Source organism: Xanthomonas sp. D-109, assembly GCF_017746095.1.
Classification (GTDB): Bacteria; Pseudomonadota; Gammaproteobacteria; order Xanthomonadales; family Xanthomonadaceae; genus Xanthomonas_A; species Xanthomonas_A sacchari.
The window spans coordinates 4517-62187 of record NZ_JAGHWV010000020.1; the positions used below are offsets into that span (position 1 = coordinate 4517).

Annotated in this window: 38 protein-coding genes and 1 pseudogene (1 of these 39 cut by a window edge); 27 read left to right on the plus strand and 12 right to left on the minus strand. The window is 68.6% G+C overall.

Going from position 1 to position 57671, the window contains the following annotated elements; translation table 11 throughout:
• From J7357_RS17175 to J7357_RS21525, 6 genes and pseudogenes are all read left to right on the plus strand, one after another.
• The coding region (locus J7357_RS17175; RefSeq protein ID WP_209248372.1) for a chemotaxis protein CheW at positions 1 to 833 on the plus strand (833 nt) is incomplete at its 5' end.
• A 109-nt stretch (positions 834 to 942) separates the two neighbouring features.
• Complete coding sequence (locus J7357_RS17180) at positions 943 to 1251, plus strand: STAS domain-containing protein (RefSeq protein ID WP_209248374.1); 309 nt, start codon at positions 943 to 945, stop codon at positions 1249 to 1251.
• Positions 1248 to 1613, plus strand: a complete 366-nt coding sequence (locus tag J7357_RS17185; protein WP_010341778.1) for a response regulator — start codon at positions 1248 to 1250, stop codon at positions 1611 to 1613. Before J7357_RS17180 ends, J7357_RS17185 begins: the two co-directional genes overlap by 4 nt.
• A gap of 31 nt (positions 1614 to 1644) precedes the next feature.
• Positions 1645 to 3648 carry a chemotaxis protein CheA gene (locus tag J7357_RS17190; RefSeq protein WP_209248376.1) on the plus strand — a complete coding sequence of 668 codons (2004 nt, stop codon included), beginning with the start codon at positions 1645 to 1647 and terminating at the stop codon, positions 3646 to 3648.
• A gap of 716 nt (positions 3649 to 4364) precedes the next feature.
• A complete protein-coding gene (locus tag J7357_RS17195; protein WP_209248378.1) occupies positions 4365 to 6620 on the plus strand; it encodes a methyl-accepting chemotaxis protein in 2256 nt (751 codons plus the stop codon).
• 457 nt (positions 6621 to 7077) lie between these two features.
• Positions 7078 to 9330, plus strand: a pseudogene (locus tag J7357_RS21525) (methyl-accepting chemotaxis protein).
• 167 nt (positions 9331 to 9497) lie between these two features.
• Here J7357_RS21525 and J7357_RS17210 read toward each other — a convergent pair.
• The 4 genes from J7357_RS17210 to J7357_RS17225 form a co-directional block, all read right to left on the minus strand.
• Positions 9498 to 10400: an NADP-dependent oxidoreductase gene (locus J7357_RS17210; protein WP_209248384.1), complete on the minus strand. Its 903-nt coding sequence runs from the start codon at positions 10398 to 10400 to the stop codon at positions 9498 to 9500.
• A 63-nt stretch (positions 10401 to 10463) separates the two neighbouring features.
• A complete protein-coding gene (locus tag J7357_RS17215) occupies positions 10464 to 10877 on the minus strand; it encodes a DoxX family protein (protein WP_209248386.1) in 414 nt (137 codons plus the stop codon).
• A 26-nt stretch (positions 10878 to 10903) separates the two neighbouring features.
• Positions 10904 to 11281, minus strand: a complete 378-nt coding sequence (locus tag J7357_RS17220; RefSeq protein ID WP_209248388.1) for a glutathione S-transferase N-terminal domain-containing protein — start codon at positions 11279 to 11281, stop codon at positions 10904 to 10906.
• Positions 11282 to 11283: 2 nt separating this feature from the next.
• The gene (locus J7357_RS17225; RefSeq protein ID WP_209248389.1) at positions 11284 to 12063 is read right to left on the minus strand and encodes a class III extradiol ring-cleavage dioxygenase; all 780 of its coding nucleotides are present in this window, start codon (positions 12061 to 12063) and stop codon (positions 11284 to 11286) included.
• 207 nt (positions 12064 to 12270) lie between these two features.
• On the opposite strand from J7357_RS17225, the gene J7357_RS17230 reads away from it, so the two are divergent.
• The 19 genes from J7357_RS17230 (at position 12271) to J7357_RS17320 (ending at position 45442) form a co-directional block, all read left to right on the plus strand.
• On the plus strand, positions 12271 to 13200 hold the full coding sequence (locus J7357_RS17230; RefSeq protein WP_209248390.1) for a LysR family transcriptional regulator: 930 nt from the start codon (positions 12271 to 12273) through the stop codon (positions 13198 to 13200).
• A gap of 180 nt (positions 13201 to 13380) precedes the next feature.
• A complete protein-coding gene (locus J7357_RS17235; protein ID WP_209248392.1) occupies positions 13381 to 16008 on the plus strand; it encodes a methyl-accepting chemotaxis protein in 2628 nt (875 codons plus the stop codon).
• 231 nt (positions 16009 to 16239) lie between these two features.
• Positions 16240 to 17001: a transporter gene (locus tag J7357_RS17240; RefSeq protein WP_209248394.1), complete on the plus strand. Its 762-nt coding sequence runs from the start codon at positions 16240 to 16242 to the stop codon at positions 16999 to 17001.
• A 13-nt stretch (positions 17002 to 17014) separates the two neighbouring features.
• Positions 17015 to 19384 carry a methyl-accepting chemotaxis protein gene (locus J7357_RS17245; RefSeq protein ID WP_209248396.1) on the plus strand — a complete coding sequence of 790 codons (2370 nt, stop codon included), beginning with the start codon at positions 17015 to 17017 and terminating at the stop codon, positions 19382 to 19384.
• A gap of 250 nt (positions 19385 to 19634) precedes the next feature.
• Positions 19635 to 21884, plus strand: coding sequence for a methyl-accepting chemotaxis protein (locus J7357_RS17250; protein WP_209248398.1), 2250 nt, complete (start codon positions 19635 to 19637; stop codon positions 21882 to 21884).
• 348 nt (positions 21885 to 22232) lie between these two features.
• On the plus strand, positions 22233 to 24476 hold the full coding sequence (locus tag J7357_RS17255; protein ID WP_209248400.1) for a methyl-accepting chemotaxis protein: 2244 nt from the start codon (positions 22233 to 22235) through the stop codon (positions 24474 to 24476).
• 666 nt (positions 24477 to 25142) lie between these two features.
• Positions 25143 to 27641 carry a methyl-accepting chemotaxis protein gene (locus J7357_RS17260; RefSeq protein ID WP_209248402.1) on the plus strand — a complete coding sequence of 833 codons (2499 nt, stop codon included), beginning with the start codon at positions 25143 to 25145 and terminating at the stop codon, positions 27639 to 27641.
• Between the two features lie 276 nt (positions 27642 to 27917).
• On the plus strand, positions 27918 to 28421 hold the full coding sequence (locus J7357_RS17265; protein ID WP_244667627.1) for a hypothetical protein: 504 nt from the start codon (positions 27918 to 27920) through the stop codon (positions 28419 to 28421).
• Positions 28418 to 30625, plus strand: coding sequence for a methyl-accepting chemotaxis protein (locus tag J7357_RS17270; RefSeq protein ID WP_209248404.1), 2208 nt, complete (start codon positions 28418 to 28420; stop codon positions 30623 to 30625). Before J7357_RS17265 ends, J7357_RS17270 begins: the two co-directional genes overlap by 4 nt.
• 59 nt (positions 30626 to 30684) lie before the next feature.
• Positions 30685 to 31467, plus strand: coding sequence for a flagellar brake protein (locus J7357_RS17275; RefSeq protein WP_209230277.1), 783 nt, complete (start codon positions 30685 to 30687; stop codon positions 31465 to 31467).
• A gap of 121 nt (positions 31468 to 31588) precedes the next feature.
• Positions 31589 to 32083, plus strand: a complete 495-nt coding sequence (locus J7357_RS17280; RefSeq protein WP_010343304.1) for a chemotaxis protein CheW — start codon at positions 31589 to 31591, stop codon at positions 32081 to 32083.
• Positions 32084 to 32276: 193 nt separating this feature from the next.
• Positions 32277 to 32639 (plus strand): hypothetical protein, encoded by a 363-nt coding sequence (locus J7357_RS17285; protein ID WP_019799144.1) that lies wholly within the window; start codon positions 32277 to 32279, stop codon positions 32637 to 32639.
• A gap of 100 nt (positions 32640 to 32739) precedes the next feature.
• Positions 32740 to 35121 carry a methyl-accepting chemotaxis protein gene (locus tag J7357_RS17290; RefSeq protein WP_209248406.1) on the plus strand — a complete coding sequence of 794 codons (2382 nt, stop codon included), beginning with the start codon at positions 32740 to 32742 and terminating at the stop codon, positions 35119 to 35121.
• Between the two features lie 167 nt (positions 35122 to 35288).
• Positions 35289 to 37514 (plus strand): methyl-accepting chemotaxis protein, encoded by a 2226-nt coding sequence (locus tag J7357_RS17295; RefSeq protein WP_209248408.1) that lies wholly within the window; start codon positions 35289 to 35291, stop codon positions 37512 to 37514.
• A 452-nt stretch (positions 37515 to 37966) separates the two neighbouring features.
• Complete coding sequence (locus tag J7357_RS17300) at positions 37967 to 40207, plus strand: methyl-accepting chemotaxis protein (protein ID WP_209248410.1); 2241 nt, start codon at positions 37967 to 37969, stop codon at positions 40205 to 40207.
• A gap of 97 nt (positions 40208 to 40304) precedes the next feature.
• Positions 40305 to 41171, plus strand: coding sequence for a CheR family methyltransferase (locus tag J7357_RS17305; RefSeq protein ID WP_019802525.1), 867 nt, complete (start codon positions 40305 to 40307; stop codon positions 41169 to 41171).
• Complete coding sequence (gene cheD, locus J7357_RS17310; RefSeq protein ID WP_209248412.1) at positions 41168 to 41770, plus strand: chemoreceptor glutamine deamidase CheD; 603 nt, start codon at positions 41168 to 41170, stop codon at positions 41768 to 41770. Before J7357_RS17305 ends, cheD begins: the two co-directional genes overlap by 4 nt.
• Positions 41767 to 42840: a chemotaxis response regulator protein-glutamate methylesterase gene (locus tag J7357_RS17315; RefSeq protein ID WP_041500147.1), complete on the plus strand. Its 1074-nt coding sequence runs from the start codon at positions 41767 to 41769 to the stop codon at positions 42838 to 42840. Before cheD ends, J7357_RS17315 begins: the two co-directional genes overlap by 4 nt.
• Before the next feature lie 4 nt (positions 42841 to 42844).
• Positions 42845 to 45442, plus strand: a complete 2598-nt coding sequence (locus tag J7357_RS17320; protein WP_209248414.1) for an EAL domain-containing protein — start codon at positions 42845 to 42847, stop codon at positions 45440 to 45442.
• A gap of 136 nt (positions 45443 to 45578) precedes the next feature.
• Here J7357_RS17320 and acnB read toward each other — a convergent pair whose 3' ends face one another.
• The 8 genes from acnB to J7357_RS17360 all read right to left on the minus strand — a co-directional run bounded on the left by acnB (position 45579) and on the right by J7357_RS17360 (position 54466).
• The gene (acnB, locus tag J7357_RS17325) at positions 45579 to 48170 is read right to left on the minus strand and encodes a bifunctional aconitate hydratase 2/2-methylisocitrate dehydratase (protein ID WP_209248416.1); all 2592 of its coding nucleotides are present in this window, start codon (positions 48168 to 48170) and stop codon (positions 45579 to 45581) included.
• 52 nt (positions 48171 to 48222) lie between these two features.
• Positions 48223 to 48630 carry a type II toxin-antitoxin system VapC family toxin gene (locus J7357_RS17330; protein WP_010343321.1) on the minus strand — a complete coding sequence of 136 codons (408 nt, stop codon included), beginning with the start codon at positions 48628 to 48630 and terminating at the stop codon, positions 48223 to 48225.
• Complete coding sequence (locus J7357_RS17335; RefSeq protein WP_010343322.1) at positions 48627 to 48890, minus strand: AbrB/MazE/SpoVT family DNA-binding domain-containing protein; 264 nt, start codon at positions 48888 to 48890, stop codon at positions 48627 to 48629. The genes J7357_RS17330 and J7357_RS17335 overlap by 4 nt, the downstream gene beginning before the upstream one ends.
• Before the next feature lie 158 nt (positions 48891 to 49048).
• Positions 49049 to 50497, minus strand: a complete 1449-nt coding sequence (locus J7357_RS17340) for a porin (RefSeq protein ID WP_209248418.1) — start codon at positions 50495 to 50497, stop codon at positions 49049 to 49051.
• Between the two features lie 120 nt (positions 50498 to 50617).
• A complete protein-coding gene (locus J7357_RS17345; RefSeq protein WP_160946665.1) occupies positions 50618 to 51394 on the minus strand; it encodes an ABC transporter permease in 777 nt (258 codons plus the stop codon).
• Positions 51378 to 52211, minus strand: a complete 834-nt coding sequence (locus J7357_RS17350) for an ABC transporter ATP-binding protein (protein ID WP_209248420.1) — start codon at positions 52209 to 52211, stop codon at positions 51378 to 51380. Before J7357_RS17350 ends, J7357_RS17345 begins: the two co-directional genes overlap by 17 nt.
• 11 nt (positions 52212 to 52222) lie before the next feature.
• Positions 52223 to 53275, minus strand: coding sequence for an ABC transporter substrate-binding protein (locus J7357_RS17355; RefSeq protein WP_209248422.1), 1053 nt, complete (start codon positions 53273 to 53275; stop codon positions 52223 to 52225).
• Positions 53276 to 53359: 84 nt separating this feature from the next.
• Positions 53360 to 54466 (minus strand): 4-oxalomesaconate tautomerase, encoded by a 1107-nt coding sequence (locus J7357_RS17360; protein ID WP_209248424.1) that lies wholly within the window; start codon positions 54464 to 54466, stop codon positions 53360 to 53362.
• Positions 54467 to 54570: 104 nt separating this feature from the next.
• Between J7357_RS17360 and J7357_RS17365 the strand changes: the two genes are divergently transcribed.
• Both J7357_RS17365 and acnA read left to right on the plus strand, forming a co-directional pair.
• Positions 54571 to 55473: a LysR family transcriptional regulator gene (locus J7357_RS17365; protein ID WP_010343328.1), complete on the plus strand. Its 903-nt coding sequence runs from the start codon at positions 54571 to 54573 to the stop codon at positions 55471 to 55473.
• 170 nt (positions 55474 to 55643) lie between these two features.
• Positions 55644 to 57671: the 5' portion of an aconitate hydratase AcnA gene (acnA, locus tag J7357_RS17370; protein ID WP_209248426.1), read on the plus strand. 732 nt of this gene lie beyond the right edge of the window; the window shows 2028 of its 2760 coding nt (coding positions 1-2028); it begins with the start codon at positions 55644 to 55646; its stop codon lies beyond the right edge, outside the window.

The following is a 57671-nucleotide window of genomic DNA, read 5'->3' on the forward strand; positions in this document are numbered from 1 at the left end:
TCATGTCGCAGCAAGCGCTCGCGCCCGCCCCGGCCGGCCCGACCCCGGAACAGATCGCCGCCGCGGTCCTGGCCGAAGCCGATTCCGATCCGGCGCTGGCCGGCATCATGTCGCAGGACGCGCCCGCGCCTGTCGCGTTGACCCCGGCCCAGCAGGCCGAGCGCCAGGCCGACCTGGACGCGGTCGCGGCGATGGAGCGGCAGCGTGCCGCCGTGCCGCGCGACCTGGCCGCCGAAGACGATGCCGCCGCCGCGCGCGCGGTCAAGCGCCCGCCGATGGCGGTGCCGCCGGAACGCCGCGCCGAGGCCAGCCGCGCCCAGGCCGCCGGCGCCAAGCTGCCGCCGAACCTGCAGTCCTTCATGGCCCCGAGCGTGCCGCACGGCTCGGCCATCGCCCCCGACCGCCTGTCCGAGCGCCGCACCCGCTGGCTGCGCCTGCGCTGCGGCGAGCAGGCCTACGCGCTGGAACTGCTGAAGGTGCAGGAAGTGGTGCTGCCTGTGCCGCTGCTGGCCCTGCGCGGCACCCCGCCGGCGATGCTCGGCATCATGAACCTGCGTGGCCAGGTGGTGCCGGTGCTCGACCTCGGCGTGCACCTGGGCGCGGCCCCGATCGAGATGGACATGCAGACCCGGGTGGTGGTGCTGGAAGAGAACGGCGAGACCCTGGGCCTGCGCGTGTCGGCCGTGGAAGACGTGGCCAGCCTCAGCGACCAGCAGATCGAGCCGCCGGACAACGCCCGTATCTGCCGCATTTCCAACCATCTGTTCCGCGGCGTGGCGCGGCTGGCGCAACAGCCGATGATCCTGCTCGACGCCGAGCAACTGCTGCACTGACCCGGGCCGGCGGGCGGCAACTGCGAACGGTGCCGCACTTTCCAACCGCCGCTAAAGCTTTTCAGGCCACGGCCGTTATCTGCCATAGAACCATTGGTGCGGAGTAGTGATGAGCACAGTCCCCCTTGGCGAGGATCTCGGTATCGAGACCAGCGCCGACCTGAAACAACGCCTGACCGCGTTCCTTGCGTCGGACGACGTGCTGCGGCTGGACGCCGGCGAGGTCCGCCGCGTCCATACCGCGTCGGTCCAGGTGCTGTGCGCATTCGTCGATGCCCGCCGCAAGGACGGCAAGCGCACCGAATTCGAGGCCTGCAACGCGACCTTCCGCGACGCGGCCCGCCTGCTAGGGGTCAGCGAATCGCTGGGCCTTCCTGCAACCCCTGACAATCTGAAATCTGTGGAGAACGCGGCATGAGCGCACGTATCTTGGTTGTGGACGATTCGGCGTCGATGCGCCAGATGGTCTCCTTCGCCCTCACCTCGGCCGGCTTTGCCGTCGAAGAAGCCGAAGACGGCGCGGTCGCACTGGGCCGTGCCAAGGGCCAGCGCTTCAACGCGGTGGTCACCGACGTCAACATGCCGAACATGGACGGCATCACCCTGATCCGCGAACTGCGGCAGCTGCCGGACTACAAGTTCACCCCGATGCTGATGCTGACCACCGAGTCGGCGGCGGAAAAGAAATCCGAGGGCAAGGCCGCCGGCGCCACCGGCTGGCTGGTCAAGCCGTTCAATCCCGAACAGCTGATCGCCACCGTCCAGAAAGTCCTGGGCTGATCCCTTCCCTCCTTTTCCGGATTCCCGCCCCATGAGCATGGACCTGCAACGTTTCCACGCCACCTTCTTCGAGGAAAGCCGCGAAGGGCTGGATGCGATGGAAGCCGGATTGCTGTCGTTGGAAGAAGGCAATCGCGACCCCGAGACCATCAACTCGGTGTTCCGCGCCGCGCACTCGATCAAGGGCGGCGCCGCCACCTTCGGCTTCGAGGCGATGGCCGGCCTCACCCACGTGCTGGAGACGCTGCTCGACGAGCTGCGCGCCGGCAAGCGCGAAGTCGAAGCGCACGCGATCGATGCCATCCTCGGCTCGGTGGACGTGCTGCGCGCCCTGCTGCGCGAAGCCGAGCACGGCGTCCCGGCCGATCCGGCCGCGGTGAAGGCCGTGCACGAACGCCTGCAGCACGCGTTGAACGGCGGCCCGGCCGCGCCGGCCGCCGCCACCCCGGCGGCGAACCAGCCGGCCGAGCCGGAAGCCTGGCAGATCGGCTTCACCCCGGCGCCGTCGCTGTTCATGAGCGGCAACGACCCGCTGCGCATCATCCGCGAACTCGAACACCTCGGCCCGCTGCAGGTCGCCTGCCGCACCACGCGCATGCCCGGCTTCGCCGAACTCGACCCGCTCGAGGCCTACCTGGCCTGGGACCTGGGCCTGGTCGGCAAGATCCCGCGCAGCGCCATCGAAGACACCTTCGCCTGGGTCATCGACGATTGCGAACTGGAGATCCGTCCGGTGCCGCCGCCGAGCCTGGCCACCGCGCCGGCACCGGTGCTGACCGCGCCGCCGACCGCCGCCACCGCCGCGCCGGCCGCGGCCGTGGCCGCCAATGCCCCGGCCGGCAACGCCGCCGCCGCGCACGAAGCGGAAAGCTCGATCCGCGTCAGCGTCGACAAGGTCGATGCGTTGATCAACCTGGTCGGCGAACTGGTCATCACCCAGGCCATGCTCAAGCAGGTCTCCACCGGCCTGGACCAGGCCGTGGCCGAGCGCCTGTTCGCCGGCCTGGACCTGCTGGAACGCAACACCCGCGACCTGCAGGAAGCGGTGATCGGCGTGCGCATGCTGCCGGTGGACGCGGTGTTCCGCCGCTTCCCGCGCCTGGTCCGCGACCTCTCCACCCGCCTCGGCAAGCAGGTGCGCCTGCGCACGATCGGTGAGGGCACCGAGCTGGACAAGGGCCTGATCGAGAAGATCGCCGATCCGCTGGTGCACCTGGTGCGCAACTCCATCGACCACGGCCTGGAACTGCCGGAGGCGCGTCGCGCCGCCGGCAAGGACGAGACCGGCACCATCACCCTGGCGGCCTCGCACCAGGGCGGCCACATCGTCATCGAAGTCAGCGACGACGGCGCCGGCCTCAACCGCAACCGCATCCTGGCCAAGGCCGCCGAACGCGGCATCGCGGTGCCGGACAACCCGAGCGATGCGCAGGTCTGGGACCTGATCTTCGCCCCGGGCTTCTCCACCGCCGACGCGGTCACCGACCTGTCCGGCCGTGGCGTCGGCATGGACGTGGTCCGCCGCAACATCCAGGGCCTGGGCGGCGAAGTGCAGCTGGAAAGCGAATCCGGCCGCGGCACCCGCGTGCTGATCCGCCTGCCGCTGACCCTGGCGATCCTCGATGGCATGACCGTGGCGGTCGCCGGCGAGACCCTGATCCTGCCGCTGGCCTACGTCATCGAGGCGCTGCAGCCCAAGGCCGACGACATCCGCACCATGGCCGGCGAAGGCCGCGTGCTGCGCGTCCGTGGCGAGTACCTGCCGATCCTCTCGCTCAGCGACTCCTACGGCTTCGGCCGCATCGAGCAGAGCGAAGAACCGCTGGTGGTGGTGGTCGAGGCCGACGGACAGAAGCTGGCGCTGGAAGTGGACGAACTGATCGGCCAGCAACAGGTGGTGGTCAAGAACATCGAGAACAACTACCGGCGCATCAGCGGCATCTCCGGTGCCACCATCCTCGGCGACGGTCGCGTCGCGCTGATCGTGGACATCGGCGGCCTGGTCCGCTCGCTGCGGGTGCAGCAGGCGGCCTGACCGCAGCACCTGGCGGGTTGCGTCCCACACGAGCCCCGGCAGCGATGCCGGGGCTTTTCGTTTTCGGTGCGTGCTGCAACCCCACCTGTTCGCCCATGGTCGCCGCGGACAGGCGCGATATGCGCTGCATGCGGCGCTAAAGAATTCCCCGCGACTGTCGATACAACATCAAGCGCACGTTTTTTGTCTACATCGGTGCGTGCCGGCAAGGCCTGGGGAGGTCCACCGGCGCTTCAGAGGGAACGATCGGCAGACACGCCGGTCGCTGAAGTCGAATACCAAACGGGGAAAGGTCGCAAGCCCTGACGACTGATCTTTTCGTGCATGCATGCCATGCGCGCAGGCTCGACTTGCAGTTTTTCGCCACACGTTTCGTCAGCTCGCACCACACCCGGATCCCCGGCGCACCGCAACACGCGTCGTTTCTTCAATCGTACACGGGGGCCCAGCATGCATGCGATCTTGCGACACCAGGACGCATCCACCGATACGACCGGTCGTCGCCACAGGCGATTCCAGGTGCGGATCGGGCATGCCAACGCCATGGTCACCGTCGCGATTGCGGCGCTTTCGCACGCCCTGCCCGAGGCGTCGCCGGTCATCACGCCATGTGATCGCCGACGTCTCCAACGCACGCCGTGTCTCTGTGCCCGCGTCAACCGCCGACGTCGCATCCCTGCGCGCCGAGCCGCCTTTTTGCCCCTTGGAGATGTGAAATGACCCGCTTTCTGCAACGCTACAACGTCGGTATGCGCCTATCGGCCGCATTCGGCCTGCTGATTGTTCTTTCGGTGATCCTGGTGATCATCGGGCTGTCCGGCATGGCCGACGCGCGCAAGCAGTTGGACATGATCGTGCTGGACCGCATGGCGAAGATCGAATTCAGCAACCAGATGCTCGACGCCAATTCCTCGGTGCTCGTCGCCCTGAGCACCTACACCACCTCCACCGATCCTGCGATCCGCAAGCAAGCATTGGAGACGTTCACCAAGCAGCGCGAGCGCTACGCCGCGGCACGCGTCAAGATCGACACGCTCTCCAGCACCCCGACCGGCCGCGCGATGCGAGCGGATATGGATGCCAAGCGTGCTGTCGCGAAGAAGATCAACGACGCCATCGTGGCGACGCGCGAAGCAGGCGACACCGCCAAGGCCGTGGAGATGCTCAATCGCGACGCGCTGCCCGCGACCCTGGCATGGCAGAGCAAGATCCGCGAGTTCGCCGATCGGCAAAAATCCCAGGCCGCCGCGGCCTACCAGTCGGCGCTGGATGCTATGAAACGCGGCCGCATGCTGTTGATCGGCGGCACCGTGTTCGCGCTCGCGCTCAGCGCACTGCTCGCACTGACCATCACCCAGAGCCTGACCGCGCCGCTGCGCCTGGCCACCCGCACCGCCGAGGCCATCGCCGATGGCCACATGGACAATGCCGTGCGCACCGAGGCCCGCGACGAGACCGGCCGCCTGTTGAACGCCATGGGACGCATGCAGCAGCAGTTGCAGGCCGTGCTCGCCGCGCAGGCCGAGATGGCGCAGCGCCACGACGCCGGCCAGACCAGCTACCGCATGGACGAAAGCAGCTTCCCCGGCGACTACGGGCGCATGGTCCGCGACAGCAACGCGCTGGCCGCCGCGCATATCGCGGTGACCGAGCGCCTGGCGCAGATCATGGGCCGCTACGCCATCGGCGACCTGTCCGAGGACATGGACCGCCTGCCCGGCGAGAAGGCCCGTCTCACCGAGACGATGGACACGGTCAAGCACAACCTGACCGCGATGAACACCGAGATCAAGCACCTGGCCGGCGCCGCGGCGGCCGGCGACTTCAGCGTGCGTGGCGACGCCGAGCGCTTCCAGTACGACTTCCGGCTGATGGTCGACAGCCTCAACCAGTTGATGGCCACCGCCGACGGCAACCTGCAGGCGCTGTCGTCGCTGCTGCAGTCGATCGCCGCCGGCGACCTGACCGCGCGCATGCACGGCCAGTTCCAGGGCGTGTTCGCCACCATGCGCGACGACGCCAACGCCACCACCGAGCAACTGGCCGCCATCGTCGCGCGCATCCAGACCGCCGCGGTCAGCATCAATGCCGCCGCCAGCGAGATCGCCACCGGCAACGACGACCTGTCGCGCCGCACCGAGCAGCAGGCCGCCAGCCTGGAAGAAACCGCCGCCTCGATGGAAGAGCTGACCTCCACGGTCAAGCAGAACGCCGAGCACGCGCGCCAGGCCAACCAGCTCGCGACCGGCGCCGCGTCGGTCGCCTCGCAAGGTGGCGACGTGGTCGGCCAGGTGGTGCAGACCATGAGCGGCATCGAAGCCTCCTCGCGCAAGATCGCCGACATCATCTCGGTCATCGACGGCATCGCCTTCCAGACCAACATCCTGGCGCTCAACGCTGCAGTGGAAGCCGCGCGTGCCGGCGAACAGGGCCGCGGCTTCGCCGTGGTCGCCAGCGAAGTGCGCACTCTCGCCCAGCGCTCGTCGAACGCGGCCAAGGAGATCAAGGATCTGATCGACGACTCGGTCGGCCGCGTCGCCCAGGGCTCGGCCCTGGTCGACCAGGCCGGCAGGACCATGCACGAGATCGTCGCCTCGGTGCAGCGCGTGACCGACATCATGGGCGAGATCTCCGCGGCCTCGCAGGAACAGTCGGCCGGCATCGAACAGGTCAATCAGACCGTGATGCAGATGGACGAGGCCACCCAGCAGAACGCCGCCCTGGTGGAAGAAGCCACCGCGGCCGCACGCTCGATGGAGGATCAGGCCGGCCAGTTGAGCCAGGCGGTGGCCCTGTTCAAGATCGACCAGCAGGCACCGGCCGCGCCCCACCGCGCACCGGCACCGGCACCGGCACGCGCCAGCGTCGACGCACCCCGGCCGACCCGCACGCCTGCGCCACCGGCGACCACGCACCGCGCTGCCGCTGTCGTCCCGGCTGCCGTCGCGGGCGGGGACTGGCAGGAGTTCTGACGCCCTTCACCCAAGGCATCCGAAACACCCGAATCAAGCCCGGGAGCGCGCGCTCCCGGGCTTTTTTGCGCGTCCCACGCTGCCCAAAGGTCGCGCACGGACATGCGGCGCTTGGCAGAGCGTGAGCCCCATCCCCGTTCGCGTGAACACAACGTGAAAACAGTCTAAATGCGAGCCACTGCCTCCTAAAGAAGACCGAGGACACGCCGATACGAGACTTGCGTACACAAATTGTCTACAAATTTGAACAGCATTGGCTGAGAACGGGCTAAAGCAAGACAAGCACCACTGAAAAATCCGTTTCGATCTTCAAAACCTATTAATTCGACGAAAACTATCGATTGAATTTTTTTGATTCACAGACGAAATAGATAAGGCAGCGCCCGACGCCTCCGCGGACATCGACTCAGGCAAGGGGTACGCCATCCCCAACGCTTCACCCATTAGGACTCCGACGATGACGCTCAAGAATCTCAGTCTCTCCGCCAGGCTCGCGCTCAGCTTTGCCGTCATCGTGCTGATCACGGTGATCATCGGCTCGATCAGCCTGAGCAGCCTTTCTTCGCTCAACAGCGCCGCCGACATGAACGACCACACCTACAAGGTGATGGCCACCGGCGACATGATGGAAATCGATGCCCTCAACGTCGAGACCGGCTCGCGTGGCTATCTGCTGGCGGGCGAGCAGCAGCATCTGCAACCGTTCACCGCGGGCGTCGCCGGGTTCGAAAAGAATTTCGCCGAGGCCAAGCACCTGACCGCTGACAATCCACGCCAGCAGGCGCGGCTGGAGAAGGTGCACGCGGCGTTCGACGATCTGGTCGGCATCGAGAAGCAGATCATCGCGTTGCGCACCCAATCCAACGACCCGGCGAAGATCGCCGCGGAGTTCGGCCAGGCCCGCGACCGCAAGGCGATGCAGGAGATTCGCGGCCTGCTCGGCGACTTCAGCAACGAAGAGCGCGGCCTGCTGGCCAAGCGCACCGACACCCTGATCGCCGTGCGCGCGCAGAACAAGTGGGCGGTGCTGCTGGGCAACCTGCTGGTGATCGTGGCCGCGATCGGCATGGCGATCGTGATCCGCCGCCAGTTGCTCAAGCGCCTCGGCACCGCGATCGGCGTGGCCGACGCCATCGCCCGCGGCAAGCTCGACAATACGATCGACCTGCGCAGCAAGGACGAGGCCGGCGTGCTGCTGCTGAGCATGGACAAGATGCAGAGCCAGTTGCAGTCGGTGCTCGCCGCGCAGGCCGAGATGGCCCAGCGCCACGACGCCGGCCAGATCAGCTTCCGCATGGACGAAACCGTGTTCCCCGGCGACTACGGTCGCATGGTCCGCGACAGCAACGCCCTGGCCGCCTCGCACATCGCGGTGAAGCTGCGGCTGGCGCAGATCATGGGCCGCTACGCGATCGGCGACCTGTCCGACGACATGGACCGCCTGCCCGGCGAAAAGGCCGTGCTCACCGAGACCATGGACAAGGTGAAGCAGAACCTCACCGCCATGAACCACGAGATCAAGCACCTGGCCGGCGCGGCGGCCGCCGGCGACTTCAGCGTGCGCGGCGATGCCGAGCGCTTCCAGTACGACTTCCGGCTGATGGTCGACAGCCTCAACCAGCTGATGGCCACCGCCGACGGCAATCTGCAGGCGCTTTCGTCGCTGCTGCAGTCGATCGCCGCCGGCGACCTGACTGCGCGCATGCACGGCCAGTTCCAGGGCGTGTTCGCCACCATGCGCGACGACGCCAATGCCACCGCCGAGCAACTGGCGGCCATCGTCGCGCGCATCCAGACCGCCGCGGTCAGCATCAACGGCGCCGCCAGCGAGATCGCCGCCGGCAACGACGACCTGTCGCGCCGCACCGAGCAGCAGGCCGCCAGCTTGGAGGAAACCGCTGCGTCGATGGAGGAGCTGACCTCCACCGTCAAGCAGAACGCCGAACACGCGCGTCAGGCCAACCAGCTCGCCACCGGTGCGGCCACGGTCGCCTCGCAGGGCGGCGCCGTGGTCGGCCAGGTCGTGGAGACCATGAGCGGGATCGAGGCCTCGTCGAAGAAGATCGCCGACATCATCAGCGTCATCGACGGCATCGCCTTCCAGACCAACATCCTGGCGCTCAACGCTGCAGTGGAAGCCGCCCGTGCCGGCGAACAGGGCCGCGGCTTCGCCGTGGTCGCCAGCGAGGTGCGTACCCTCGCCCAGCGCTCGGCCAACGCCGCCAAGGAGATCAAGGGCCTGATCGACGAGTCGGTCGGCCGCGTCACCCAGGGCTCGGCGCTGGTCGACCAGGCCGGCAAGACCATGCAGGAAATCGTGACCTCGGTGCAGCGCGTCACCGACATCATGGGCGAGATCGCAGCCGCCTCGCAGGAACAGTCCGCCGGCATCGAGCAAGTCAATCAGACCGTCACCCAGATGGACGAGACCACCCAGCAGAACGCGGCCCTGGTCGAAGAAGCCACCGCCGCCGCCCGCTCGATGGAAGAGCAGGCCGGCTAGCTGAGCCAGGCCGTGGCCGTGTTCAAGATCGAGGCGAGCAGCGCCCCGCTCGGCCAGCCGGCCGTCGCCAGCGTTCCCGGCGCACCGGCTCGCCCGGTCGCCCGTTCGGCGGCCAAGCCGGCGGCCAAGTCCGCTCCTCGCCCGGTCCGGCCATCGGCCCGTCCGGTCGCGGTCGCGGCGGGCGACGACAGCTGGCAGGAGTTCTGAGTCCGCGCAGCGGCCGTCAGTCCAGCGTCAACAGCCCCGGGAGCACGCGCTCCCGGGGCTTTTTTTGGGTCTTCAGGCGGCGATGGCAGTCACGGGCAGGAAGAACCAGGGGCGATTTGTTGATATCCCCGCCCCCACGTGGTGCTAAAGCGGTCGCGCAGCGCGGATCAGTGTTTCAACACCACCTTGCCAGGTGCGCCGGCTGCAACGGCGGCGTGCGCGGCACCGAGGTGTTCCAGCGGAACGATCTGCGCGATCGGGATGACCAGGTCGCCACGTACAGCCGCGTCGAGGACCGCATCCAAGGTGGCCGCGTCGGTCTGGTGAAAGAGTTCCCGAATCGTCACCCGGCCCGTCGCGTTGGCGCCATCGGGCACCGGCACGATGCTGGCGATGGTGCCGCCATCGCGCACATGGCCGATCAGGTTGCCGGCCACCGGGGCTGCCGTACTGATCGCGAAGTCGACGTCGGGCGCGGCGGCGGCGATGGTGATGTCGATGGCGTCGCCGGCCAAGGCACGCGCCTCTGCGAGGCGCTCGGGGCGAACCCCGGCCACGGGCTGCGCGCCCAGTTCCTGGAGGTATTGCACCGCGGCGCGGCCTGCCGCTCCCAAGGCACCGGACACCAGCACGCGGTCGCCGGCCTTGATGCCCAACGCCGCGACCGTCTGCCTGCCGATCAGGCCGGCCTTCACCAAGGCAGCGCCCTGTTCGAAGCTCAACGCCTCCGGCAGCCGTGCCATCGAGGTGGCAGGCACGACGCCCTGCTCGGCATGGGCGCCGCGACCGTTGTGCCGGAAGTCGGCGACGACGCGCTCGCCCACCGACCAGCCGCTCACGCCCTCGCCGAGCTTGGCGATCACGCCGGCCGCATCGCTGCCCAGGATCGCCGGCAGCGGCAAGGGAACCATCTCGGCAAAGTAGCCCTGGCGCAGATAGAGGTCGAACGGATTGACGGCGGAGGCATGCAGGCGCAGCAGCACCTCGCCCGGACCGGGTTCCGGCGTTGCCGTGTCGCCGAACAGCAACCGGTCGGTGTCGCCATAGGATGTGAGAAGAACCGCTTTCATGGGATGCATTCCTGTGAAGTAGGGGCTGCGTAAGCGCCGGGTCGATGGATGCAGCAGGAGGAATCAGGCGAGCGCAACGCGCCGCGATGCGGGGCGCAGGACGTTGTCGAGTGCCCAGGCCCCCGCGCCTGCAAAGGCGAGGTAGAGAAAGATGAAGCAGAACAGCACGGCCGGTTCGCCCATGTTGAGCACGGGCCAGAACCCCATCGACAGATGCACCATGAAATATGCGGCGGCCATTTCCCCCGACGCGATGAACGCGGCGATCCGGGTGTAGTAGCCGCTCGCGATCAGGCACGAGGTGACGATTTCGATGACGCCGGCGACCAGCATGATGGTCGGCAGCGGATAGGCGACACCCGGAACCGGGGCAGGAAACTGGAACAACTTCATCGTCGCGTGTTCGAGGAACAGCAGTGCGGCGACGATGCGCAGAACGGCGAGGACGCGTGGCGTCCAGACGGTGGTGTCGATCATGATCGTTTTTTCCTATCCAGGGGGCGTCAGGGGGTGATGGCGGCGACCTTGAGGTCCGTGTTTTCCTTCCAGAGCCGCGTCAATGCGGCCAGCACGCCATCGACATAGTTCCGGTAGACCGGCATCGCCGCTGGATCGCGGCCGAATCGCTGGGCGAGCGAGGCGACGATGGCGTCCGACTCGGCGATGTATTGGCCGGGCTGCAGTTGCGCCGCCGGGAAGCTGACCCTGCTCAACTGCGGCGCGAGCTCGGCGCGGATCGCCTCTTCCTGCGGCGTGCCGCTGGCGAAATCGCGCGTCTCGACCGCGGCCCCGAGATTCGCTTCCAGGATGAACACGCGGATCTTCATGCAGAAGGGGCAGTGCTGCTTCAGGTAGACGATCGGCTTAAAGGTGTCGGTCATGGTCACTGGCTCTGGGAAAGGACGGCAGGAAGCGCGCCGAAGCGGAAACTCGACGCGGTGATCCCACCGATGAAATCGTGTTGGTGATAGCTGAGCGTCGCGGCGTCGTCCTCTGCGGCGCCGACGGCCACCATCAACGGCAGCAGGTGGTCTTCGCGTGGGTGCGCTCTCCGCGCCGCCGGTGCCTGTTCCCAGTGCAGCAATCGTGCGACACGGGCATCGGGCGCAGTGTGGACCACGGTCTGCTGCAGCCAGTCGTCGAACTGGCGCGAGGCTTCGCGGCTCTCGGCCGCGCCGATGTTCGAAAGATTGTGGTAGCTCTGGCCGCTGCCGACGATCAGCACGCCTTCGTCGCGCAGCGGCGTCAGCGCTCGACCGACGGCGATATGCAGCGCGGGATCGAAGCTGCTGTCGAGCGAGAGCTGGACGACGGGGATGTCCTCGTCGGGATAGAGCGGCTTCATCAGGCTGAAAGTGCCGTGGTCGAAGCCACGCGCCGGATCGAGCCTGACCTCCACGCCGGCGGTGCCCAGCATCGACTTGACCCGCTGCGCCAGCGCTGGCGACCCAGGCGCGGCATAACGAATACGGTAGAGATGCTCAGGAAAGCCGCCAAAGTCGTAGACCATGCCGGGCCGTTCGCCGGACGAGACGGAAAAGCCGTCCGTGTCCCAATGGCCGGAGATGACGAGTACCGCCTGCGGCACGCCATGCAGGCCGGCGCGCATCTCGACCAGGGATTGCTCCAGCCTGTCGAAATGGCGACGGAACGCGCCGGTCATGTAGGGCCAGGGTCCGCCGCCATGGCAGAGGAAATAGGTGGGAAGGCGGCCTGCACGCACGATGGAATCCTCGCTATGGTCCGAACCAGGCTGTCCCAGCCTGGAGGTCACGGGGCGTCGCCACCGCGCCCGCACAAGGTCATCTTTTCCTTTCAGAGGAACAACGGCCCTTCCATAGAAGAATCATTTCCTCTAGATTGACGATCCATGGATACGCTGACGAGCTTGCGGGTCTTCTGCGCGGTGGCCGAGCTGGCAAGTTTCACGGCGGCGGCGAGCCGTCTTGGCCTGTCGATCCCCATGGCCAGCAAGCATGTGCAGCACCTGGAGGATCGACTGGGCATCCGCCTGCTCAACCGCACCAGCCGGCGTGTCAGCCTGACCGAGGCCGGCGCGCTCTATCTGGTCCAGGCGCGGCAGACCCTAGACGGCCTGGACGAGGTCGAGGCGGCGCTCAGCGATGTCGCGGTGTCGCCCCGCGGAACCCTCAAGGTGAGCGCGCCGGTCTGGCTCGCGACCCCGCGGATCGTCGCGATGCTGGCCGATTACCAGCGGCGTTATCCGGAGGTGCGCCTCGATCTGGATCTGAGTGGCCGGCTGGTCAATCTCGTCGACGAGGGCTTCGATCTTGCGCTGCGCGCGACCACGCCGGAACGGCTCGATCCTGGTCTGGTCGCGCGCACACTCGGGCGCATCGACTTCTGCCTGGTCGCCGCGCCGTCCTATCTCCAAGGCGCCGACGAGATTGCCCGGATCGCGGACCTCAACGGCCACAGTCTGTTGCTCTACAGCGGCGTCAACATCGGACCCGATATCACGTTCCATGGCGCGGACGGGCCTGAGACGGTGCGCTTTCGCGCCGTGATGCGCAGCGGTAACGAGACCCTCCTGCATCTGGCGGCCCTGGAGGGGATGGGATTTGCCATGCTGCCGGCGTGGATGGTGCTGGCCGACGTCATGCAAGGGCGGCTGCGCGCCGTGCTCCCCGAGGTGGCAACGTTCAGCGCCACCCTGCACGCGGTCTACCCAAGCCGGAAATACCTGTCGGCCAAGGTACGGACCTTCATCGATCATCTCGCCTCGCAGGATAGTCCCTGCACCTGGTACCGCATCCCCGAAATGCCGATGCACCCCTAGCGGTACGGCACCGCCCTGCCGGACGTGGCGGCGGGCACACCATAACGCCCACTACATTTCTGGGACGCCGTGCCGATAACGAGGACGTCGCACACGTCCCCTGCCCCGACTGCCTCACGCCAGGAGGCAGTCGGAGTCCACGACGGCGCGCGCTCCATTCCTCCCATCGAGACGACCGCGATGCCCACGACGTCCTCCACACGCCCGAGCAGTGTCGCCACCCGCCTGATGTTGGGCGTGGCCGCGATCGCCCTGCTGTGCTTCGGCATTACCGCCGCCATCATCTACGCCCGCAGCAGTTCGGCCCTGCTCGCCTCGGCCAAGGTCGGCATGACCGACACCGCACGCCTGGAATCGGAGCGCATCGGCAACACCATCGGCGCCTCCGCCGTCTCCAACCAGGCGCTGGCCAATGCGCTGCTCGCCCAGCGCGGCCAGGACAAGGCGCGCGAGCTGTTCAGCGACAGCCTGCGCCGCGAACTGCAGCAGCACCCGGACTGGACCGGCATCGGCACGCTGTGGGAACCGCAGGCGCTGGACGGCAAGGACGCGGACTACGCCAACAGCGCGGGCCACGACGCCAGCGGCCGCTACATGGTGTACTGGTCCTGGCAGAACGGAAAACTGGTGCGCGATCCGCTGCGCGACTACGACGTGGCCGGCGCCGGCGACTGGTATCTGAATCCGCGCAAGCTGCTGCGGCCGACCGTCGCCGAACCCTACGATTACGAGATCGCCGGACAGAAGGTGCTGATGACCACGGTCAGCACGCCGATCCTGGAAGACGGCACGTTCCTGGGCGTGGTCACCACCGATTTCGGCCTGGCCGCGCTGCAGCAGCGTGTGGCCAAGCTGCGCCCGCTCGGCGCCGGCCACGTGCGCCTGCTCTCGCCCGGCGGCGCCATCATCGCCGACCGCGATCCTGCGCTGGTCGGCAAGACGCTGCAGGATCCGGCCACCCGTGCCTTGCTGACCGATATCGCCCAGGGCAGGACCGTCAGCCGCGACACCGTGGATCCGCAGACCGGTGCCACCGACGTGGAAGTATACGTGCCGCTGCAGATCGGCCAGGCCCAGGAGCGCTTTGCGCTGGGCGTGGCGGTGCCGAAGGCGGTGCTGATGGCGCCCGCGCACAACCTGCTGTGGACCATCGCCGCCGTCGGCCTGTGCGCCGCACTGCTGCTCAGCGGCGGTCTCTACCTGCTGCTGCGGCGGCTGGTGGTCAAGCCGTTGGCCAGTGCGGTGGAAGTGTCCAGTGCGGTCGCCGCCGGCCGCCTGGACAGCCGCATCCAGTACCCGCGCAACGACGAGCTGGGACAGTTGCTGGGGTCGTTGCAGCGCATGCAGCAGCAGCTGCGCGCGGTGCTCGACGCGCAGAAGGAAATGGCCCAGCGCCACGATGCCGGCGAGATCAGCTACCGCATGGACGAGCGCGCCTTTCCCGGCGACTACGGGCGCATGGTCCACGACAGCAATGCCCTGGCCGCCTCGCACATCGCGGTCAAGATGCGCCTGGCGCAGATCATGGGCCGCTATGCCATCGGCGACCTGTCCGAGGACATGGATCGGCTGCCGGGCGAAAAAGCGGTGCTGACCGACACGATGGACACGGTCAAGCGCAACCTGACCGCGATGAACACCGAGATCAAGCACCTGGCCGGCGCCGCCGCGGCGGGCGATTTCAGCGTGCGCGGCGATGCCGAGCGCTTCCAGTACGACTTCCGCCTGATGGTCGAGAGTCTCAATCAGCTGATGGCCACCGCCGATGGCAACCTGCAGGCGCTGTCCACGCTGTTGCAGGCGATCGCCGCCGGCGATCTGACCGCGCGCATGCACGGCGACTTCCAGGGTGTGTTCGCGACCATGCGCGACGACGCCAATGCCACCGCCGAGCAGTTGGCGGCGATCGTCACACGGATCCAGACCGCCGCGATGAGCATCAACGGGGCCGCGGCCGAGATCGCCGCCGGCAACGACGACCTGGCGCGCCGCACCGAGCAGCAGGCGGCCAGCCTGGAGGAGACCGCGGCGTCGATGGAGGAGCTGACCTCCACGGTCAAGCAGAACGCCGAGCACGCACGACAGGCCAACCAACTCGCCGCCGGCGCCGCCACGGTGGCCTCGCAGGGCGGCGCACTGGCCAGCCAGGTCTCGGACAAGATGAACGGCATCGAGATCTCGTCCCGCAAGATCGCCGACATCATCGGCGTCATCGACGGCATCGCCTTCCAGACCAACATCCTGGCGCTCAACGCCGCCGTGGAAGCGGCACGCGCCGGCGAACAGGGCCGCGGCTTCGCCGTGGTCGCCAGCGAAGTGCGCACCCTCGCCCAGCGTTCTTCGAATGCGGCCAGGGAGATCAAGACCTTGATCGACGATTCGGTCGAGCGTGTCGCCGAGGGCTCGGCCCTGGTCGACCAGGCCGGCATCACCATGCAAGAGATCGTCGCCTCGGTGCAGCGCGTCACCGACATCATGGGCGAGATCGCCGCCGCCTCGCAGGAGCAATCCGCCGGCATCGAGCAGGTCAACCAGACCATCACCCAGATGGACGAGGCGACCCAGCAGAACGCCGCACTGGTCGAGGAAGCGACCGCGGCGGCACGCTCGATGGAAGACCAGGCCGGCCACCTCAACCAGGCCGTGGCGCTGTTCAAGCTGGAGACCGGCGCCAAGGCGGGGACCGTCGCGGCGGCGCCCGCACGCGGTCCTGCCGCGGCGACGCCACGGCGGCCGGCTGCGGCACCGCTGCGCGCGGTCCCACGCGCGACCACGCCGCCGGACGACGCGCAGTGGCAGGAATTCTGAGCCACCCGGTCGTCCCTGATCCGCGCAAGGCGCCCGAGCGCCTTGCGCCTCTCCCAGCCTTCAGGCGCGTCGGCCACCGCAGAGCGCTTAGCACGTCACGTTCGTAAAGAAACGGTCTTCAGGGTCGATATAGAAAGCGGAACTGCCACGCCATGGGCACCGCACGCGCCTCGGCGCCGGACGCACTGCGCCCGGATTCCCGGTTCCGACCGAACCGCCACGGGAGGCGCCATGAAGCCAGTCGTTCTTGCCAGTTGTCTGACGCTGTTCGGCCTTGCGGGAGGGGCGCACGCCGAAGCCGAGCCGATCGCCACCGATCGCCCCGACTTCGTGGAATCCAGCCTCACCGTCGGCGATCGGCGCCTGCAGGTGGAAACCAGCGTGGCCTGGGAACGCGACGGCGATGTGGATGGGTACACCACGCCGACCCTGTTCCGCTACGGCATCGGCCCGACCTGGGAACTGCGCGTGGAAACCGACGGCTGGCAGACCATCGACGTCCCCGTCGGCGATGACGTCTCCGGTTTCTCCGACATCTCGCTCGGCCTCAAGCACCACCTCGCCAGCGAGATCGGCGGCGCTTCGCTGGCCTGGCTGCTGCATGTGGACCTGCCCAGCGGCGCGCGCGACGTGCGCGGCAGCGGTGCCCGCCCCTCGTTCCGCCTGGTGGCCGAATGGGAACTCAGCGACAGCGTCTCGCTGGGCATGATGCCCGGGCTGATCCGCGACGAGGGCGACGGCGGACATCGCTATACCGCCGGCATCTTCGGCGTGGTGCTGGGCAAGGCCTGGAACGACCGCACTCGCTCGTTCGTGGAACTGGCCCTGCCGCAGATCGCGCATGCCGACGACGGCGGCACCATCGCCCTGCTCGACGTCGGTTCGGCCTGGCTGCTCAGCCAGGACGTGCAACTGGACGTGGTGTACAGCCGCGGCCTCAACGACCGTTCGCCGGACCACGCGCTGGGCGCGGGCCTGTCCTTCCGTTTCTGATCGGGCCACACCGATGAAAATCATGCATATGCTCGGGATCCTGGTGCTGGTGGCGGTGCTCGCCCTGCTCGCACTGGGCGGGGTCGGCTACGGCGCACAGCAAGGCCTGCTGCGCTCGGTCGCCGCGCAGGTCACCTCCTCGGACGCACTGCGCAACCACATGCAGGCCGACATGATGCACGACGCCCTGCGCGGCGACGTCACGTCCGCGCTCCTGGCGGCGGCGCGGCAGGATGCGGACGGGGTCAAGGCGGCGCGCACGTCGCTGGGCGAACACGCCGGCGAATTCCGCAAGGCGCTGGACGACAACCAGAAGCTGCCGCTGGACGGCACCCTGCGCGCACAGCTGGATGCCGCCGGGCCGGCGCTGCAGCGCTACATCGCCGCCGCCGACAAGGTGGTGACGCTGGCCGAGACCCACGGCGACAGCAGCGCCGCCTATGCGGACTTCACCGCGCAGTTCACTCGGCTGGAAAGCGAGATGGACACGATCAGCGACAGCATCCTGGCGCTGAACGAGCAGAGCCGCAAAGCCGCCGAACAGCAGAGCCAGCGCGCCACCTGGCAGCAGGCTGGCGCGGTGCTGGCCGCCGTGCTGTGCCTGGCCGCCGCCGCGGCCTGGATCCTGCGCTCGGTCGCGCAGTTGCTCGGCGGCGAGCCGCGGGTGGCGATGGACGCCGCCCAGCACATCGCCGAAGGCCGCCTGGACCAGCCGATTCCGGTCGCCGCCAGGCACGGGCGCAGCCTGATGGCGGCGCTGGCGCGGATGCAGCGCGAACTGCGCGAGCGCATCGAACGCGAACGCAGCGTCGCCGCGGAGAACCTGCGCATCCGCACCGCCTTGGACAATGCCTCAACCGGCATGTACATCGCCGATCCCGACCTGACCATCATCTACGCCAACACCGCGCTGCAGACCCTGTTGCAGACCCACGCCGAGGACATCCGCGCCTGCGCGCCGGCATTCGACCGTTCCGCGCCGCTGCTGGGCCAGTCGGTGGCGCTGCTGGAAGTGGGCAATTCGCAGGACGCGGAAATCTACCAGCGGCTGGACCGGCAAGGCGCGGCGCAACGCGAGGTCCGCTATCGCGAGGTCTGCATCGCCCAGGAGATCTCCGCCATCCGCAATGCCGAGGGCGCGCACCTGGGCTTCGTCTGCGAATGGCGCGACCGCACCGCCGAGACCCGGGTGGAAGCGGAAGTGGCCGCGGTGGTGCGCAGCGCCGCCGCCGGCGACCTGTCGCAGCGCATCGACCGCACCGGCAAGCAAGGCTTCTTCCTGATGCTGGCGCAGCAGCTCAACGGCCTGCTCGACGCCAACGCGATCAGCATCGCCGAGGTCTCGCGGCTGCTCAGCGCGCTGGCCGACGGCGATCTCGGTGCGCGCATGCACGGCGAGTTCCACGGCATCTTCGCCACCATGCGCGACGACGCCAACGGCACCGCCGAGCGCCTGGCCGACATCGTCGGCCGCATCCAGCGTGCCGCCGGCGACATCCACAGCGCCGCCACCGAGATCGCCCAGGGCAACAGCGACCTGTCGCAACGCACCGAGCAGCAGGCGGCCAGCCTGGAAGAGACCGCGGCCTCGATGGAAGAGCTGACCGCCACGGTCAAGCAGAACGCCGAGCACGCACGCCAGGCCAATCAGCTCGCGGCCGGCGCCGCCGCGGTCGCCTCGCAAGGCGGCGCGGTGGTCGGCCAGGTGGTGGACACCATGAGCGGCATCGAGACCGCGTCGAAGAAGATCGCCGACATCATCTCGGTCATCGACGGCATCGCCTTCCAGACCAACATCCTGGCGCTCAATGCGGCGGTGGAAGCCGCCCGTGCCGGCGAACAGGGCCGCGGCTTCGCCGTGGTCGCCAGCGAAGTGCGCACGCTGGCGCAACGCTCGGCCAATGCCGCCAAGGAGATCAAGGGCCTGATCGACGACTCGGTCGGCCGCGTCGCCACCGGCGCCGAGCTGGTACATCGTGCCGGCCAGACCATGCAGGAGATCGTGGCCTCGGTGGGCCGCGTGACCGACATCATGGGCGAGATTTCCGCGGCCTCGCAGGAGCAGTCCGCCGGCATCGAGCAGGTCAACCGCACGGTGACGCAGATGGACGAGAGCACCCAGCAGAACGCTGCGCTGGTCGAGGAAGCCACCGCCGCGGGACGCTCGATGGAGGACCAGGCCGCGCAGCTGAGCGACGCGGTGGCCGTGTTCCGACTGGAACAGCACGCCACGCGTGCCACCCCTGCCCCAGCCTCCGTCGCCGCGGTGGTGGCCGGCCATTCGGCCATCGCTGCAACGTCGCATGCCACGCAGGCATCCCAGACGAACGCGCAGGCCATCGCCGACGCGATCGGCACCGAATGGCAGCCGCTGACCGCGTGAGGAACCACGTAGGGAAATGAATCAGACAGCGTCGGGAATCGTCTTACGACCAACGACGTATCGAGGAATGTGCCGTCACGCCGATATCACATTCGGGTGACGGCGAAACATGTTGTACAGCAACGCAGTGGTTTTCCTTTCTTCGCTTTTCTGACCGCCACGCCCCCCCCTCCGGTCGCGCACCTGCCGCCGGAGCCTACAGGGACAAGGACCTGGACGTCCCAGGGACACCGTCAACGAAGAGGTCGACATGAATGCCTTTCTGCAACGCTACAACGTCGGACGCCGGCTCGCTGGCGCCTTTGGCCTCCTGATCCTGCTGTCCTGCTTATTGGTAGCCGCAGGCATGCTTTCCATGTCGCGCGCCCAGACCGAGCTGGACCAGATCGTCAAGAAGAACGTCGAGAAGACCCGCATCAGCAATGGGATGCTCGACGCCAACAACAGCATCCTGATCGCGCTTGGCACGCTGGCGATCGTCACCAGCGACGACCTCAACCAGCAGGCGCTGGCCGACATCAAGAAATACCGTCAGCGCTACGCCGACCTGCGCGCCGAACTGGATACCTTCCCTCCATCGGCACAGGGCAAGGTGGTGCGCGCCAAGATCGACGCCGCACGCGAAACCGCACGTAAATTCAATGATCAAGTCATTGCCCTGGCCATCGTCAATCGCAACGACGAAGCGCAGGCGCTGCTGACGCAGCGTTCGCGCCCCGCGACCCAGGCCTGGAACGGATACATTCGCGAGAACCTGGACTTGCAGAACACGCAATTGCAGACCGCCTATGCAGCCGCGACCGAAGCGACCCACGACGGCCGCAGCCTGCTGCTTGCTGGCGGCGTGTTGGTACTGATTGCCAGCAGCCTGCTGGCCTGGACCATCACCCGCAGCCTGACCCAGCCGCTGCAACGCGCTACCGAAGTCGCAGAAGCGATCGCCCGCGGGCAACTGGATAACGAGGTACTCTCCGACGCCCGCGACGAACCGGGCCGGCTGCTGAATGCCATGCACACCATGCAGACGCAATTGCGCAACCTGATCCGGGCGCAGGAAGAAATGTCGCGCCGCCACACCCTCGGCGAGATCAGCTACCGCATGGACGAGACCGCGTTCATGGGCGACTACGCGCGCATGGTGCACGACGCGAACCGGATGGTGGCCGACCACATTGCAGTCAAGATGCAGGCCATCCGCCTGATCGAGCGCTACGCGATCGGCGACCTGGCCGAGGATATGCCGCAACTGCCTGGCGAGAAGGCCGCCATCACCTCGGCGATGGCCGCGGTGAAGGGCAATCTGATGCGCATGAGTGGCGAGATCAACCAGCTCGCCGCCGCCGCCCTGGCCGGCAATTTCGCCGCACGCGGGGACACCGTCTACTTCCAGTACGATTTCCGCGCCATCGTCGAGAGTCTCAACCAACTGATGGCCACCGCCGACGGCAACCTGCAGGCGCTGTCGCAGATGCTGCAGTCGATCGCCGCCGGCGACCTCACCGCGCGCATGCATGGCGACTTCAATGGTGTGTTCGCCAGGATGCGCGATGATGCCAACACCACCGCCGAGCAGTTGGCGGCGATCGTCGGCCGCATCCAGACCGCGGCAGTCAGCATCAACGCTGCAGCCACCGAGATCGCCGCCGGCAACGACGACCTGTCGCGCCGCACCGAGCAGCAGGCCGCCAGCCTGGAAGAAACCGCCGCCTCGATGGAAGAGCTGACCTCCACCGTGAAGCAGAACGCCGAGCACGCGCGCCAGGCCAACCAGTTGGCGGTGGGCGCGGCGGCCGTCGCCTCGCAAGGCGGCAGCGTGGTCGGCCAGGTCGTCGAGACCATGAGCGGCATCGAGGCCTCGTCCAAGAAGATCGCCGACATCATCTCGGTGATCGACGGCATCGCCTTCCAGACCAACATCCTGGCGCTCAACGCCGCGGTGGAAGCGGCCCGTGCCGGCGACCAGGGCCGCGGTTTCGCCGTGGTCGCCAGCGAAGTGCGCACCCTTGCCCAACGCTCGTCGAACGCGGCCAAGGAGATCAAGGGGCTGATCGACGACTCGGTCACGCGCGTGACCGAAGGTTCGGTCCTGGTCGACCAGGCCGGCCGCACGATGAGCGAGATCGTGGCCTCGGTGCAGCGCGTGACCGACATCATGGGCGAGATCTCCGCCGCCTCGCAGGAACAGTCCACCGGCATCGAACAGGTCAACCAGACCGTGGTGCAGATGGACGAGACCACCCAGCAGAACGCGGCGCTGGTGGAAGAGGCCACTGCGGCGGCACGTTCGATGGAGGAGCAGGCCGGTCAGCTCACCAGCACGGTGGCCTTGTTCAAGATCGACAGCATCGGCGGTACCGCCGCTGGCGTGCACCCAGCGCCGACGCGGGGGCCGTCCGTTGCGGCCAACGCACCACGTGTCGCCAAGGCAGCGGCACGTTCGCACACGCAGCCCGCCAAGCGCGCTGCGGTCGCGGTCGGCGGCGACTGGCAGGAGTTCTGAGTCGCACGGTCGCCATGCCGCCGGCATGGCGACCGCTTCGGCGGCAACGCCACACCTGCGCTGTGCACGCCAGGCCCGCCAACACAGGCGAACGGGAGACAGGGCGAAGGCTGTTCTATTCGGCGCCAACGCATGTCGGAGCCGCGTCGGATTTCGCCCTTGCCGACCAACCCAGGTCGGACCGCAGACAGCTTCCTAACCATTTGCCAACACGTCCGTGAGAAATGCTCAATTTCTCACCGGCATGTCGATATTGAGGGTGCGACACGGCATTGCCAGGTCGTGTCGCAATCGCTGGTCGCCAGCGATTGCGCCCCCGGTTCCCCTCTGTCCCCCAAAAGGTCGGCTATGAACGCACTTCTGCAACGCTATAACGTCGGTCGGCGCCTGGGCATGGCGTTCGGCATCCTCATCCTGCTGTCCGGCGTGCTGGTCGCCATGGGCTTGCTGACCATGGCCAGGGCGCATCGCGAACTGGACAGCATCGTCAACGGCAACATGGAAAAGGTGCGCCTCTCCAACGAGATGCTGGATGCCAACACCAACGTGCAGATCGGGCTGTTGTCCATCACCATCGTCGATGGCGATGCGGCCAACCAGAAGATGATCGACATCGTGCAGCGCAACCGGGCGCGCTACAAGGCCGCGCACGATGCACTGTCGGCGATGCCGGCGACCCCGGCCGAACGCCAGGCCATGGCCGCGATCGAGAGTGCGCGGGCGCAGTCGGTGCAGCTCAACAATCAGGTGATGGCGCTGGGCGAGAAGGACCTGAACTCGCAGGCGCAGGCGTTGCTGCTGGGCGATGCCGCGGTGGCGATGGAGCGGCAGCAGGCGGCGATCCGCGCCAATGCCGATCTGCAGCGGCGCTTGAGCCGGGAGGCCTATGCGATCTCCTCGGCAGCGATGGCACGCGGCCGCATCATCCTGATCTCCGGCGGCCTTGCGGTCCTGCTGGTCAGCGGCCTGCTGGGCTGGACGATCACCCGTAGCCTGACCGGACCGCTGGGCCGCGCCACCCGCGCCGCCGAGGCGATCGCCGACGGCCGCCTGGACAACGACGTGAGCACCGACGCGCGCGACGAACCCGGCCGCCTGCTGGTCGCGATGGGCCGCATGCAGACCCAGTTGCAGCGCTTCTCCAGCGAAACCGCGCTGATGATCGAGCTGCATGCCGACAAGGACATCAGCCACCGCATGCCGCAGGACTTCCCGGGCGTGTACGGCGAGCTGAGCAAGGGCATCAACACCATGATGTTCGAACACCTGGACGCCATCGTCGATGCCATCGGCGTGCTCAACGAATACGCCAACGGCGACCTGCGCCGCGACGCGCGCCGCCTGCCCGGCAGTCGTGCCGTGCTGCACGAGTCGATGGATGCGGCCAAGGCCAGCCTGCTGGCGATCAATACCGAGATCAAGCGCCTGGCCGCCGCGGCCGCGGCCGGCGATTTCAGCGCCCGCGGCGATGCCGCGCATTTCCAGCACGACTTCCGGCTGATGGTGCAGGACCTCAACGCGATGATGGAGGTCAGCGACCGCAACCTCGGCAAGCTGTCGGCGCTGCTGCAGTCCATCGCCGCCGGTGACCTGACCGCACGCATGGACGGCGAGTTCCACGGCGTGTTCGCCACCATGCGCGACGACGCCAATGCCACCGCCGACCAGTTGACCGGCATCGTCGGCCGCATCCAGACCGCCGCGGTCAGCATCAATGCCGCCGCCACCGAGATCGCTGCCGGCAACGATGACCTGTCGCGCCGCACCGAGCAGCAGGCCGCCAGCCTGGAAGAGACCGCGGCCTCGATGGAGGAGCTGACCTCCACCGTGAAGCAGAACGCCGAACACGCCCGCCAGGCCAATCAGTTGGCGGTGGGCGCGGCCTCGGTCGCCTCGCAGGGCGGCGCGGTGGTCGGCCAGGTCGTCGAGACCATGAGCGGGATCGAGGCGTCCTCCAAGAAGATTGCCGACATCATCTCGGTGATCGACGGCATCGCCTTCCAGACCAACATCCTGGCGCTCAACGCCGCGGTGGAAGCGGCCCGTGCCGGCGAACAGGGCCGTGGTTTCGCCGTGGTGGCCAGCGAAGTGCGCACCCTGGCGCAGCGTTCGGCCAATGCCGCCAAGGAGATCAAGACGCTGATCGACGACTCGGTCGGCCGTGTCGCCACCGGCTCGGCCCTGGTCGATCAGGCCGGCCGCACCATGAGCGAGATCGTGGCCTCGGTGCAGCGCGTCACCGACATCATGGGCGAGATCTCGGCCGCCTCGCAGGAGCAGTCGGCCGGCATCGAGCAGGTCAACCAGACCGTCACCCAGATGGACGAGACCACCCAGCAGAACGCCGCCCTGGTCGAGGAAGCCACCGCCGCCGCGCGCTCGATGGAAGAGCAGGCCGGCCAGCTCAGCGATGCGGTCGCGCTGTTCAAGATCGACAGTGTCGCCAGCATCGCCCGGCCAGCCGCGGTGCGCGCGGCGCCGGCCAAGCCGGCGGTGCGGGTCGCGAGCAAGGCCGGCACGGCACCGCAACCGGCGGTACGCAGGCCCGTGGTGGCCGCCGCCAGCAATGGCGACGCCTGGCAGGAGTTCTGAGGCCATGGTGGCGAGGGCGCACACGGCCTCGCCACCTCGCGTCTGTCAGCGGCACCCCCAGTCATCCCTGGCCTGATCGGACGCCGGCTGCGTGGACACGCGCAGCCGGCGTTCTGCTGTCCACGCGTCTACGCGCATCGCGCGTCTCCTTCGGCACGTCAGCGCCGACCTGCCTCGTGCGCCCCCGTCACAGCGGCGACAGCCCGCTCTGTCGGCCGCGTGCGAGACCAGCGGCGCGGGCACGCAACGCGCCCATCGGGCGAACGGATCGGGCTAGGACGTTCCTCCCACCCGCAGACCGCCGCCGTTCACGGCATCTCGGCAGGTCGACGCATTCCGGAACCGTGCCGTCATCCGCGGATCGCACAATACCCTGCATCGCAGCTGCATCCGTGCGGCGTGGCGCCCCGTATGTCCGGCCCAGTGTGCCCTCATGCAGGCGCTACGACCCTGATGGCCGTTTAACTCGCTCGGATCACAGATTCAATTTTTGTCTAACGCCGCCGCTAAAGATTTGCCCGATTCGGTCGAGCCCCGGCGATCACGCCGTAGGTTCGCGTTCCAGCCGGGCGAAGCTCGACGACGGTCCGTTCCACCCTGCATTCCCATGGCCTGCGCTCCACCCGAGTGCAGGCCTTCTTTCGCTCTTCCTCCGAGACCCGCGCAATGACGTCGCACTCCGCGAACCACGCCGCTCCGCCCGCCTCCGAACGCCGCTCCCGTTTGCGGATCTGGCACGACCTCCCCATCGCGCGCAAACTCAGCCTGATCGGGGTCCTGGCCCTGATCGGCCTGGTCATTCCGCTGCTGCTGTACACCCGAACGCTCAACGACGGCGTGGAGGTCAGCCGCGCCGAGTTGCGCAGCTATGCGCCACTGCGGCAGATGCTGACGCTGCTGGCGGCCCTGCAGGAAGAGCAGGTCGGCACCGGCGCCGATGCGGCGCAGGCGCGCGAGACCGCGGACCGGGCGCTGGGCGAACTGCAACGGACCGTGCCGGCCCTGCCCGGCTTCGACCGCAGCACGGCGGCGCTGGCGCAGCTGCAGCAGACCTTGCAGACCAGGCGCAACGACTTCGCGGCGGTCGCCGAGAAGGCCGACGACGCGCTGGACGCCCTGCGCGATGACAGCCAGCTGGTCTACACGCCCTACGTGGAGAGCTACCACCTGGTGGTCAGCAGCCTGATCTACGCCCCGGTGACCAGCCAGACCCTGACCCGACTGGACGCGATGCACGATCCGTCCCAGGCGGGCACGGAGACCCCGATCCTGCGCGCCCAGATCGGTGAGTTGGCGCGCGACCAGGCGCGCCTGCGGCATGAACTGAAGAAGGCCCTTGGCCTGCTCGAGCAGCAGGATCCGGCGCTGACGCAGGCGGTGAGCAACGAAGCCGCCGTCGCCGACCGCGCCCTGCCGCAACTGGCGCAGGCCCTGGACAGCGGCGGCGCCGATGCCGACCAGCGTTGGAACGCCGCCCTGCACGGCTGGGACGAGGCCCTGCACGGCCTGAGCGCCACCGCCTTGCAGGCGCTGCAGCGCCAGTCGCAGCGGCATCTGGACGCGTCGCTGCAGGCGATGTGGTCCGCGGCGGCCGGACTCGGCGTGTTGACTCTGCTGATCGCGGCGATCTGTGCGCACACGCTGGTCACGCTGACCCGCAATGTACGTCGCGCTGCCGGTGTCGCCGCCGACATCGCCGAAGGCCGCCTCGACGCCCGCATCGTGGTGCCCAGCCGCGACGAAAGCGGGCGGCTGCTGGCCGACATGCAGCGCATGCAGCAACAACTGCGCGAAGTGCTGGCCGCACAGACCGAGATGGCGCGGCGCCACGACGCCGGCCAGACCAGCTACCGCATGGACGAAAGCAGCTTCCCCGGCGACTACGGGCGCATGGTCCGCGACAGCAACGCCCTGGCCGCCGCGCACATCGCCGTGACCGAGCGCCTGGCGCAGATCATGGGCCGCTACGCCATCGGCGACCTGTCCGAGGACATGGACCGCCTGCCCGGCGAAAAGGCCCGACTCACCGAGACGATGGACACGGTCAAGCACAACCTGACCGCGATGAACACCGAGATCAAGCACCTGGCCGGCGCCGCGGCGGCGGGCGATTTCAGCGTGCGCGGCGACGCCGAACGCTTCCAGTACGACTTCCGGCTGATGGTCGACAGCCTCAACCAGTTGATGGCCACCGCCGACGGCAACCTGCAGGCACTGTCGTCGCTGCTGCAGTCGATCGCCGCCGGCGACCTGACCGCGCGCATGCACGGCCAGTTCCAGGGCGTGTTCGCGACCATGCGCGACGACGCCAACGCCACCACCGAACAACTGGCCGCCATCGTCGCGCGCATCCAGGCCGCCGCGGTCAACATCAACGGCGCCGCCAGCGAGATCGCCACCGGCAACGACGACCTGTCGCGCCGCACCGAGCAGCAGGCCGCCAACCTGGAGGAGACCGCCGCGTCGATGGAGGAACTGACCTCCACCGTCAAGCAGAACGCCGAGCGCGCGCGCGATGCCAACCGCCTTGCCGCCGGCGCGGCCTCGGTGGCGTCGCAGGGCGGCGACGTGGTCGGCCAGGTGGTGCAGACCATGAGCGGCATCGAGACCTCCTCGAAGAAGATCGCCGACATCATCTCGGTGATCGACGGCATCGCCTTCCAGACCAACATCCTGGCGCTCAACGCCGCGGTCGAGGCTGCCCGTGCCGGCGAGCAGGGCCGCGGTTTCGCCGTGGTCGCCAGCGAGGTGCGCACCCTCGCCCAGCGCTCGGCCAACGCCGCCAAGGAGATCAAGGGCCTGATCGACGAGTCGGTCGGCCGCGTCGCCGAAGGCTCGGCACTGGTCGAGCGCGCCGGCACCACCATGCAGGAGATCGTGACCTCGGTGCAGCACGTCACCGACATCATCGGCGAGATCGCCGCGGCCTCGCAGGAGCAATCGTCCGGCATCGAGCAGGTCAACCGCACCGTCACCCAGATGGACGAGAGCACCCAGCAGAACGCCGCACTGGTCGAGGAAGCCACTGCGGCCGCCCGCTCGATGGAGGAACAGGCCGGGCAACTGCGCCAGGCGGTGGCGGTGTTCAAGGTGGACGCGGCGACATCGCCGCTACGCTCGTCGGCGGTGCCGGCCGCGCGCAGGCAGGCACACGCCTTCGCCTGAGTCCACGCGCGCGGTGGCGCAACCAGACGCGCCATCTGTCGTGCCCAGGCCTCGGCTCCCGTCCCATGCCGAGGCCACACCCTACACATCACTCGGCCGTGGACCAGTTCCGCGGCCGAGCGCGTTTCTGGCACTGCGCATCAAGTTTTTCGCGAGATACGTACATCAGCGTCGTTACCACCACGTGAATTGTGATGACTGCCACCTTAAGGAACGATAGGTGCTGTCGATAACGTGAGCAGCCGGTGAGTACCGGCGTAGCGCTGGCTGTTTCCCATGCAGGCACTCTCCGCCACGACGCACCGCTCGCGAGGTTTCGCCCGCGTGCCATTGGGGCTGTTGCTGCTGGTGCTCTGGAGCGTCTGGGCGGCCACCCGGTTGGTGGCACTCGCCACCCCGCCACCGGCCGACAGTGCCGACGCCATCCGCACACGCCTGCTGGCGTTCGCCCCCGCCTCCCTCCCCGCCGGCCAGGCCGTCGCGTTTCGCCTGCGCGTGGCCGGCTGCGCCTGCGCCGCACCTGCGGCCCTCGCGCTGCCGGGCATCCACAGCGTGGACTTGCGCGACCGCCCTGCGCCGCTGGCGCTGCCGTATGCGCTGATCGTGTTCGATGCGCATGCGCGCCTGATCTATGCCGGTCCGGCGCAACTGGCCGGATGCGGCACGTCGATCGCCGCCGCCGCGCTGATCCCACGCTTGCTGGCCAGCGGCGATACCTCACCGCTGATCTCTCCTGCCCAGTGCAGCTGTCCCACCGACTCCAAGGAGCCCCTTGCATGAGCGCCTCGCCTACCCAAGGCCATTTTCTCGTCGGCAACGAGCGCTACGTCTACCTGCAGAAACTGGCGGCGCAGGCCGACCGGCTGTTCGTGGCGGTGTCCGTCGTGGCCACGCTCGCCAGCCTGGCCGCCGCCTGGCACGAGGCCGCGTGGACACCATGGCTGGCGGTCAGCCTGCCGACCCTGGCGGTCGTTGCCCTGCAGGTGAAGCTGCACCCCGGCAGTCTGTTGAGCCGCTGCACCGTGGCGCTGGGCCTGATGGTGCAGGCCGCCGTGCTGATCCAGCAGTCCGGCGGCATGATCGAAGTGCACTTCGGCGTGATCCTGCTGATCGCGCTGCTGCTGTACTACCGCGACTGGCGCCCGATCGTGGTCGCCGCCGCGGCGATCGCCGTGCATCACGTGCTGTTCTTCTGGCTGCAGCACCGCGGCCTGCCGGTGCTGGCGTTCACCGCCGACGCGGGCATCGGCATCCTGGTCATCCATGCGCTGTACGTGGTCGTGGAAACGGCCATCCTGGTGCCGATGGCGGTGCAGATGCGCCGGCAACTGCTGGACGTGGGCCACGATCCGCACGACCTGGCGCAGGCCGCGCGTGCGATGGCCCAACAGCAGCCGCTGTCGGCGGCGATCCGCGCGCTGGACCTGCCGGAAGGCTCCATCGCCCATACCCTGGTGGCGGCCAACGCACAGTTGCTGCGCAGCCGCGAGCAGGACAGCGAGGCGCAGCGCGAGACCCTGCGCATCCGCACCGCGCTGGACGACGTCACCACCAACGTGATGATCGCCGACGCCGAGCGCCGCATCGTCTACGTCAACCGGCCGCTGCTGCAGATGCTGACTGATGTGCAGGACGACCTGCGCCGCGACCTGCCGCAGTTCGATGCCAGCGACCTGCTGGGCAAGACCATCGACGTGTTCCATCGCCATCCCGAGCACCAGGCGCGCATGCTCGCCGAGCTGAAGGGCACCCACCGCGCGCAGATCCGCGTCGGCGGCCACACCATGCGGCTGATCGTCAATCCGGTCACCGACGCGACCGGCAACCGCCTGGGCTTCGTGGTGGAATGGGCCGACCGCACCGAGGAAGTGGCGGTGGAAGAGGAGATCGCCGGCATCGTGCGCGGCGCGGTCGCCGGCGACCTCGGCGGGCGCATCCGCCTGGACGACAAGCACGGCTTCCTGCTGCAGCTGGGCGAACAGATCAACGCCATGCTCGCCGCCGGCGCGGCCGGCCTGGGCCACATCCAGCAGATGCTGCGCGCGCTGGCCCAGGGCGATCTGTCGCGGCGCATCGATGCCGACCTGCAGGGCGTGTACGCGAACATGAAGGACGACGCCAACGCCACCGCCGCGCAACTGTCGGCGATCGTGCGGCAGATCCAGGGCGCCTCGGATGCGATCAACACCGCCGCCGGCGAGATCGCCGCCGGCAACGAGGACCTGTCGCGCCGCACCGAGCAGCAGGCCGCCAGCCTGGAGGAAACCGCCGCGTCGATGGAAGAGCTGACCTCCACCGTCAAGCAGAACGCCGAGCATGCGCACCAGGCCAACCAGTTGGCGGTGGGTGCGGCGGCCGTCGCCTCGCAAGGCGGCAGCGTGGTCGGCCAGGTGGTCACCACCATGAGCGGCATCGAGACCTCCTCGAAGAAGATCGCCGACATCATCTCGGTCATCGACGGCATCGCGTTCCAGACCAATATCCTCGCGCTCAACGCCGCGGTGGAAGCCGCACGTGCCGGCGAACAGGGCCGCGGCTTCGCCGTCGTGGCCAGCGAGGTGCGGGTGCTGGCGCAGCGCTCGGCCGGCGCCGCCAAGGAGATCAAGGGCCTGATCGACGACTCGGTGACCCGCGTGGCCGAAGGCTCGGCCCTGGTCGACCAGGCCGGCAAGACCATGCAGGAGATCGTGAGCTCGGTGCAGCGCGTCACCGACATCATGCGCGAGATCGCCTCGGCCTCGCAGGAGCAGTCGGCCGGCATCGAGCAGGTCAACCAGACCGTCGCGCAGATGGACGAGGCGACCCAGCAGAACGCCGCACTGGTCGAGGAAGCCAGCGCCAGCGCCCGCTCGATGGAACAGGAGGCCGGCGCACTGGCGCAGGCCGTGGCATCCTTCACCCTGGAGCAGCGCCCGCCGCTGGGCGCCAGTGCCACAGTCGGCAACGTGCGTCCGGTCTACAAAAACGCCGTGCTCAGCCGATAGCATGCGTGGGGCGGGCCGACGCGCGCCGCCTCACCCACCACCAGTACGCATTGTCCACCATGGCCGAAGGCATCCCCAGCGACTCCCCTGTCCCGTCTTCGCCGGAAGAAGAAGTGGAGGACGACCGTTTCCTGCTGACCAAGCCAAGGCAGATCCGCCAGTTGCTACAGTCGCTGATCCAGCAGCGTTCGCAGGTCAGCGCCCATGTGGGCGGCCGCGACCAGGCCTTCTCGACCGCGCTGCTGGACCTGGACGAGGACAGCCTGTTGCTGGACTTGAGCGTCAACGAAGCCTCCAACCGCGCCGCCGAGCAGGCCGACTACCTGCTGTGCTTCGCCCAGCTGGACAAGGTGCGGGTGCGTTTCCGCATCGAATCCCCGCAGCGCACCGACGACGACGGCCAGCCGGGCTTCCGCGCCCCGCTGCCGGAATCGCTGTACTACCTGCAGCGGCGCGAGCATTTCCGCCTGGAAACCCCGATCACCGACTCGCCGCTGTGCGTGCTGCGTTTCGAGGACGATGAAGGCAAGGTGGAACTGAAGCTGCGCGTGGTGGACATCAGCGGCGGCGGCCTGGCCGTGGCCCTGGTGCAGGGCCAGCCCATGCCGCAGCTGCAGCAGAGTTACCCCAACTGCGTGCTGCAGTTGCCCGATGCCGATGCCATCCGCCTGACCCTGCAGGTCTGCAACATGTATGTCTCCAAGCTGGCCAACGGCCAGGACACGCTGCGCGTGGGCATGCGCTTCCAGGACCTGCCGCGCGGCGCCGACGCGGCGATCCAGCGCTACGTGTTCCGCATCGAACGCCAGCGCAGCGCCCGCAAGAGCGGCGTGCTTTCCTGAACGCCGGCAGCGGCACCCCGCTCCAGGCCTAAAGTTCGTCGCCACCGCGCCGATCTAGCATCAGAGTCGCGCTTTCCCCTTACGCCACCACCCGCAATCCCGTGCGCACCAGGAGCACACGATGAACGACAAGACCAGCTCCACCTCCGACGCCACTGGCGGCGAATTCCTCAGCTTCACCCTCGGCGAAGAACACTACGGCGTGGATATCCTCAAGGTGCAGGAAATCCGCGGCTACGATTCGGTCACCCGGGTCCCGGACGCCCCCGAGTACATCAAGGGCGTGATCAACCTGCGCGGTACCATCGTGCCGGTGATCGACCTGCGCCTGAAGCTGCGCCTGAAGGAAGCCCGTTACGACGCCTTCACCGTGATGATCGTGCTCAACGTCGAGAACCGCGTGGTCGGCATCGTGGTCGACAGCGTCTCCGACGTGATCCCGCTGAACCAGGAGCAGATCCGTCCGACCCCCGAATTCGGCGCCGCGGTCGACACCCGCTTCATCTCGGGCATCGGCACCCAGGACGACAAGATGTTGATCCTGCTGGATATCGAGACCCTGCTCGACAGCGCCGAGTTCGGCCAGCAGCACGCCCACGTCGACGAAGCCGCCTGACGCGGCCTGCGCCGCCGGGCTGTAGACGAAACCCGCCGCCCGGCGGGTTTTTTATTGAAATGCGAACTGTTTATCACTTGTGAGAATCAAGTTAACCGGTTTCAGGCCGATAGCTGAAGAGTGGCCGGCATCACACGGCCCTCACTTCATCCCCCCGCCCTCAAGGAGTCGTTCCATGAAACCGAGCTTTCCCATGCTGCTGGTCCTGCTGCTCGCCGCCAGCCCCAGCACCTTCGCCCAGTCCCAGCAGATGATCCCGCCGGAGATGGCCACCCGGTTCGTCGGCAAGGACGGCATGGTCTGCGGCAAGGTCGAGAAAGCCAAGTACGCGCAGAATTCCGAGGGCGAGCCGACCTTCCTGTACATGGGCGGCATGTTCCCGCGCCACACCTTCTCCGCCCGCATCGCCGGCGCCGACCGCAGCAAGTTCGGCTTCCCGCCGGAAACCCTGGAAGGCAAGGACGTGTGCGTGATCGGCAAGATCGAGCGGGACAGCTCGCGCGCCGAAATCCAGGTCAGCGCGCCGTCCAGCCTGAAGCTGGCCACCATCAAGTAAGCCCCGGCGCCGCCGTGCTGGACCCGTGCACGCGGTCCGGCGCGGCGGCGTTTGCCGTTCTTGCCCTTGTCGCCCCCTCCGAATTACGGGAAACGCGCTCATGCAGTGGATTAAAGATCTCAAGGTGATGCCCAAACTGATGCTGGCGTTCGGCGTCGTGCTGGCGTTGATGCTCATCCAGGGCGTGGCCGCCTATCGCGGTCTGCACTCGCTCAATGGCGTGGCCAGCAACGTGTCGGCGCAGGTCGTGCCGAGCGTGCGCACCGGCGGCGAAATGCGCGGCATCCTCGGCGAGTACCGCAACGCGGCCTACCAGAGCCTGATCCGCAGCAGCGACGCGCTGAAGAAGGAATCGGCCGCGCGCAAGGTCGCGCTGAAGAAGCAGATGGACCAGATCCTGGCCAAGTATCCGCCAAAGATCGGCAGCCCGCAGGAAAAGACCATCTACGAGCGTCTGGTCGCCGACTGGAAGAAGGCCAGCGCCTCCTACCAGTCCGTCGACGAGATGCTGCAGCTCGACCTGCACGACGACGCCATCGACACCTTCACCGGCGAGACCCGCACCCTGCACAACAAGGTGGTGGACGACGTCGTCGCCCTGATCGCCGAGAACGACCGCCAGGCCAAGGCCGCGGCCGATGCCGCCAGCGGCACCTACAGCAAGGCCTCCGCGACCCTGTTGATCTGCCTGCTGATCGGCCTCGGCGCAGCGATCGGCCTGGCCGTCCTGTTCGGGCGGATGCTGGCCAACAGCGTGCGCGATGCGGTCAAGGTGGCCAGCGACGTGGCCGGCGGCAAGCTGGACGGACATATCGACGCCAACGGCAAGGACGAAATCGGCGAACTGATGCAGGCGCTCAAGCGCATGCAGCAGGACCTGCGTGGGCGCATCGAGCGCGACGCCGCGGTGGCTGCCGAGAACCTGCGCATCCGCACCGCGCTGGACAATTCCTCGACCGGCATGTTCATCGTCGACCTGGACTACAACATCGTCTACGCCAACCCCTCGATGCAGGGCCTGACCGACAAGTACGCCGAGCAGATCCACTCGGTGGCGCCGGCCTTCGATTCGAGCCTGCCGCTGGTCGGCTCGCCGGTGACGGTGCTGGAGTACGGCAACCAGCACGATCCCAAGACCCTGTCGGAGCTGGAAAAGAAGGGTGTGATGGAACGCGAGATGGCCTACGTCGACGCGCGCATCGCCCAGACCATCACCGCCATCCGCGACCAGCACGGCACCCACATCGGTTTCGTGTGCGAATCGCGCGACCGCACCCTGGAAGCGCAGGTCGAGCAGGAAGTGGCCAAGATCGTGCGCGAGGCCGCCGCCGGCGACCTCAGCGGGCGCGTCGGCCTGGACGGCAAGCACGGCTTCTTCCTGCAACTGGCGCAGCAGCTCAATGGCCTGCTGCAGGCCAATGGCGACAGCATCGGCGAAGTGTCCAAGCTGCTGACCTCGCTGTCGCAGGGCGACCTCACCGCGCGCATGCACGGCGACTTCAAGGGCGTGTTCGCGACCATGCGCGACGACGCCAATGCCACCGCCGAGCAACTGGCGGCCATCGTCGGTCGCATCCAGCAGGCGGCCAACGCGATCAATGCCGCGGCCGGCGAGATCGCCGCCGGCAACGACGACCTGTCGCGCCGCACCGAGCAGCAGGCCGCCAACCTCGAAGAGACCGCGGCCTCGATGGAGGAACTGACCTCCACCGTCAAGCAGAACGCCGAGCACGCGCGCCAGGCCAACCAGTTGGCCGCGGGTGCGGCCTCGGTGGCCTCGCAGGGCGGCGACGTGGTCGGCCGGGTGGTCGAGACCATGAGCGGGATCGAAGCGTCATCGAAGAAGATCGGCGACATCATCTCGGTCATCGACGGCATCGCCTTCCAGACCAACATCCTGGCGCTCAACGCGGCGGTCGAAGCCGCGCGTGCCGGCGAACAGGGCCGTGGCTTCGCCGTGGTCGCCAGCGAAGTGCGCACCCTCGCCCAGCGCTCGGCCAACGCCGCCAAGGAGATCAAGGGCCTGATCGACGCGTCGGTCGGCCAGGTGGCCAATGGCTCGACCCTGGTGCGCCAGGCCGGCCAGACCATGACCGAGATCGTCGCCTCGGTGCAGCGCGTCACCGACATCATGGGCGAGATCGCCGCCGCCTCGCAGGAGCAGTCGGCCGGCATCGAACAGGTCAACCAGACTGTCACCCAGATGGACGAGACCACCCAGCAGAACGCCGCCCTGGTCGAAGAAGCCACCGCCGCCGCCCGCTCGATGGAAGAGCAGGCCGGCCAGCTGACCGAAGCCGTGTCGATCTTCCGTGTCGAGCAGTCGGCACAGGCCGTGGCGTCGCACGCCCCGCACTTGGTGGCCGCGCCGAAGCCGGCACCGGTGGCGAAGAAGCCGGCGGCCGTCGCTCCCGCCAAACCCGCCGTGCGCGCCCGCAAGGCCGAACCGGCGCTGGCCGATTCGGACTGGCAGGAATTCTGAGGCCTGCCCAGCCTGTCGCAGCGTTTCCCATCCCCGGCCTTCGCGCCGGGGATTTTTTTTGTGGCCGCGTCGACGCGAGGATTGTCTACATCGCGCCGCACGGCGCACTCAACTTCTTCCCTGCCGCGGCCGTTAAAGCCTAGTGAACACCTTCAAGGACCACGTCCATGTCGTCTCGCTCACTGCTCACCCGTCTCTCGGATCTGCCGCTGCGCCGCAAGTTCCTGTGGCAGACCGTGTTGCTGGGTGCCGGCATCGTCCTGCTGGCGGTGATCGCCGCGCGGATGCAGTACCTGGACATCCGCAATACCCGCGAGCAGGCGCTGAAGGGCCAGATCGAACTGGCGCTGGGCGTGGTACGCGCCTATGCCGCGGAAGTGGACAAGGGCAGCATGCCGCTGGAGGAAGCGCAACGCACCGCCCTGCGCACGCTGGAGTCGATGCGCGCCCGCGACGGCGTGGATTACTTCTACGTGCACGACATGCACCCGACCATGCTGATGCACCCCACCCGCAAGGACCTGATCGGCAAGGACATCGGCCAGGTGCTCAGCGCCGACGGCAAGCCGGTGTTCCGCGAGTTCGTGAAGGTGGCCGAGGCCGGCGGCGGCTACGTCGACTACCTGTGGCCCAAGCCCGGCAACGACAAGCCGGTGGAGAAGGTCTCCTACAACGCGCCGTTCGCGCCCTGGCACTGGGTGATCGGCACCGGCGTCTACATGGACGACGTGCAGGGGCAGGCCTTGATCTTCACCGGCGTCATGACCCTGGCCGGCGGCATCCTGGTGCTGCTCACCTTCGGCATCAACTGGCTGATCGGCAGCTCGGTGCTGCGCCCGGTGGCGCGCAGCCTGGAAGCGATCCGCGCGGTGTCGCGTGGCGACCTCAGCGTGCGCATCGACAATCCCGGCCGCGACGAGACCGGCCAGATGCTGGGCGCCACCGGCGAGATGATCCGGATGCTGGAGCGCTTCTCCAACGAGACCGCACAGATGGCGGTGCTGCACGCCGACAAGGACATGTCCCACCGCATGCCGGAGGATTTTCCCGGCGTGTACGGTGACCTGGCCGCGAGCATCAACCGCATGATGTTCGAGCACCTGGACGCCATCGTCGACGCCATCGCCGTCCTCAACGAATACGCCAACGGCGACCTGCGCCGCGACGCCCGTCGCCTGCCCGGCAGCCGCGCGGTGCTGCACGAGTCGATGGACGCGGCCAAGGCCAGCCTGCTGGCGATCAACACCGAGATCAAGCGCCTGGCCGCCGCCGCCGCCGCCGGCGACTTCAGCGTGCGCGGCGACGCGGCGCGCTTCCAGCACGACTTCCGGCTGATGGTGCAGGACCTCAACGCGATGATGGAGGTCAGCGACCGCAACCTGGGCAAGCTGTCCACGCTGCTGCAGTCCATCGCCGCCGGCGACCTGAGCGCGCGCATGCACGGCGAATTCCACGGGGTGTTCGCGCGGATGCGCGAGGATGCCAACACCACCGCCGACCAGCTCGCCGACATCGTCGGCCGCATCCAGGCCGCGGCGCGCAGCATCCACGGCGCCACCACGGAACTGGCCACCGGCAACGAGGACCTGTCGCGCCGCACCGAACAGCAGGCCGCCAACCTCGAAGAGACCGCCGCGTCGATGGAGGAGCTGACCTCCACGGTCAAGCAGAACGCCGAGCACGCGCGGCAGGCCAACCAACTGGCGGTCGGCGCGGCCTCGGTGGCCTCGCAGGGCGGCGACGTGGTCGGCCGGGTGGTCGAGACCATGAGCGGCATCGAGGCCTCGTCGAAGAAGATCGCCGACATCATCAGCGTCATCGACGGCATCGCCTTCCAGACCAACATCCTGGCGCTCAACGCCGCCGTGGAAGCGGCACGCGCCGGCGAACAGGGCCGCGGCTTCGCCGTGGTCGCCACCGAAGTACGGACGCTGGCGCAGCGCTCGGCCAACGCCGCCAAGGAAATCAAGACGCTGATCGACGAGTCGGTCGGTCGCGTCAGCGAGGGCTCGGCCCTGGTCGACCAGGCCGGCCGCACCATGAGCGAGATCGTGACCTCGGTGCAGCGCGTGACCGACATCATCGGCGAGATCGCAGCGGCCTCGCGGGAGCAGTCGATGGGCATCGAGCAGGTCAGCAGCACCGTGGCGCAGATGGACCAGGCGATCCAGCAGAACGTCGCCGTGGTCGAGGAAGCCGGCGCCTCGGCACGGGCGCTGGAAGAGCAAGGCCGCCGGCTCGGCGAGGCGGCGGCGGTGTTCCGGCTGGACGCGGCGCCGGCCGGTGCGGACGGCGGCGCGGGCACCGCGCCCCGGGCAACGGCACGCACCGCCGCGCGGCAGGCGCCGTTGCGGCTGGTCCGCACGGCCGGCCCGACCGTCGAGGCCGATTGAGCGCCAATACCGCTGCGATAGGAACAATCACGCGACGCGCGAGGATTCGCCCCCTGGCGCGGTTCAAGCAATCGCCGCACGAGTCGATAACAGGATCACGCTCCGTGATCCGCGCATGACATCGCCGGGTCACGACCGCGACCGTTCAGGGAGCACGTGATGCCTAGCCTTCGCCGTCCACCATCGTCCAGCCTCCCATGGCGATGCCGCGTCGCCGCACGCACGCGCAGGCCCGGCACCGGCCGGCGTTTGCCCGCCGGTGCCGCCACCGGCGCGGCGCACCCGCTCTCCGCTGCGCGCCCCCACCAAAGACCTTGGAGCCGCCTGCGCGCGGTCCGGGATCGACTCCGCCGCGCCTGCCCCCTGTCGCCGCCCTCGCCTTGCCTCGTCCTCGCCGGCTGACCCGCCGGTTGCCCCGTCCTTTTCAATCCGCTGCTGCACATGGAATGCCCATGAACGTCCTCGCGCACCTGAAAATCCGCGACAAGCTGATCGTCGCCTTCGCCGTGACCACGCTGCTGACCTTGGTGCTGGGGGCCCTCACCTACTCGCGCACCAATCTCTCGATCGCCGAGTTCAGGCGCATCCAGCACGACTGGGTACCGGCGACCCAGGCCATGGCCGAGGTACGCGCGCAGCTCGGCGAATTCCGCACCTACGAACTGGCGCAGTTGGCGCGCGCGGACGATCCCAAGGCCCAGGCCGACTACTTCAAGCGCATGCAGAAGGTGCGCACCGAGGTGGCGAAGAACCAGCAGGTCATCGCGGCGATGATGCGCGATGCCAAGCAGGTGCAGATGTACGCCGGCGTGCAGGAAACCCTGAAGGCCTATCTGCAGGCCAACACCGAGATGGGCGCCGCGCTGCGCGCCGGCGACGTGGCCGGCGCGCAAACGATCTCCGACACCCGGTCGCGGGCGCTGCGCCGGACCCTGTTCGATCGCATCGTGGCGCTCACCGAGTACAACGTCGCCGAACTGAATCGGGAAATGGACCGCGCCGACAGCCAGTTGTCCAACACCAAGACGCTGATCCTGACGCTGCTGGGGCTGGCCGTGCTGTTCGCCGGCGTCACCGCCTGGCTGATCGCGCGCGGCATGGCGCGCCAGCTGCACGCGGCCAAGCGCCTGTCGCAGGCGGTAGCGCGCGGTGAACTGGACGGCGCCACCTATCCGCACGGCAAGGACGAGATCGGCGAGCTGATGGACGACATGCTGATCATGCGCTCGCGCATCCACACGGTGATCCGCGCGCAGGAAGAGATGGCACGCCAGCACGCGAACGGCACCATCAGCTACCGCATGGACGAGAACGCCTTTCCGGGCGAGTACGGGCAGATGGTCAAGGGCACCAACGACCTGGTGGCCTCGCACATCGCGGTGAAGATGCGCCTGCTGGACATCATCAAGCGCTACGCGATCGGCGACCTGTCCGAGGACATGGACCGCCTGCCCGGCGAAAAGGCCGTGCTCACCGACACCATGGACATGGCCAAGCAGAACCTGACCGCGATGAGCGAGCAGATCAAGCAGCTGGCGGAGGCGGCGGCGGCCGGTGCGTTCGGCACGCGCGGCGACTCCGAGCGGTTCCAGTACGGCTTCCGGACGATGGTGCAGGACCTCAACGCGATGATGGAGGTCAGCGACCGCAACCTGGGCGAGCTGTCGACGCTGCTGCAGGCCATCGCCGCCGGCGACCTCACCGCGCGCATGCACGGCGAGTACCACGGCGTGTTCGGGCGCATGCGCGACGACGCCAATGCCACCGCTGCGCAGTTGGCGGCCATCGTCGGCCGCATCCAGGCCGCCGCCGCCAACATCAATGTCGCCTCCACTGAGATCGCCAGCGGCAACGGCGACCTGTCGCGCCGCACCGAGCAGCAGGCCGCCAGCCTGGAGCGCACCGCCGCCTCGATGGAGGAACTGACCTCCACCGTGAAGCAGAACGCCGAGTACGCGCGCCAGGCCAACCAGCTCGCCGCCGGCGCGGCCGCAGTCGCCTCGCAGGGCGGCGACGTGGTCGGCCAGGTGGTCACCACCATGAACGGGATCGAGGCCTCGTCGAAGAAGATCGCCGACATCATCGGCGTCATCGACGGCATCGCCTTCCAGACCAACATCCTGGCGCTCAACGCGGCGGTGGAAGCCGCCCGTGCCGGCGAACAGGGCCGCGGCTTCGCCGTGGTCGCCACCGAAGTGCGGACGCTGGCGCAGCGCTCGGCCAACGCCGCCAAGGAGATCAAGGGCCTGATCGACGAGTCGGTCGGCCGCGTCGCCGAAGGCTCGGTCCTGGTCGACCAGGCCGGCCGCACCATGCAGGAGATCGTGACCTCGGTGCAGCGCGTCACCGACATCATGAGCGAGATCGCCGCTGCCTCGCAGGAGCAGTCCGCCGGCATCGAGCAGGTCAACCAGACCGTGGTGCAGATGGACGAGAGCACCCAGCAGAACGCCGCGCTGGTCGAGGAAGCCACCGCCGCGGCACGCTCGATGGAGGACCAGGCCGGCCAGCTGGGCGCGGCCATCGCCGCCTTCAAGCTGGACACCTACCACGGCGTCGCCGCCAATGCGCCGACCGCGCCGACCGCGCCGACCACCCCGGCCCCCGTCCGCACCGGAACCCGGGCGACGGCGCGGCCGCGCCCGGCCGTCGCGGCCGCCGCGGCCAGCGAGGCGCAGTGGCAGGAGTTCTGAGCAGGCAAGCCACCGCCGGCGGCCGTCCCTGACCGCCGGCTGTCAATTTCGGCCGCGCCCGGCCGATAACCCGATTGACCGACCATCGCTGCGCATCATGGCCATCCAGACTCCCGCTTCGCCCTCCTCCGGCTCCGACAATCGCGACTTCGACTTCAGCGACCGCGATTTCAAGCGGGTCTGCGACCTCATCTACCAGAAGGCCGGCATCGCCCTGGCCCCGGCCAAGCGCGACATGGTCTATGGCCGGCTGTCGCGGCGCCTGCGCGTGCTGGGCCTGCGCTCGTTCCGCGACTACCTGGACTGGCTGGAGCGCGACGGCGGCGACGAATGGGAGGCGTTCACCAACGCCCTGACCACCAACCTGACCTCGTTCTTCCGCGAGCCGCACCATTTCGAGCGGCTGCGCGAGGAACTGCAGAAGCATTCCGGCGCCGCCCCGCTGAAGATCTGGTCCTGCGCCTCGTCCACCGGCGAGGAGCCCTACTCGCTGGCGATCACCGCCTGCGAGGCGTTCGGCACGCTGACCCCGCCGGTGCGGATCCTGGCCACCGACGTCGACACCCAGGTGCTGGCCACCGCCTCGCGCGGCGTGTACGCGCTGGAACGCGTCGCCAGCCTCGACCCCGCCCTCAAGCGCAAGTACTTCCAGCGCGGCAGCGGCGCCAACGAAGGCCAGTGCCGGGTGCTGCCGGCGCTGCGCGACCTGCTCGAGTTCCGCCAGCTCAACCTGCTGGAGCCGCGCTACGACGTGGCCGGCCCGTACCTGGCGCTGTTCTGCCGCAACGTGATGATCTACTTCGACAAGCCGACCCAGCGCGGCATCCTGTCGCGGCTGATTCCGCACCTGGACGAGGATGGCATGCTCTACACCGGCCATTCGGAAAACTATCTGCATGCGGCCGACCTGATCCAGCCCTGCGGCCGCACGTTGTACCGCCGGGCGCAAAAGGATCGCACATGAGCCCCGCCGCCATGGCCGTAGACCAGGTGATGCGCTATCACGATACGCGCTTCCAGACGACGGCGGCCAAGCTGCTGCCGACCCAGTACCTGGTGGTGGACGACGACACCGCGCTGACCACGATCCTGGGGTCGTGCGTGGCCGCCTGCATCCGCGACCCGCTGCTGAAGATCGGCGGCATGAACCACTTCATGCTGCCCGACGGCCAGAGCGGCGACGGCGCGCCGGCGCGCTACGGCAGCTATGCGATGGAAGTGCTGATCAACGACCTGCTCAAGCGCGGCGCCGCTCGCAACCGCCTGGAAGCCAAGGTGTTCGGCGGCGGCAACGTGCTCAAGGGGTTCACCAACAACCCGGTCGGCACGCGCAATGCCGACTTCGTGCTGAACTACCTCAAGGCCGAGCAGATCCCGGTGGTGGCCGAAGACCTGCGCGGCATCCATCCGCGCAAGATCTGGTTCTTCCCCGCCACCGGCCGCGTGGTCGTGCAGCGCCTGCCGCACGCGCACGAGGAGGCCGAAATCGCCGCGGCCGAGTCGGCGGTGCGTGCCCGTCTCACCAAAGCCCCCGTCACCGGCGCCGTGGAGTTGTTCGAATGAGCCTGGAAGCCCCTTGCCGCGTGCTGATCGTCGACGACTCCGCGGTCGTGCGGCAGATCCTCACCGAAATCCTGTCCGGCGCCCCCGGCATCGAAGTGGTCGGCTCGGCCGCCGACCCGCTGCTGGCGCGCGAGAAGATCAAGCGCCTGAACCCGGACGTGATCACCCTGGACGTGGAAATGCCGCGCATGGATGGCCTGGCGTTCCTGGAAAACCTGATGCGGCTGCGGCCCACGCCGGTGGTGATGATCTCCTCGCTCACCGAGCGCGGCGCCGACACCACGCTGCAGGCGCTGTCGCTGGGCGCGGTCGATTTCGTCTCCAAGCCCAAGCTCGACGTGGCCCGCGGGCTGGAGGGCTACGCCGAAGAGATCGTCACCAAGGTCAAGAACGCGGCCAAGGCCAAGGTCCGCGCGCTGGACCGGCCGGCCGCGCCGAAACCGGCCGGCGCCACCGCCACGCCCGCCGCGGTGTCCTCGCTGAAGTTCCGCACCACCGACCGGCTGATCGCCATCGGCGCGTCCGCCGGCGGCACCGAGGCGCTGCGCGTGGTCCTGGAAGGCATGCCGGCCGACGCCCCGGCGGTGGTGATGACCCAGCACCTGCCGGCCGGCTTCAGCACCGCCTTCGCCGATCGCCTCAACCGGCACTCGGCGATGGCCGTGCGCGAGGCCACCGAGGGCGAAGCGATCCTGCCCGGCCACGCCTACCTGCCACCGGGCGGCAAGCACCTGCAGGTGATCCGCGACGGCGCGCGCTGGCGCTGCAAGATCGACGACGGCCCGCCGGTCAACCGGCACAAGCCGGCAGTGGACGTGCTGTTCCAGTCGGTGGCGCGCAATGCCGGCGCCAACGCCATCGGCGCGATCCTGACCGGCATGGGCGACGACGGCGCGCGCGGCCTGCTGGAAATGCTGCAGGCCGGCGCCAGCACCCTGGTCCAGGACGAGGCCACCAGTGTGGTCTGGGGCATGCCCGGCACCGCCTTCCGCATGGGCGCGGCGCAGGAAGTGTTGCCGCTGGACAAGATCGCCGAGCGGCTGATCGCGCTGTCCGTGCAGGCCCGCTGAGACCATGCCGGGCCGCCGCCTCGTCACGTCGAGCGCGCCCAACGACGCCAGCGTGGAAGCGGCGCGGGTCGCATCGGCCCGATCCGAGCTGGATCTGCTGCTGTGCCTGCAATACGCGCCCGAAGGCGTGCTGATCGTCGATCCGCAGGGGCGCGTGGTCGCCTTCAACCACACCGCCGAAGCGCTGTGGAACCGTCCGCGCGCACAGGTGCTGGGGCGTCCGCTGGGCGAGCTGGCCGATGCCCAGGTGCGCGACGACTTCCTCGCGCATTGCCTGCACGACAGCGGCAGCGGCAGCTACGAACTGCTGACGCACGACTACGAGGGCGCGGCGCGCTGGCTGGCGGTGAGCGCAGCGCGGGCCCCGCAGCACTACAGCCAGCTGCAGGTGCTGTTCGTCCGCGACATCAGCGCCCAGCGCGCCCGCGATGCCAGGATGCGGCTGCTGTCGCTGGCGCTGGACTCCAGCGACGCCGCCATCGTCGTCTGCGATCCGCAGTTGAACATCCGCTACGTCAACGCCGGCTTCAGCCAGGTGTTCGGCTATGCGGAGAGCGAAGTGCTGGGGCATCTGCCGAGCAACGTATTGGCCGGCCCCGGTACCGACCTGCAGACTGTGCAGCACACCCGCGAGCGCGTGCGCGCCGGTTTCGGCCACCAGACCGACATCCTCGCCTACCGCAAGGACGGCACCCCGCTGTGGGCCACCCTGGTCGCCACCCCCATCGCCGGCGAGGACGGCAGCCAGCAGCACTACATCCTCTCGTTCACCGACATCACCCAGAGCAAGATGCACGAGGTGCTGCACAAGAACGTGCTGGAGGCGCTGGTCCGCGAACAGCCCTTGGTCGAGGTCGCCACGCTGATCTGCAAGGAGGTCGAGCGCATCGCGCCACAGCTGATGGCCGCGATCGTCAGCGTCGACGGTAGCGGCCGCCTGCAGCCGCTGGCGGCGCCGAGCATGCCGGTGCGGTTCGGCGAGACCATGAGCAACATGCGCGCGGGACCGCGTGCCGGCGCGCTCGGCACCTCGATCTGGCGCGGCAAGCAGGTGCTGGTGCTCGACCCGCGCACCGACCCGCTGTTCGCCGACTACATGGGGCTGGTGGACCATGTGCAGTTGGGCACCTGCGTGGCCACCCCGATCAAGTCCAGCAGCGGCCGCGTCCTCGGCAGCTTCGCGCTGTGCTACCGGCAGGTGCGCGAGCCGCTGGCCTGGCACCTGCGCCTGATCGAACTGTGCGTGCACCTGTGCGCGCTGGCGCTGGAACGCGAGCAGACCAGGGCGCGCGTCCATCAACTCGCCTTCTACGACTCGCTCACCGGCCTGCCCAACCGGGTGATGTTCAGCGCCCGTGCCGAGCAGGCGCTGGCCGCCGCCGAGCACCAGGGCACGCCGGTGGCGATCCTGTTCGTGGACATCGACCGCTTCAAGCGCGTCAACGAAACCCAGGGCCATGCCGCCGGCGACGGCCTGCTGCGCGACATCGCCCGGCGCATCTGCGACACCCTGGGCGTGACCGACCTGGTCGGCCGTCAGGCCGGCGACGAATTCGTGCTGATGCTGCCGCACTGCAGCGCCGAGCACGCCGCCGGCGTCGCCGAACGCCTGCTGCTGGCGCTGGCCGAACCGGTGGTGGTGGGCCAGATGACCCTGCATCCCAGCGCCAGCATCGGCGTGGCGATGTTCCCCGAGGACGGCACCGACATCGAAACCCTGCTGCGCCATGCCGACCTGGCCATGTTCCGGGCCAAGCACGAGGGCGGTCACAGCGTGCGCTACTTCAGTTCCGACATGAACCGCATGGCGCAGGAACGCGTGGCGATGGAGACCGCGCTGCGCGAGGCCCTGCATCGCGACAGGCTGCAACTGCACTATCAGCCGCAACTGGACAGCCAGGCGCCGCATGCGCTGTACGGCGTGGAAGCGCTGCTGCGCTGGGACCATCCCAACCTCGGTGCGATCTCGCCGGCGCGGTTCGTGCCGATGGCCGAGGAATGCGGCCTGATCGACGAACTCGGCCACTGGGTGCTGCGCGAGGCCTGCCGGCAGATGGCCGACTGGCGCCTGCGCGGCGTCCCGGTACCGCGCGTGGCGGTGAACCTGTCGGCCAACAATTTCGCCGATCCGCAGCTGCCGGCGCGGGTGGAGGGCCTGCTCGCCGCCTCCGGCCTGCAACCGGCCGACCTGGCCCTGGAGATGACCGAGAGCGTGATGCTCTCCAACCCCAACGCGGTGCTGGCCAACCTGCGCCAGTTGCAGGCCAGCGGCGTGCTGCTGTCGCTGGACGACTTCGGTACCGGCTATTCCAGCCTCAGCCATCTGCACCAGTTGCCGGTCAACGAACTGAAGCTGGACATGAGCTTCGTCAGCGACCTGGAGCACTGCCAGACCTCGCGGACCCTGACCACCTCGGTGCTGCGCATCGGCGAGACCCTGGGCCTGCATACCGTTGCCGAGGGCGTGGAAACCGAAGCGCAACGCGCGTTCCTGGCGCGGCTGGGCTGCCGCGTGCTGCAGGGCTTCCTGTTCGCGCCGGCGCTGCCGGCCGCGGCGCTGGAACACTGGCTGCAGGGGCATGCGCCCGCGCCGCCGGCGTAAGCGTAGCCCCGGCGCGGCCAACCTGTTGCGCATCGCAACGCTGGCAACACCCACGAAAAAGCCCGGCACTGCCGGGCTTCTTCGTTGCGACGGTGCCGCATGCGCGGCACCTCGCGTCAGTGCATCGCCGAGGCGATCAGGCCGCGACCGTGGCGGCCACGTCCTGGTAGTCCTGGATCTGATCGAAGTTCATGTAGCGATAGATCTGCTCGCCACTGGTCTTGATCACGCCCACGTCGGCCATGTACTCGTCCTTGGTCGGGATCCGGCCCAGGCGCGAGCAGATCGCCGCCAGTTCCGCCGAGCCCAGGTACACGTTGGTGTTGCGGCCCAGGCGGTTGGGGAAGTTGCGGGTGGAGGTCGAGAACACGGTGGCGCCCTCGCGCGCCTGCGCCTGGTTGCCCATGCACAGCGAGCAGCCCGGCATTTCCATGCGCGCACCGGCGGCGCCGAAGGTGCCGTAGTGGCCTTCCTTGGTCAGCTCCGAGGCGTCCATCTTGGTCGGCGGCGCGACCCACAGACGGGTCGGGATGTCGCGCTTGCCTTCCAGCAGCTTGGCCGCGGCGCGGAAGTGGCCGATGTTGGTCATGCACGAGCCGATGAACACTTCGTCGATCGCCGCGCCGGCCACGTCGGACAGGGTCTTCACGTCGTCCGGGTCGTTGGGGCAGGCCACGATCGGCTCGTGGATGTCGGCCAGGTCGATCTCGATCACCGCCGCGTACTCGGCGTCGGCATCGGGCTCGAGCAGCTGCGGGTCGGCCAGCCACTCCTCCATCTTCTTGATCCGCCGCGCCAGCGAACGCGCGTCGGCATAGCCTTCGGCGATCATCCACTTCAGCAGGGTGATGTTGCTGGTCAGGTACTCGACGATCGGTTCCTTGTTCAGGCGCACCGTGCAGCCGGCGGCCGACCGCTCGGCGGAGGCGTCGGACAGTTCGAACGCCTGCTCCACCTTCAGTTCCGGCAGGCCTTCGATCTCCAGGATGCGGCCGGAGAAGATGTTCTTCTTGCCCTGCTTGGCCACGGTCAGCAGGCCCTGCTTGATCGCGTACAGCGGGATCGCGTTGACCAGGTCGCGCAGGGTCACGCCCGGCTGCATCTGCCCCTTGAAGCGCACCAGCACGCTCTCGGGCATGTCCAGCGGCATGACGCCGGTGGCGGCGGCGAAGGCCACCAGGCCGGAACCGGCCGGGAACGAGATGCCGATCGGGAAGCGGGTGTGCGAGTCGCCGCCGGTGCCGACGGTGTCGGGCAGCAGCATGCGGTTGAGCCAGCTGTGGATCACGCCGTCGCCCGGGCGCAGCGACACGCCGCCGCGGGTGGAGATGAACTCCGGCAGGGTGTGATGGGTCTTGACGTCCACCGGCTTCGGATACGCCGCGGTGTGGCAGAACGACTGCATCACCAGGTCGGCGGAGAAGCCCAGGCAGGCCAGGTCCTTCAGCTCGTCGCGGGTCATCGGGCCGGTGGTGTCCTGCGAGCCGACCGAGGTCATCTTCGGCTCGCAGTAGGTGCCCGGGCGCATGCCCTGGCCTTCCGGCAGCCCGCAGGCGCGGCCGACCATCTTCTGCGCCAGCGAGAAGCCCTTGCCGGTATCCGGCGGGTCCATCGGCAGGCGGAACAGAGTCGAGGCCGGCAGGCCCAGGAACTCGCGCGCCTTGGCGGTGAGGCCGCGGCCAACGATCAGCGGGATGCGGCCGCCGGCGCGCACTTCGTCGAACAGCACGTCCGACTTCATCGCGAACTCGGCGATCACCTGCCCGTTCTTCAGCGCCTTGCCTTCGTACGGACGCAGCTCGACCACGTCGCCGTGCTCCATCTGCGACACGTCCAGCTCGATCGGCAAGGCGCCAGCGTCTTCCATGGTGTTGTAGAAGATCGGCGCGATCTTCGAACCCAGGCACACGCCGCCGAAGCGCTTGTTGGGGATGTACGGGATGTCCTCGCCGGTCCACCACAGCACCGAGTTGGTCGCCGACTTGCGCGAGGAACCGGTGCCGACCACGTCGCCGACGTAGGCGACCAGGTGGCCCTTGGCCTTGAGGTCGGCGATGGCCTGGATCGGGCCGCGCTTGCCGTCTTCTTCCGGCTCGAACGGCGCGCCGTCGCGCTTGTTCTTCAGCATCGCCAGCGCGTGCAGCGGGATGTCCGGGCGGGTGGTGGCGTCCGGCGCCGGCGACAGGTCGTCGGTGTTGGTCTCGCCCGGCACCTTGAACACGGTGATGGTCAGGCTCTGCGGCACTTCCGGCTTGCTGGTGAACCACTCGGCCTCGGCCCAGCTCTGCAGCACGGCCTTGGCGTGCGCGTTGCCGGCCTCGGCCTTCTCCTGTACGTCGTGGAAGGCGTCGAAGATCAGCAGCGTGTGCTTGAGGCCCTCGGCGGCGACCGCGCCCAGCTCGGCGTTGTCCAGCAGTTCGACCAGCGGATGGATGTTGTAGCCGCCGAGCATGGTGCCCAGCAGTTCGGTGGCGCGGGTGGGCGAGATCAGCGGGGTGGTCTCGCTGCCGAAGGCGACCGCGGCCAGGTACGAGGCCTTGACCTTGGCGGCGTCGTCGACGCCGGCCGGCACGCCGTGGCTGAGCAGTTCGACCAGGAACTGCTCTTCGCCGGCCGGCGGATTCTTCAGCAGTTCGATGACCTGCGCGGTCTGCTGCGCGCTCAGCGGCAGCGGCGGGATTCCGAGCGCGGCGCGCTCTGCAACGTGGTGGCGGTAGGCTTCCAACATGCGGGTTCTCCGGAAAAAAACGGTGGGGATGAGCGGTAGCGGTTGCGCGGCGTCAGCCGGCGGGCTTGGGCACGATGATCTTCAGACCCTTGAAGTAATCGCGGAAAAAACCGTCGTCGCGGGTGATCAGGCCATCGCATTGCAGCAGCGCATGCGCCCCGATCAGGAAATCGGCCACCACCCGCTCGCGCTTGCCGCCGCGGGCGCGGAAGCGGCGCTGCATCTCGCCGGCGCGCAAGGCCGACTTGGCCTCCAGCGCGCTGAAGCGGATGCTCATGTCCTCCAGCACCGACAAGGCCTCGGCGCCGTCGCGCAGCGCGCTGCAGACTTCGGCCAGGACGATGTCGCAGACCACCACCGGGCCGGTGCTCAGGCACTGGCGCAGGCAGGCTTCGGCGGCGTCGGCCTGCGGGCCGTCGGCCAGCAGATCCACCAGCACGGAGGAGTCGATGGCGATCATGCGCCGGCGTCGGGTTCGGGCTCGAACGGATCGCCCGGGGCGCGGCCGCGGATCGCGCGCATCGCCTCGTCGGTGCTGGCGAAGCCGTCGAGCTTGAAGCGGCCACGGGCGCGCGAGATGGCATCGTCCACGCTCTTGCGCAGGATGATCCGGCCGCCGTCCAGTTCCACTTTCAGGATGGTGCCCTTGCTCAGGCCCAGCGCATCGCGCACGGCCTTGGGAAGGGTGATCTGACCGCGTTCGGCGACAGTGGCTTCCATCGGTGTAGGCCCGGTTCGGTATGCACGGATTATACATACCCAAGTGGTCATACCGCCAGCGACGGACGTGGTGCGGCACAGCGCCTGGTCCGCTGGCGGGCGCCGTGCCGCCGGTGCGGAACGACCTGGCGCCGGCCGCCCTGCCCTCGCTCAGCGGCTCAGAACGCCACCTGCAGGCGGGTATTGAAGGTGGTGCCCTGGTCCCGGCCCTGCACCGTGCCGCTGCGGTTGTCGGTCTGCCAGCGGATCACGTCGAGCATCAGCCGGCTGACATCGTTGAGGTACCAGTTGGTCCCCAGCGTCCAGGCGTTGCCGCGGCCGCCGCCCGGCAGTTCGGCGTAGTCCACGTCCTCGTAGCGCAGCTTCAGTTCCCAGGCGCCGGCGCCGCCGGCGGTGACCGGGTCGGCGACCTTGACCCGGCCCCAGGTCCCGGTCTTGCCGGCATACGCGGGCAGCGCGCCGGACAGGAACCAGCCAGCCGATACCGCCCAGGCCTGGTGATCGAGATCGTAGCCGCCGGCCGCGCCACGCCCGCGCAGGTTGCGCGTGCCCCACTCGCCGCTGGCCCAGGCCGGGCCGAAGACGCCGGCCAGTTCCGCTCCGTAAGCATCGCTGCGCTGCGCGCCCAGCAGCGTTCCCGGGGCGATGCGGACCTGGTCGTTGAAGTGCCCGGCGATCGCCGAGCTGCGCAGCACACCGCTGGCGCCGGCGGCGATCTCCTCGTGGAAGGCCCAGGCGCCCAGGTGCACGGTTGCGGCCTTGCCGACCAGCGGATTCCAGTGCGCGCGCGCCGCCCAGGTCAGGCTGTCGTTGTCGTCGCCGGCGTTGTTGAGGTCGTTGCCCGCCACCGACAGGCTGGCGTGCCAGTCGCGCCCGTAGATGCGCTCGGTCAGGCCGACGCCGAACAGGCCGCGCTGCGGCAGGACCAGCGTGCCCACCACGTTGCGGTCCTGGAACGGGGTGTTGGAGGTGCTGCTGGCGCCGTCGATGCCGCGATCGTTCAGGCGATTGCCCACGCTCAGCTCGGCCGGCAGGCCGAACAGGCGATGGTCGACGCTGGCGTACACCGATTTCCAGGCGACGGCATTGTCGGCGAAGTCGCCTTCCACCACCCAGCCGAGCTGGCCGTAGCGGCCTTCGGCGCCGAGCCGCACCGAGCGGATCTCGGTGCCGGACAGGTTGCGCTGGCTGGCGGCGGAACCGTCGGTGCTGGAGGCATCGACGAACAGGCGGCCGCGCGGACGGAACACCACGTTGCCGTCGGCGCTGGCGAACTCCGGGGCGCCCTTCGACCAAGACACCTTCGGCGCCTTGGCCTGCGCCGATTCGAGCGCGGCGACGCGGCCTTCCAGCGCTGGCGCGGTGGTGGCGGGCGCGGTGGTGGCTGGCACCGGACTCGGCGCGGCGGGGGCCTGCAGCGCGTCGAGCCGCGCCTGCAACTGCTGGATCTGCTGCGCCTGCTGGCGCACCAGCGCGGTCAGTTCGGTCTGGCTCAACGTGGCTGGCGCGGCCGGCACGGTTTGCGCAGCGGCCTCGTTGGCGCCGCCGAGCAGCAGGCCGAGCGCGAGCGTCAGCGCTGCGCGGGGCAGCACGGGATGGGGATGCATGGATGGGTCTCTCCGGCCAGCCGGGCGCCTGGCCTGGCGCTGGCCCGTTGCGATGGTGCGGGGGAATGCGATGCGCGCGACAGGCGCGCCACCGGCCGGGCCGGCGGCGCGCGGCCGCGGTCAGCTGGTGGCCTGGTTCTGCGCGTTGGGGCGCCAGGTGATCAGGCGGTTCTCGATCACGTCCAGCAGCGCATCGATGAGCAGCACGAAGGCGGCCAGGATGATGATGCCGGCGAACACGCCCACGGCATTGAAGTTGCCCTCGGCCTGCGCGATCAGGTAGCCCAGGCCGGCGGAGGCGCCCAGGTACTCGCCGATGATCGCGCCGACCACGGCAAAGCCCACCGAGGTGCGCAACGACGACAGGATCCAGCTCGCCGCCGCCGGGAAGTACACGTGGCGCAGCAGGTCGCGACGGTTGGCGCCGAGGATGCGCGCATTGGCCAGCACCACCGGATTGACCTCGCGCACGCCCTGCATGGCGTTGAAGAACGTGGTGAAGAACACCAGGGTCACCGCCAGCGCCACCTTCGACCACAGGCCCAGGCCCAGCCACAGCACGAAGATCGGCGCCAGCACCACGCGCGGGATCGCGTTGAAGCCCTTGATGAAGGGATCCAGGATCCGCGCCGAGCGCCTGCTCAGGCCCAGCCATACGCCGCCGGCCACACCCAGCGCGGTGCCGATGACGTAGCCGAGCGCGGTCTCGGTCAGGGTGATGTAGACGTGCTGGTAGAACCCGGTGTCGGACAGCCAGGTCCAGGCCTGCTGCACGATCGCCGTCGGCGCCGGGAAGAAGAACGGGTCGATCAGGCCCAGGGCGATGCCGCCCTCCCAGCCGCCGAACACGGCCACGACCAGCGCGAGCTGGATGAGTTTGTCAGTCTTGGCGTGCATAGCTCTTCTCCACTTCGCCGCGCAGGCAGGCCCAGATGTCGCGGTACAGGTCGGTGAAACGCGTGTCGAGCTTGATCTCGGCGACATTGCGCGGGCGCGGCAGGTCCACGTCGAAACTGCGCACCACGCGGCTGGCGGGGCCGGAGGACAGCACCACCACGCGGTCGCCCAGCGCGATCGCTTCCTCCAGGTCGTGGGTGATCAGGATCACCGAGCGGCGTTGCTCCTGCCACAGCCGCAGCAGTTCGTTCTGCATCAGGTGGCGGGTGTGGATGTCCAGCGCCGAGAACGGCTCGTCCATCAGGATCACCTTCGGCTCCACGATCAGCGCCTGCGCCATCTGCACGCGCTTGCGCTGGCCGCCGGAGAGCTGGTGCGGATAACGGTGCTCGAACCCGGCCAGGCCGACCTTGGCCAGCCAGGCATTGGCGCGCTGCTTGCGCTCGGCATCCGCCACGCCGCGGAAACGCAGGCCCAGCTCCACGTTCTGGAAGGCGGTCTTCCACGGCAGCAGCGCGTCCTGCTGGAACAGATAGCCGACCGCCTCCTGCACACCGGCGACCGGGCGGCCGTCGATGACGACCTGGCCGGCGGACGGCGACAGCAGGCCGGCCACCGAGTTGAGGATGGTGCTCTTGCCGCAGCCGGTGGGGCCGACGATGGCCAGGAACTCGCCATCGGCGACCTGGATGTCCACGTCGCGCACGGCGGTGAAATCGCCGAAGGACATGGTGACGTTGTTGATCGCGACCATCGTCTGCGCCGGATCGAGGTGCGGCGCGCCGTTGAGGCGCTGCACGGTAGCGTTGCGTGCCATGGTTCCTCCGCTCACGGTTGGGCCGCCTTCGCCGCACCGCTGGCGCGATCCACGAAGGCGTTGGTGTAGGTCTTGGTCAGGTCGATGTCCGCGCGCGCCACGTCCTTGTTGAATTCGCGCAGCACGGTCAACGGCGTTTCCAGGTCGGCGGCGACGAAGCGTCCGTCGCGGGTGAAGATCGCACGGGCGTTCTCCACCGCACGCGCATAGGTGGCGCGGTCGCCGGAGACATAGGCATCGGGCAAGGCCGCGACGATCTCCTCGGCGGAGTGGTCGGCGATGAAGCGCAGCGCCATCTGCTCGGCACGCACGATCTTCTCCGCATCCTGCGGCCGCTTTTCCAGGAAGCTGCGGTTGGCGTACATCACCGAGGTCGGGTACAGCCCGCCATAGACCTGGCGTGCGCCGGCATCGCTGCGCGCGTCGATCAGGATCCTGCCGATCTTGCGCTCGCTGATCAGGGTCGCCGCCGGGTCGTAGTTGACCAGCAGGTCGATCTTGCCCTGCTCCAGCGCCGCCACCGCGGCCGCACCGGAGCCCACGCCGATCAACGACACCGCGCTCTCGGCAATGCCGTTGCGCGAGAGGTAATGGCGCACGAAGAAGTCGGACGAGGAGCCCGGCGCGGTGATGCCGACCTTCAGGCCCCGGATGGTCTGCGGCCTGGCCGGATCGAAGGCGGTGTCGTTGCGCCCGGCCAGCACCAGCCCGGAATTGCGCGAGAGCAGCACGAAGGCGACCACGTCCTTGCGCTTGGACTGCATCTGGATGGTGTGGTCGTAGAAACCCACCGCCACGTCGGTGGAGTTGGCCACCAAGGCCTGCAGCACCTTGGAGCCGCCCTGGGCGAAGTTCTCGGTCTTGACCTTGACCCCGACCTGGTCGAAGTAGCCGTTGGCGTCGGCGATGAAGAACGGCAGGTTGTTTAGATTGTAGGACCCGACGCTGATGCGCACGGGGGTGGCGTCGGCGCTCGCCGCATCGCCGCCGCCCTTGCCGCAGGCGGTGAGAAGCAGCAGGCCGGCCGCGGCGAGCGCCGCGGTGAAGAACGTTCTGGACAACATCGATCCCTCCCAGGATTGAAGCGTGTGCGTTGTCGGTCGCGGACGCCGTGCGTGCATGCAGGCGCCCGGCCGGTTCGGGTCATGTCATGCCGCGGAGATCCATTGGCGGGCCTCGGTGGACACGGGCGAGGTCGCGAAGACCCGCCCTTCGAACAGCCGGCGGGCGGTGCGCACCACGCTGGCGACGATCGGCGCATCGGCCGCGGTGCGGCTCAATCCCACCTCCAGGGCGCCGCTCGGATGTTCCAGGACGACGTGGCGCGGCAGCGCCGCATCGCCGACGAAGGCATTGGCCAGGGTACCCGGCGTGGCCACCGCGGTGGCGATGCCGACCGCGCCGGTGATGGCCAGCGCGGTGTGGCACTGCTGCGGCATGAAATAGCGCACCTGCAGGTCGCCGCCGTGCTGCGGCGCCGACAGCAGCACCGGCTTGGGAATCACCTTGCTGCCGGCGTCGGCGATGCCCATGCGCGCGCCGGCCAGGATCCGCAGCGCCTCCAGCCGCGCCAGCAGCGCGGCGTCGGCATTCAGCTCGGCAGGCGAGGCGTCGCCGCGCACGCCGAGATCGGCGGCGCGCAGCAGCATCATCGGCATGGCGCAATCCACCAGACTCGTCGCGACGCCGTCGATGGTGTCCTGCGCCTGGCCGCTCGGCAACAGCTTGCCGGTGCGTGCGCCGGCCGCGTCCAGGAACGACAGCCAGATCGGCGCGGCCGCGCCGGGCGCGCCGGCGATGCGCGTCTCGCCACGGTACACCACCCGGCCATGCGGCGTTTCCACCGTGGCCACGATCAGCTTGCCGGTGTTGACGTTGTGGATGCGCACCTGGGTGCGCGGATGCTGCGCCTGCACCAGGCCGCGCTCGATCGCGTACGGCGCCACCGCCGCCAGCATGTTGCCGCAGTTGGGCGAGGTGTCCACCACCTGCTGCTCGACCCGCACCTGCGCGAACAGATAGTCCACGTCCGCGTCGGCGCGGCTGGAGCGGTCGACGATGGCGACCTTGCTGGTCAGCGCGTTGCCGCCGCCGATGCCGTCGATCTGCAGCGGATGGCCGGCGCCCATCACCTCCAGCAGCAGGCGGTCGCGGCGGGCGGGATCGGCCGGCAGGTCCGGCGCGAAGAAGAACGGCCCCTTGGAGGTGCCGCCGCGCATGAGCACGCAGGGAATGCCGAGCAGATCGTTGGACATGGTGTAGATTGATGCGTCCTGAAGATGAATGTCTTCGTCTGATTCGATACTGGCATGACCCCAATTGATCTGTTAATTGCTAATTTTCCAATGATTGATTACCTATGAGCATCAATTGCGAAATCCTCGACCTGCGCGCGTTCCTGCTGGTGGCCGAGACGCGCAGCTTCCACCGCGCGGCCGAGGCGCTGCACATGTCGCAACCGGCGCTGAGCCGGCGCATCCAGAAGCTGGAACAGGCGGTGGGGTCGCCATTGCTGGAGCGCACCACCCGCAGCGTGGCCACCACCGCCATCGGCGAGAACCTGCTGCCGCTGGTGCGGCGCATGATCGAGGAGTTCGACGGCTCGCTGTTCTCGGTGCGCGGCCACGACGATGCGCGCGGCGCCACCGTCACCATCGCCTGCCTGCCGACCGCCGCGTTCTACTTCCTGCCCAGCGTGATGGCGCGCTTCCGCGAGGCGCATCCGCATGTGCGCTTCCGCATTCTCGACATCCCGGCCACCGAGGGCCTGCAGGCGGTGGAACGCGGCGAGGTCGAGTTCGGCATCAACTTCATGGGCGCCAACGATCCCAACCTGGATTTCGACGTGCTCGCCGAAGACCCGTTCGTGCTGGCCTGCCGCCGCGACCATCCGCTCGCGAAGAAACGCCGGATCGAATGGGCCGACCTCGCCCAGCACCAACTGATCACCGTGCATCGCACCAGCGGCAACCGCACCCTGCTCGACGGGGCACTGGCGCGCGAGAACCTGAAGCTCAGCTGGCACTACGAAGTGACCCACCTGTCCACCTCGCTGGGCATGGTCGAGGCCGGCATCGGCGTGTCGGTGCTGCCGAAGATGGCCACGCCCGACGGCGAGCATCCGATCCTGGTGACGCGGCCGATCGGCAATCCGGTGGTCTCGCGCACCATCGGCATCGTGCGCCGGCGCAGCGCGCTGCTCTCGCCCAGCGCCGAACGTTTCCTGCAGATGCTGATGAGCCGCTGGCGCGGCAAGCCGTGACACGGGCGCTACATCTGAACGTGTAAGCTTCGGCCCGACGCCTTGGGCCGCCGCGCCTTCCGGCCGCGTCGCGACGCGACGCAATGCCGGCAACGCAATGGCCCGGCACTCGCAAGCAGGCTCGTCACAGCGGGCCACTGCAAGCCACCCGCAATCAGGAGTTCCCCAGCATGAACGACTCGTTCTCCACCCGCAGCCAACTGCACGTCGGCGGCAAGACCTACGGTTACTTCAGCCTGCCCAAGCTCGGCGAGCGCTTCGACATCTCGCGCCTGCCCTACTCGCTGAAGATCCTGCTGGAGAATCTGCTGCGCCACGAGGACGGCGGCGCGACCGTCGGCAAGGAGCACATCGAAGCGGTGGCGCAATGGCAGCCGACCGCCGAGCCGGACACCGAAATCGCGTTCATGCCGGCACGTGTGGTGCTGCAGGACTTCACCGGCGTGCCGTGCGTGGTCGACCTGGCGGCGATGCGCGACGCGGTGGTCAAGCTCGGCGGACGGCCCGAGCAGATCAACCCGCTGATTCCCTCGGAACTGGTGATCGACCACTCGGTGCAGGTGGACGTGTTCGGCAAGCCCGACGCGCTGGACCTCAACGGCAAGATCGAGTTCCAGCGCAACAAGGAACGCTACGGTTTCCTGCGCTGGGGCCAGAAGGCCTTCGACAACTTCAAGGTGGTGCCGCCGAACACCGGCATCGTGCACCAGGTCAACCTGGAGCACCTGGCGCGGGTGGTGATGACCGGCGAACGCGACGGCGAGGCGCTGGCCTATCCGGACACCGTGTTCGGCACCGACAGCCACACCACCATGATCAACGGCATCGGCGTGCTCGGCTGGGGCGTGGGCGGCATCGAGGCCGAAGCGGCGATGCTCGGCCAGCCCTCGTCGATGCTGATCCCGCAGGTGGTGGGCTTCAAGCTCACCGGCAAGCTGCCCGAGGGCGCCACCGCCACCGACCTGGTGCTGACGGTGACGCAGATGCTGCGCAAGCACGGCGTTGTCGGCAAGTTCGTCGAGTTCTTCGGCGACGGCCTGCAGCACCTGCCGCTGGCCGACCGCGCCACCATCGGCAACATGGCGCCGGAGTACGGCGCCACCTGCGGCATCTTCCCGATCGACGCCGAATCGCTGACCTACCTGCGCCTGTCCGGCCGCAGCGAGGAGCAGATCGCGCTGGTCGAGGCCTACGCCAAGGCGCAGGGCCTGTGGCACGACGCCGACAGCGCGCACGCCAGCTACAGCGCGACGCTGGAACTGGACATGGGCGAGGTCAAGCCGTCGCTGGCCGGCCCCAAGCGCCCGCAGGACCGCGTGCTGCTGGAAGACATGCAGCACAACTTCCGCGACAGCCTGGTGCCGTTCGCCGACGCGCGCAGCAAGCGCCACAGCGATGCGAAACAGGAAGACCGGCTCAAGAACGAAGGCGGCGGCGGCACCGCGGTCGGTGCCCAGGCGGCACAGGCGCAGGAGGCCGAGGCCAGCGGCGCCGGCTGGCGCCTGCGCGACGGCGCGGTGGTGATCGCGGCGATCACCTCCTGCACCAACACCTCCAACCCGGCGGTGATGCTCGGCGCCGGCCTGCTCGCGCGCAACGCCGTGGCCAAGGGCCTGAAGGCGCAGCCGTGGGTCAAGACCTCGCTCGGGCCGGGCTCGCTGGTCGTCACCGACTACCTGAAGAAGGCCGGGGTGATGGACGACCTGGAACAGCTCGGCTTCTACGTGGTGGGCTATGGCTGCACCACCTGCATCGGCAACTCCGGCCCGCTGCCGGAGGACGTGTCCGCGGCGATCGCCCAGGACGACCTGGTGGTGGCCTCGGTGCTGTCGGGCAACCGCAACTTCGAAGGCCGCGTGCATCCGGAAGTGAAGATGAACTACCTGGCCTCGCCGCCGCTGGTGGTCGCCTACGCCATCGCCGGCACCACCGACATCGACCTGACCCGCGACCCGCTTGGCACCGGCAGCGACGGCCAGCCGGTGTACCTGCGCGACATCTGGCCGAGCAACAAGGAGATCGGCGACACCATCGCCGCCACGGTCGGCCCGGAGATGTTCAAGCAGAACTACGCCGACGTGTTCAAGGGCGACAGCCGCTGGGCCGCCATCGCCTCGCCCGACGGCGAGCTGTACGCCTGGGACGGCGCCTCCACCTACATCAAGAACCCGCCCTACTTCGACGGCATGACCATGCAG

Excerpts from the sequence above, each read along its gene's own strand:
- J7357_RS17180 (WP_209248374.1), top strand. The coding sequence starts at position 943 with ATGAGCACAGTCCCCCTTGGCGAGGATCTCGGTATCGAGACCAGCGCC.
- J7357_RS17185 (WP_010341778.1), top strand. The coding sequence starts at position 1,248 with ATGAGCGCACGTATCTTGGTTGTGGACGATTCGGCGTCGATGCGCCAG.
- J7357_RS17190 (WP_209248376.1), top strand. The coding sequence starts at position 1,645 with ATGAGCATGGACCTGCAACGTTTCCACGCCACCTTCTTCGAGGAAAGC.
- J7357_RS17195 (WP_209248378.1), top strand. The coding sequence starts at position 4,365 with ATGACCCGCTTTCTGCAACGCTACAACGTCGGTATGCGCCTATCGGCC.
- J7357_RS17210 (WP_209248384.1), bottom strand. The coding sequence starts at position 10,400 with ATGAAAGCGGTTCTTCTCACATCCTATGGCGACACCGACCGGTTGCTG.
- J7357_RS17215 (WP_209248386.1), bottom strand. The coding sequence starts at position 10,877 with ATGATCGACACCACCGTCTGGACGCCACGCGTCCTCGCCGTTCTGCGC.
- J7357_RS17220 (WP_209248388.1), bottom strand. The coding sequence starts at position 11,281 with ATGACCGACACCTTTAAGCCGATCGTCTACCTGAAGCAGCACTGCCCC.
- J7357_RS17225 (WP_209248389.1), bottom strand. The coding sequence starts at position 12,063 with ATGACCGGCGCGTTCCGTCGCCATTTCGACAGGCTGGAGCAATCCCTG.
- J7357_RS17230 (WP_209248390.1), top strand. The coding sequence starts at position 12,271 with ATGGATACGCTGACGAGCTTGCGGGTCTTCTGCGCGGTGGCCGAGCTG.
- J7357_RS17235 (WP_209248392.1), top strand. The coding sequence starts at position 13,381 with ATGCCCACGACGTCCTCCACACGCCCGAGCAGTGTCGCCACCCGCCTG.
- J7357_RS17240 (WP_209248394.1), top strand. The coding sequence starts at position 16,240 with ATGAAGCCAGTCGTTCTTGCCAGTTGTCTGACGCTGTTCGGCCTTGCG.
- J7357_RS17245 (WP_209248396.1), top strand. The coding sequence starts at position 17,015 with ATGAAAATCATGCATATGCTCGGGATCCTGGTGCTGGTGGCGGTGCTC.
- J7357_RS17250 (WP_209248398.1), top strand. The coding sequence starts at position 19,635 with ATGAATGCCTTTCTGCAACGCTACAACGTCGGACGCCGGCTCGCTGGC.
- J7357_RS17255 (WP_209248400.1), top strand. The coding sequence starts at position 22,233 with ATGAACGCACTTCTGCAACGCTATAACGTCGGTCGGCGCCTGGGCATG.
- J7357_RS17260 (WP_209248402.1), top strand. The coding sequence starts at position 25,143 with ATGACGTCGCACTCCGCGAACCACGCCGCTCCGCCCGCCTCCGAACGC.
- J7357_RS17265 (WP_244667627.1), top strand. The coding sequence starts at position 27,918 with ATGCAGGCACTCTCCGCCACGACGCACCGCTCGCGAGGTTTCGCCCGC.
- J7357_RS17270 (WP_209248404.1), top strand. The coding sequence starts at position 28,418 with ATGAGCGCCTCGCCTACCCAAGGCCATTTTCTCGTCGGCAACGAGCGC.
- J7357_RS17275 (WP_209230277.1), top strand. The coding sequence starts at position 30,685 with ATGGCCGAAGGCATCCCCAGCGACTCCCCTGTCCCGTCTTCGCCGGAA.
- J7357_RS17280 (WP_010343304.1), top strand. The coding sequence starts at position 31,589 with ATGAACGACAAGACCAGCTCCACCTCCGACGCCACTGGCGGCGAATTC.
- J7357_RS17285 (WP_019799144.1), top strand. The coding sequence starts at position 32,277 with ATGCTGCTGGTCCTGCTGCTCGCCGCCAGCCCCAGCACCTTCGCCCAG.
- J7357_RS17290 (WP_209248406.1), top strand. The coding sequence starts at position 32,740 with ATGCAGTGGATTAAAGATCTCAAGGTGATGCCCAAACTGATGCTGGCG.
- J7357_RS17295 (WP_209248408.1), top strand. The coding sequence starts at position 35,289 with ATGTCGTCTCGCTCACTGCTCACCCGTCTCTCGGATCTGCCGCTGCGC.
- J7357_RS17300 (WP_209248410.1), top strand. The coding sequence starts at position 37,967 with ATGAACGTCCTCGCGCACCTGAAAATCCGCGACAAGCTGATCGTCGCC.
- J7357_RS17305 (WP_019802525.1), top strand. The coding sequence starts at position 40,305 with ATGGCCATCCAGACTCCCGCTTCGCCCTCCTCCGGCTCCGACAATCGC.
- cheD (WP_209248412.1), top strand. The coding sequence starts at position 41,168 with ATGAGCCCCGCCGCCATGGCCGTAGACCAGGTGATGCGCTATCACGAT.
- J7357_RS17315 (WP_041500147.1), top strand. The coding sequence starts at position 41,767 with ATGAGCCTGGAAGCCCCTTGCCGCGTGCTGATCGTCGACGACTCCGCG.
- J7357_RS17320 (WP_209248414.1), top strand. The coding sequence starts at position 42,845 with ATGCCGGGCCGCCGCCTCGTCACGTCGAGCGCGCCCAACGACGCCAGC.
- acnB (WP_209248416.1), bottom strand. The coding sequence starts at position 48,170 with ATGTTGGAAGCCTACCGCCACCACGTTGCAGAGCGCGCCGCGCTCGGA.
- J7357_RS17330 (WP_010343321.1), bottom strand. The coding sequence starts at position 48,630 with ATGATCGCCATCGACTCCTCCGTGCTGGTGGATCTGCTGGCCGACGGC.
- J7357_RS17335 (WP_010343322.1), bottom strand. The coding sequence starts at position 48,890 with ATGGAAGCCACTGTCGCCGAACGCGGTCAGATCACCCTTCCCAAGGCC.
- J7357_RS17340 (WP_209248418.1), bottom strand. The coding sequence starts at position 50,497 with ATGCATCCCCATCCCGTGCTGCCCCGCGCAGCGCTGACGCTCGCGCTC.
- J7357_RS17345 (WP_160946665.1), bottom strand. The coding sequence starts at position 51,394 with ATGCACGCCAAGACTGACAAACTCATCCAGCTCGCGCTGGTCGTGGCC.
- J7357_RS17350 (WP_209248420.1), bottom strand. The coding sequence starts at position 52,211 with ATGGCACGCAACGCTACCGTGCAGCGCCTCAACGGCGCGCCGCACCTC.
- J7357_RS17355 (WP_209248422.1), bottom strand. The coding sequence starts at position 53,275 with ATGTTGTCCAGAACGTTCTTCACCGCGGCGCTCGCCGCGGCCGGCCTG.
- J7357_RS17360 (WP_209248424.1), bottom strand. The coding sequence starts at position 54,466 with ATGTCCAACGATCTGCTCGGCATTCCCTGCGTGCTCATGCGCGGCGGC.
- J7357_RS17365 (WP_010343328.1), top strand. The coding sequence starts at position 54,571 with ATGAGCATCAATTGCGAAATCCTCGACCTGCGCGCGTTCCTGCTGGTG.